This is a genomic window from Methanolobus bombayensis (genome assembly GCF_017873415.1).
In the GTDB taxonomy this organism is placed as follows: domain Archaea; phylum Halobacteriota; class Methanosarcinia; order Methanosarcinales; family Methanosarcinaceae; genus Methanolobus; species Methanolobus bombayensis.
This window is the reverse complement of the sequence record NZ_JAGGKD010000009.1, coordinates 1-57,671: the sequence shown is the minus strand read 5'-3', so window position 1 is coordinate 57,671 and position 57,671 is coordinate 1. Positions and strand designations below refer to the sequence as shown.

Sequence of the window (57,671 nt, the reverse complement as noted above, 5' to 3'; positions counted from 1 at the left end):
GAATTATTATATTTTTCAGCCATCTCATAAGCCCTACCGCCGTGTTTCCTTGCCTGCAATGCAAGCAAATAATGCTTCAAATGAAGTGGGAAATTTTTTCGGTACACACTTATCAACAGGTGGTTACGCACAGGAGCTATATTAATCTATTCAAGTTGAGTTGTTCAAATAACATGATTTATAGACGTGAGAGGGTGAACTACTACCCTATTCATAGGGTGGCTTCCTGCTTCATTATCGAATCCAACGACTCAATTCCACAGGCTTTAACTGTAGTTCCTACAGCACGATTGAGAATATTAATAGCGGCATTATGGTCACGGTCAAGAACTAATCCACAGTGAGGACAGTTGTGTGTCCTTACCGCTAATGATTTTTCTACCTTTTGACCACAATTGCTACACAGTTGTGACGTATTACATGGATTAACTAATTCTACAAACTTACCAGCTTCTTCCGCTTTGTATTTTGTGATTTGAATTAGATCACTCCATGATGCATCATGTATTGACTTTGATAGTCTTGAATTTTTAACCATGTTCTTTACATTCAGGTCTTCAAAAGCTATGTAATCGTAAGCATTAATGAGTTCCCTGCTTAGTTTATGGTTAAAATCGTTCCTCTGACTGCGAATTTTACGATGTAAGGTGTTTACCTTATCACATTGTTTCTTCCAATTGTTAGAGAATTTCTTTTTACGACTAAGGTTACGTTGTTGTCTTTTTAATTCGCCTTCCGTATTGCGATAATATTTCGGAGGATTTATCTGAGTACCATCACTCAAAGTAACCAGAGAATTGAGTCCTACGTCAATACCTACAAAGGTAACAGGTTCAACAGGTGTAACATTGTTCTCAATGACTACAGAGAATGTAACATACCATTGTTTCCCATCTTTGCGAATAGTACAGGTCTTGATCTTGCCTTCAATCTCTCGATGCTGAACTATCTTGATCTCTCCAATCTTCGATAGCTTCAACTTCTTTCCAGAGATACTAAAACCAGATTGGGGATAGGTAAAACTGTTATATCGTCTCTTGCCTTTGAACCGAGGATAACCTACTTTTGCTTCTCCGTTCTTACATCGTCTGAAAAAAGTCTCAAATGATTTACCTAATCTCCTGATTACATCTTGTTTTACCTGAGAATGTACGTCTGTATCAAATTCAAGGTACTGAACATGATACAGTTGTTCTATAGTGGATAATCCTTGATTGCATCTTTCGTATGCATTTCTACGATCTGCAAGAAATTCGTTATAGATATGCCTACAAACATCAAGTGTTCTGTTCAAATTCATTTCCTGTTGTTTTGTAGGATATAACCTAAACTTATATGATTTCTGCATTGAAAACCTATAGGTCAACAATGTTTAAATATCTTTTGTAACTATATGAGTATATGTCATATTCGAGTTCTGCTGTATATGAAATTAATTATCATATTGTATGGTGCACTAAATACCGGAAACAGGTTATGAATGATGAGTTAAAGGAGTTTCTTGATGATCAGATAAGAACAATAGCAGATTCTAAGGAATGGGAAATACTTGAACTTGAGGTCATGCCTGAACATATCCATCTTTTCATATCAGCACCACCATTCATAGCACCTACTGATATTGTTAAAATTATGAAAGGTGTTACTACAAAGAGAGTATTCCAGAAATTCCCAGAATTACGAAAAAAAGAATTTTGGGGTAATCATCTTTGGTCGCCAAGCTATTATGTTGGTACTCATGGTCAGGTATCAGCTGAAACGATTAAGAGATACATTGACGGTAGTTCCAATAAGAGACGTAATTTATCCACCGGATGAATTCGGTGGTCTTCTTACTCCAACGGTGATAAATACTGGTAACACAAATCTCTATCAGAAGTTCTTCAGGAACATTAAACAGACTTATTAGAGGAATATTTGTGGCAGATGAAATAGACTACAAGATTATTGGCGACGACATGCAGCTTGTGGAGATCGAGCTTGATACGGCAGAGTCGGTCAGGGCAGAAGCGGGAGCCATGATGTATATGGGTCCGGGTATCAGAATGGAAACCTCAACCGGCGGCGGCTTACTCAAAGGATTAAAACGTGCAGTCACAGGTGAAAGTTTCTTTATCACAAGTTTTGTACACGAAGCAGACGGAAAAGGATATGTTGCATTCGGAGCCCCATATCCCGGAAAGATAATATCACTTGATCTAAGTAAATTCGGTGGCAGTTTCCTTTGCCAGAAAGATTCGTTCCTTTGTGCCGCAAATGGCATAGATATTGAAATGGCTTTCACAAAAAAGATAGGAGCAGGACTTTTTGGTGGTGAAGGTTTCATACTTCAGCGACTAAAAGGTAATGGTATGGCTTTTGTACATGCAGGTGGTGCCATAGTAGAAAGGGACCTTGCAGCAGGAGAAACAATCAGGGTTGATACCGGATGTCTTACTGCATTCGAAGAAACCGTGGGATATGATATTACATGGGCAGGGGGATTCAAGAATGCGCTCTTCGGTGGTGAAGGACTCGTGCTTGCAACTCTCAAAGGTCCAGGAAAGATATATCTTCAGAGTCTGCCATTCTCACGCCTTGCTGACAGGATCGTTGCTGCATCAAGATATATGACCGGAAGCCAGAGAGAAGAATCTTCAGGGGTGGCTGGTCTGGGAAGCAGCGCACTTGGAAGTATTCTTGGTGGAGATCGCTCATTCTGAGTGATATAAAGTAGTAAAATGCTCTGGAGATATTGAAAGAATGAGGTTGTTCGCTATTGCGGATCCACATGGAAATTACTCTAAGATAGAGGAACTGCTAAGGATTGCAGGAGATGTTGATGTTGTACTAATAGCAGGTGACATTACAAATTTCGGACCTGATGAGAAAGCTCTGGAACTATTTGAAAAGTTCAGCCAGAAAATACTAGCTGTTCCCGGCAACTGCGATCATGAATCCATAATCAAAGTTGTAGAGAACTCAAATGCAATCAACCTGCATAAAGGATCAATCTTTATTGATGGTGTAAGGTTCATAGGTATGGGTGGATCGAACCCCACACCCTTTTGTACTCCTTTTGAGATACAGGAATGTGATTTTGAAGAGAATGTAAGCCACATGCTTGAAAATGTCGAAGCAAACGAAGTTCTTGTAACCCTTACGCATACACCTCCTTTTGGTGTTCTTGACATGGTGGGATATACACATGTAGGATGCAAAGCACTTAAAGTGTTCCTGGACAGAGCTGACCTGATGATCTGTGGTCATATCCATGAAGCAAGAGGTATAGAGAGATCCGGTAAAACGATAATAGTTAATCCGGGAATGGCTGCTCTGGGATTTGCTGCTATTATTGACATTGATATTGAAAATAATAAAACGAATATAGATGTCAAACTTATAGAAAGTGATAGAGAAGTTAATTAACCATCAGAAATATATTATAATGCAGGTGATCCAATGAAGGGAAAATTATTGATTATACTCCTGATATTGCTTTCTCTTACAGTGGCAGGGTGTGTCGATGACACCGATACCACAACAGAAGAGAATGCATCCATGAACGACTCAATGAATGAAACTGTTTCAGATACCACAGAAAATGTTTCAGAAGAAGAAGAAGCTACCTCTGAAGAAACAATTACTGAAGAAGAAGATGAGAAACTGGAAGTCATCGAATCAGAAGGTCCAAAAACATATACAATATACATGAGGAACTTCAATGTACAACCACATAACCTTACTATAAATGAAGGAGACACTGTTATCTGGTTCAATGATAATGACCCGGTAAGAACTTTTACACTTGTAAGCAATGAAGGTCTATGGGAAAATACAAGCATAGTGAACAGAAGGAATTTCATTTACACTTTCAATGAGAGTGGAACCTATACCTACAAGGTAAAAACATGGGATGCCATGAAGGGAACCATTATTGTTAAATAAGAATGTATCTTCAGGGAACCGGATGAAAGTAAGATCCGTTAAAGAAGGAGACACAGAGGTCCTGGTTCCCGTTCCTGAAGAAGGGGCTAATTTTGCTCCTTCTGCAGCACCTGTTTTTTTTAATCCTGTTATGGAGATGAACCGTGATATCTCCATAGCTGCAACGTCTGCTTTTCTGAAAAGAATGGAACCTGACCCTGAGAAAAAAATCACTTATGTTGATGCACTGTCAGCTTCAGGTGTGAGGGGATTAAGAGTATCCAATGAAATAGGTATTCATACCACCCTGAACGACTGGAGCGAAGACGCCTTTGAGCTTATAAAACAAAACATTGAGGAACTAGATATTGGTGACCATACATTTTCAAGCCATAAAAATGCCAATGTACTACTCCATGAAAAGCATTTTAATATTGTTGACCTTGACCCTTTTGGTACACCTGCTCCGTTCCTTGCGGCTGCAGCCCGTTCAGTGATAAATCTGCTGGAGGTTACAGCAACCGATACAGCACCTCTTTGTGGCGCACATCTTAACTCGGGAATACGCAAATATGCAGCAGTTCCTTTTAATAACGAATATCATAGCGAAATGGGAGTTCGTATCCTTCTTGGCAAAATTGCAAGAGAACTATCAATGTATGATAAGGCCATGGTTCCCCTTTTATCCCACGCTACACGGCATTATGTGCGGTCTTATCTTAATATCAGAAGAGGGGCAAAACAGGCAGACAGGATGCTTAAAAAACTTGGATTCATTTCCCACTGTGAATGCGGACATCGGGAAGCTGTATACGGACTTGCCGTTCACATTGATGACACATGCAGCCTATGTGGAAAGAAAAATACTATTGCAGGGCCTTTGTGGCTTGGAGAATTACATGATCCACAATTCTGTAACGAGACCATAGAAGAACTGGAAATGAGAAACTGCGGAACTAAAGAAATGTCTATCAAAATGCTTGAGTTCTGTCGGGACGAACTTGATATTCCAATGTTCTATGATCAACACTTGATATGTAAAAAACTTGGAGTTTCTGCCTCAGCTATCGACACACTAATAACTGAGCTCAGGAAAAATGGGTTCAATGCTTCCAGGACACATTTCAGTGGTACTTCATTTAAAACGGACGCAAAACTACCGGATGTAGAGAGACTCATCATTGATATCCGATAGAAATATATAGTATTTTTATTTTAATGATATATATTATAATATATAATTCAAGGTATTATGATGTTTTTTAAAACAAGGGTACTCAACGCTATATTAGAGGGGAAATCGTATGACTAAAGAATATGCTGAACAACTTTTTTTGCAGGAAAAACCAACCCTTGCCCTTCTGGCTATTTGGTCCTTTCAAAAAACCTATGCATCGGTGATCACTAAAGAGATAAATTCCACGTTTGCTCACACAACCAAAATACTGTCAAAAATGGAAGAATACGGACTTGTTCAATTCTCTGTTGAGGGACGTGTTAAATATGTGGAACTTACAGATCACGGTTACAGGGTTGTGGAAGCTCTTAAAAATCTGATAATGGCAATAGAAGGTGAATCACCTGAAGATTCACATGACCAGGATATTGATGGAGTCAGTGACCAGGAATCAATGGAGTCAGAAGAAGACAAAAAAGTGACCCTTGATCATATAGACAGGCTGCATCAGCAAATAATGACCACATATGCCGATCTTTCGGAAAGTAACGCAGAATTGCAGGTCATGAAAATGAAAATAGGTCCTTTCAGCAGAGATATCCAGTTACTCTTAAATTCAATAGAAGAGAATGAAGAGCTCATTGATGACGAGGGGCTGGACAAGCTTACAGAGATACAGAATATCTTTGACCTTGTGATGAAACAATAACTGAAAGGATAATAAAATGGTCACTTCAAAACTATTGATCAAGATCTACGGCAACAGGGAAAGAGCAACTCATTCTGCTGAAGTATTGATAAATAATGAAATTAAGGAGCTTGATGCTTCTGCTGAATTCTCGGTAAGTGATGATAACTGGCTTACTGTTGATATTACCGGAGAGGATAATGAGTTTGCTTCCAATTTCCTTGTACAGAAATATGGAACACCTGTTAAAGAACTTTTAAATAATGAGAGTTATCACGGATTAATACGACAGATACATGATGAGGAGATTGTTGTTGATGTCGGAGTTCTTGTGACTCTTCCCCGAAAAAATCTTACTGTTCTTGGAAACGGAACAGCAAAACAGATAGCTACCCGTTTTGGAATAATAGGCCATATGCCTGTAAAGATCAAAATCACTGATGAAAATAAAAATGAAGGGGTTTTTACCAAAGAACAGGCAGACCAGTGGTGGAGCTGGAAGAAATCCGATCAGGATAGAGTAATTGCAAATTCGGTTACAAGGTCCGAACTTAAAGCAGCAATCAAAAAAACAGGCCATTCCAGGGACATTTATGGAATTGAAAGACTTGGGCTTATGGAACACATGATAACATGCAGGGAAAATACTGATGGGCCGGGTATTGTTGCTGCAATAGGAAAACTGGTAAAAGGTGAGCTTGGAGTTATTAGGACTTCGAATTAGTATTCGTAAGTAATAGTGTTAAAACTATAATTTTATCATCTTGAAAAGGCAGGAATCGCAATTATCGTCGCATTGACCGATCATTTGCATTACACATTCCCCGCCCATTTTTGCCCTGAATACACCTTCAAAGACACCCTGGGCAAATGAGCATAATGTCTTTTCCTTAATGGGAATGGAACGGCAATCAAAAAAGTTATGAACAGCAAGCTTTATGGGATCAGTTTCAAGGATTGTAAAACTCCCAATATCATTTTCTTCCCAGAAATCCAGCATTTCCTGCAGAATTCTTTCAGGTTCATGTGAAGCAATATTTCTCGACAGACTGTTACCAACATCATTACCTATCTTACGCATGATGGGGTCACAATTGACACCATGTGCCCTGAAACCATATTGTACCGCATGAAAAAGACATTTAAGACAACCAAATGAATGCACTTCAGGAGAAGCTATAAGATCCAGCATTTCAGTATAGTGTTTCATTCCCGGTTCCTGGGAACATGCCACATACTGACACCTCAGAAAATAGACTTTTTTTCTTTTATCACTTGGATCAATTGTTTCTTCAAGGAGATTCTGGCTTTTCAGATCATTCAGATGAACAGAAATGGTAGATTTGGCCTTTCCAGTGTGGTGCACTATCTCATCAAAAGATTTACAACCGGATTTGAGAAAGTCAAGTATTTTAATCTTTACAGAACCATTAAGAGCAATAACTCCAATATCAGTGGAAAAAATAGCTGTGTTGTCTCCGTTGTTCATGCAATTATGAATAAAACGACAATGTATTTAAATGTTCGCTATGAAACGAATGAGTTATAAACAGTATTTAAAGCCTTGATTTGTGTTATGGATTATAATTCACCAGATGACAGAAAAAGTGCTTACAACCTGATAAAAATGAGAAAATGTATCCGCGTACCAATAAAAAATGCAGAAAAAGTGAGAATTGAACTGGCAGACTCAGGGAGACTTGATCAAGAGCGCAAGATAAAAGTCATTGACAAAGGCCAGCTTTTGCTTGAGATACCAGTAACAGAGAACATTGAAGGTTTTAAAACATATATTCAGGAATCTCCTGAATTTTACAAAAAATGGCAATCTCTGGAAGATACACTAAGAGATGATATTTCCGCAGATGAACTTGAGAAACTCCCGTCCGGATGGCATATTATCGGAAAAGTCATAATTGTCACAATAGACCCCTCCATAGATCATCTTAAATTAATGATTGCTGAAACTTTGCTCAGAATGTACCCTTCATGCAATACAGTTGTGCGTGACCTGGGGATCAGCGGTCAGTTCAGACTACCGAAAAGAGAGATCCTTATTGGAAATAACACGGAAACCATTAACAAAGAACATGGTTGCCTATTTAAGCTGGATGTTACGAAAGTGATGTTCTCCAAAGGTAATCTTCACGAGAAAAAGCTTATGAGCAAGATCGGTATGCATGAGACAATAGTCGACATGTTTGCAGGAATCGGTTATTTTACGATTCCCATGGCAGTTCACGCAAAACCTGAGAAGATCATTGCAATTGAGATCAATCCTGAATCCTGCGGATACCTGAAAAAGAACATAGCCCTGAACAAAGTGGAACACATTGTTGAAGCACGAAATGGAGATTGTGCGGAACTGGCACCAAAGGGAGTCGCTGACAGGGTTCTGATGGGATATGTGAACACCACACATCATTATCTTGACTCAGGAATTGCTGCACTGAAACCAGAAGGTGGAGTTATCCATTATCATGAAACCACACCTGAAAGTCAGGTATTCTCAAGACCAATCAAGAGAATAGAAAATGCAGCTCTGAAAGCCGGAAGAACTTTTGAAATACTGGATTGTCGTAAAATCAAAAAATATTCTCCGGGCGTCTGGCATGTGGTTGTTGACGCCAGGATCTCTTAAAGCTAAAGAAGTGAACTACCTCGAAGCTAAAGACTTCGTGGCTTCCTGCTTCTTCGCTTTCTCTCATGAGAACAACTCCACAGGCCCTTCCCGTTGTCCCAACGGTGTTTGAATTAGTTGAAGTTATAGTCACTTGGTTTTCGTAACTATATATACTTAAAAGAACACAATATTATTTAAATGTTGTTTCGTTATTGGACGCTTACATCCCCTTGGCTAAAGACCAAGGGGTTTTACGCTCCATTTATAAAATTAGTTTATAGTTTTTTGATCTCGTTTGTCATATCTGCATCAATGATGTAATCGAAATCTATCAAGTCAGGCCAATTGCAGCCTATGAGCATTGACTGGAAGCAGACACCTATTATCAGCTTTTGTTCAGCATCTTTCAGCAGTTCATCAACAAGCTCTTTCATCTTTGCAGGATCAACGCCTATCTTTGGCATTGCGAGCCCTCCGAGAAGAACAACAGTATCTGCAGCAGGGTCTGTTGTAGCACCAAGTTGCATACCATGCGATGATGAGACTATCTTACGTGCTTCATCTGAACGCAGATTAGGGAGGAAAACCATCTCCTTGTCTGTTCCTCTCATGACAAATGCCATAAGCTCGGCAAATGGTGTGCAAAAACCAACAGTACCGATAAAAGTGATCCTTTTTGAATCTTTTACAAGTTTCCTGAATTCTGTAAGCTGTCCACCGATACCTTTTGAAGTACTTATGATATCCATTACTATCTCCAAAAGGAAAAAAGTAATACAACCTTTAAGGTTGTATCGGTATTATTTGAGTATGTCAGAGATATAAGTCTGAGTCTTAAGTTCAGACCTCTTTTATGCCGAAGGATTCCAGGAGAATACCAGGGTTAATCCTTCCGCTTGTGAATGACTTCTTACTCTTGACATCATTCACTGTTATCTTGGCTGGTGCGAACATTCCTGCGTCAACCTTGAAGAAGTCAAACTCTGCTTCCTTGAAGGTTGTGTAGAATGGTTTACCGAAGTCCCTTGAGGTTGTGGACGGAGCCTTCTTGACAAGCTCTTCAAGCTTCTCGACATCTCCGTACTCAACGGTGTAGTAAGTCTCACCACAGTAGATGATACAGTCATTGGTTGAACCCATGCACTTTGTGTCATCACCGACTACTGGTGCGATAGGAGCAACACCGAAACCACTCTTGATTGTGTTGATATCGTAGCCAATTGACTCAAGCTTGTGGATACCGGTCTCGACTATACGTGCTGAGATCTGTACACTTCCTGCAATTGATGCTGTTGGTGCTACAGCAATGTAAACGTTCTCAGGGTCGACACTGCAGTGCTTTGCAATGTATTCGACAACCTCTTCATTTGGTAATGCACTTGATTCCATTACAAGAACAGCGAATTCTGAGTCATCCTTGTAGCCTATTTCTTCATACAATTCTTTTGGCTTAAGACCCAGTGCCCTTGCAGGACCTGAACCCATACCGAAATATTTACCGACTGCAATTCTCCAGCCTGCGTATTGGGATGCCATACATGCGACAGTTGGATGGTCTGTTGCTACCTGAATAGCTGGTACCGGAAGACCATCCAGATCGAACTTGGTGTAGCTGATGTCTGCAAGATCTGCAAGACAGAGACGGGACAGATACATACCTGCATCATAACCACCTTCTATATTCACACCACAGTCAATGACGGTAGCGCCGTTCTCAAGTTCCATGGACTCGACTTTCAGTTCTTCTTCCCAGTCAAGCATTTCATCGATTATAGCTAATCCCTTTTCGTTGACACTTATCACGTTTATCACTCTTAACCTGTTAATCGGGTGACATTAGGCACTGGAACATATATATTTACCGTCTTTTCAGGCAATAAATACGCTCAATTAGCTACCTATGGTATCACTCACTGCTGGCTAATATGAAAATATATGATATGAAAGTTGTGATTGATATTTTCCATAATAGCAAGTCAAAAATAAAAGACTATAATCATAAATGTTTTTTCAGCGTCATCCAGAATACACTACCCTGTCCTTCAGGGTTGTCATCAACATCAATGACCTCCATGTGAAGATCCATAATTCTTTTGACAATAGCAAGACCAATGCCTGTGCCCCGTATATTTTCCTTATGGAGCCTCTTGAAGCGTTCAAAAACAGAAGCCTTACTTTCATTTGGTATACCATCGCCCTGGTCAGTAAAACTTATTCGCCACTTGTCTTCGATATCCATAACATTTATTGTAATGGTACTTCCATCTGGACTGTACTTTATTGAGTTGGATAGCAGGTTTACAAAAACTCTTTCTATCATGGGATTTGCAACGGCATAACAATCCTCATCCATCTTCAAATTGATATTGATACTTTTTTCCCTTGCACTATGAGTAAACTCACTAACTACATCTTCAATCATTGAATTCAGATTGACCTTAACAAAACTGATATCATCAACAGATTCCAGTTTGGCAAGCTGGGCAGCATCTTCTATCATGGACACAAGCTTTTCAGTTGCTTCATTTACGTTGTTCAGAAGATCTTTTTTTCTGTCATCCGTTTCAATTTCGATAAGCAGATCGACAAATGATTTAATAAGACCTGCAGGATTAAGCAGATCATGCCTCATGACATCTGTAAACAGATCTTTGAGATCGTTTGAGCGCTCCAGCTGGTCAGCATACTCCTTTAGCTGTTTTTCAGCCTCTCTGATCTCAGTTATGTCTTCTCCGGAGATCAGAACACCAACATTATTGCCAAAATCATCTTTCAATGGTGAATCATACCATCTGAACAGGCGTTCCTCACCCGTACTTATGATAACAGGGAACTCACTGTATTCATAGGGCTTAACATCACCAGAAACAATACCATCATAATGAGATCTGATCTCACTTACATAATCACGCGGAATAAATTCCTCTATCCATTCCTTGCCAACTATTTTATCAGGAGTGTATCCAAGAAAATCAGAACCTTTCTTATTTATCGTTGTTACTTTAAAATCAAGGTCAAGAACAGCTACTAAAATTCCTACATAGTCCAGATAATAATATGCCTTGTTCTTCTCGGTTAACAGATTGTCATGATGCTGTTTTATCCTTAGAAGAGAATCAATCTTCTTTTCAAGTTCGAACTTTCCTACGGGTTTTTTGAGAAAATCATCTGCACCAGCTTCGATTCCACGCTGATGGTCTGCTTTGTCGGTCAGAGCAGTTACCATGATAATTGGCATGAAATCCATATTGAACTCGTTGCGTATCACACGACATACATCATACCCATCCATTTCAGGCATCATTACATCCAGAAGCATCAGATCGGGGCACTCATCTTTGACTTTTTCAAGAGCATCTTTTCCGTTATAGGAAGTCACAATATCATAATCGTCCCCAAGATAAACAGATAATAATTCCACATTCAGCGGTTCATCATCAACAATGAGAATCTTATACTTCGAAGTTGTCATCTAACTCACAATATAATTGTGCATTTATATAAAGATGACTAATTATTTCTATGTTATTCCAGCACCCTGAGAAAAATAAAAAAAATTTAGATTTTTGTAAATAATTGTTCACCACAGAAAAGGCAGAATTTAGAATCACAATTGAATACTAATAAACAAAAAAACTTTAAACAGGAAAAATTAATGGCTTTATATGGAATATCCTGAATGGTTAAACAGAGAGGAATATCCTTTTAAATCTCACTTTTTCAGAACAGATGCAGGCAACATGCATTATGTTGATGAGGGAAAGGGCAATCCTGTGGTGTTCATACATGGTAATCCATCATGGTCTTTTGAATTTAGAAACCTCATAAAAAACCTTTCTGAAACACATAGATGTATTGCAGCAGATCACATAGGATTTGGATTATCTGACAAAACAAAGGATTTTTCATATTTACCCAGGGATCACGCAAAAAATCTGGATAGCGTCCTTGAGTCTTTAGATCTGCATGAAATTACGCTTGTATTTGGAGATTGGGGCGGACCGATCGGACTTTCCTATGCAATGGATCATCCTGATCGTATCAGGAACATAGTAATTACCAATACATGGCTCTGGTCTGTAAGCTCTGACTGGTATTATCAGGCTTTCAGTAAATTCGTTGGTGGACCCATAGGCAAATGGCTCATCAAAAACTACAATTTCTTTGCAAACAATATCGTTAGATCAACTTTTGGAGACAAAAAAAGACTTACACCTGAAATTCATAAACATTATCTAATGCCCTGGAACAGTCCGGAAGAAAGAAAAGGATGCTGGGTATTTCCAAAAGAAATAACCGGTTCATCGGAATGGCTCAGGACTTTATGGGACAGACATGAAACATTAAGAGACAAAAACATTCTCATTGCGTGGGGAATGAAAGATATTGCTTTCAGGGAGAAAGAACTGAACAGATGGATACAGACATTCCCTGATGCAAAAATTATACGTTTTTCCGATGCCGGGCATTTTGTTTCGGAAGAGAAGCCTGATGAGATTGTTAAGGCTATTAAAATGCTTGCCCAAAAAAATAAACATTCAAGTTCTCAATCTTAAAACTCATCGTCCTGAGCATAACTTCTTCCAAGCTTCAGGGCAAGTTCCGCTTTTTTGAGTTCCTGTCCAAGATAAGCCGCATGCTCCATCCTTGAAACCAATTCCATATTAAGAATAGTATCCATAACTTCCCTGGCATTTTTTCCGACAATCGATACACTATCATGTTCAGCAAGGATACTTCCGTCTTTCAGTCCAAAACGGTCAGGAATTATGCTAATCCTGATGCTGCCTTTGGGGTCAACAGTCCACATCTTATTTTTCTCAGCATTGACAAAAAGATCCGGTAGTACAGAATCTGTACGTCTTCTTTTTTCCTTGATTTCTATCAGGTCGATTCCCAGATCCTTTGGCGAACTTTCACGCTCTTTTGCCAATATCATCATCTGGGATGCCCTTTTAAGTTCATTAATGGAACCCTGAGTTTTATTACTATATTCCGGAGTGAAAAGAATGCTTGCACCTACCTCTGCACCGATTCCACAAAGAGTTGCATTAACGCCTGTTGAATCCACATCTATGAGTTCTGTAACGTTACCTATTCCATAGAAAACCGGGATATCAGGGTTCTTTTCATGGAATTCCATGTACCCGACAATAGAACTGGCAATTCCATGACCTATCGGATCAAGAACAGGGTCTGCAATTAATTTTTCAACACCTGCTTTGCGGGCAAGTTCAATATTTTTCATCAGACTGTCGTAGCCTCCGCCCTGATCAGGTATCACAACAGCAGGAATCCCATGGGCTGCTATTTCAGAAGCAATCTCTGAAATATTGCTACCATCAAGACTGAGCACCATATCAATGCCACAATTGAGGGCTTCTCTGATGAGTACAGGATCAAGAGTATCGATACTTAACGGAAGATCAGTAGTCCTGCGTGCAATATTAATAGCTCGCTTCACATCATAGGGACCTGCATGCAGGGATGCACCGAGGTCGATCATATCGGCACCTTTCATTTCAAAGCTACGGATACGAAGTTCCAGTGCTTCAGGGTCAAGACCTGTGGCATCAACAACCTCTGCAAGTACCTTCATACGGGAACTGCCACCAATCTTCATTCCTCGCAATTCCAGTGGACAATCGGCAGCATTCTCAAGTTCTTCAATTTTTTCAATAGCCATAGTACGCCTTACGTCTGCCAGAAGCTCACAGGCCGGGATCTCTGTTGAGAAATCCATTGTTTCTGTGAATGGAAGTATAAAATCAAGATCATAGGCATGTTTAGGACCAAGTCGTATCTTGCAGTCTAATTCCTTTTCTGCCTTTTCAAAATTACCGGAAACAAGACCTGATATAAATATCAGATCATAATCGAAATTTGAACTATCGTCTTTGATGGCTTTAAGCAGTTTGCGAGGGGTGATGAATGCGGCTATCTGAGTGTCAGCCACAAGTATATCGGCACGGTCACCAACCGCATCCCTTACAGTCTGTTCAGCAAGTCTGCCCGTAGCTATCAGTATTTTCATGAATGGAAATAGCAGTGAAAGTAAAAAAGAATATCTGCTGATTTTAATAATCATTAAAATTAGCAGACCCGGCATATTGCCGGACTGATATTAGTTAAAACTGATCAGTGAATAATGTCAATGATTGATCCGCCGTTGCTCTTTGACTGAATTGGCTCAACAACGGAGCGACTGACCTTGTTCACAGATGTGCTTGCGCGTCTGTATGCACGTGGTGTTTCTTCCCTTGCCGGAACGGCTTCACTTTCATAAGACATGCTGCTCTGTGGCTGTCCGAGTATCTGTGCTGACTGTACACCAGTCATGATAGCCATTACACGCACCTTACCTTCGTATTCATTGCTGATGCGTGCGCCCCAGATGACATTGGCACTGGATGAAAGTTCATATGTGAGTGAAGCAGCGATCTCCTCGGCTTCCTTAAGACTGAGGTCAGGTCCGCCTGTGATATGTACAAGACTGCCTGTTGCACCTCTGTAATCCACATCAAGAAGTGGGTGGTTGAGTGCTGCACGAACCACATCATCACTCTTGTCCTGGTTCTTGCTCTCACCAACAAGCATTACTGCAACGCCACCACAGCTCATGATAGCTTTGATGTCAGCATAGTCGATGTTGATAAGTGAAGGCTGTGTGATCGTCTCAGTGATTCCCTTCACGGTCTCGGATATTATCTGGTCCATTACTGAGAATGCCTGATCGATAGGAAGATTTGGTACATATTCAAGTAGTCTGTTGTTGTCAAGTACGATAACAGTGTCTGCGGCACGGCGGAACTCTTCAAGTCCTTCCTCTGCCTTGACTGCCCTTGCCCTCTCAACCCTGAAAGGACTTGAGACCATACCAACTACAATTGCGCCCTGTTCGTTTGCGATCTCAGCTACTACAGGAGCGACACCCGTACCGGTTCCTCCTCCCATACCTGCTGTAACGAAAACAAGATCAGCGTCCTTGAAGATCTCTTCAAGGGTGCCGCGGGCAAGCTCTGCTGCTTTTGCACCGATTTCCGGGTATCCTCCTGCACCAAGACCGCGGGTAAGTGTCTTGCCCACGAGAATCTTCTTGTCTGCACGGATGAGGTCAAGATGTTGCTTATCAGTGTTGATAGCTACTGTCTCAGCACCCTCAATACCCATATTGTAAAGTCTGTTGATAGTGTTATTACCTGCACCGCCACAACCAACGATCATAATCCTTGGCTGACCAAGAATATCGAATTGATCATCGTTAACTGCGATTGACTGGCGGTACGCTTTCTCTTTCTCTGTGTGTTTTAAGGCTTCCTGAACTATTGACTGCACTTTCATCCCCTCACGGATTTAGTAACATTACGGTATAGTGTTCTGGTTTTTGGTTGTTGCTCGTATTTGTACTGTAACCATTCATCAACGTTTATCAACGTTTTGTAATTCTGTAATTGCTATATTTCCTTTATGGTTTTTATACTTATCCTTTTATGCAAGTTTGAAACATCTTACAAAATAGGACCCGGAAAGCTGGCAAACATTAAATAGTACATTTGAATATAGGACTATATAAATTTAACCTGCTTGATTTTTATATTTATTATCTTCATATAAATAATAGTAACAGTATTCACCATAAAATCATGCCCAATCTGTTATATACCATTTTTATCATTTATATGACAAAGATATATACCGCTTAGAGAGAATAAAAGAAACAAATCAAGCGTATCTTGAAAACAGCTAATTATTTACTTCAACTGAAATCACTAAATGCCGGAGAGTTTTTTTGGACGGAATATACATTGGACTGGCAATTCTTTTGCTTTACTGGATGGCAGTCATAATACTCGACAGAAAAGGAATACTTGAAAAATACAACATCAGTGCCTATGGCCCTATACTCATGATAAGGACAACCAAAGGACTGAAATTGCTGGATAAGCTGGCAATCCCGAAAAAAGCATGGCGGATCTATGCTGATATAGGTATCAGATTGATGTTTGTAGGGATGATAGCAATGTTAATTGTTGTTATCCTTTCGGATATTGCAATGATAGCATCATACGGAACGAATACAATGCCGGAACCAAGTAAGTTCAACGAGGCAAGGAACATATTCCTTATACCCGGTGTCAATGAGTTCATTCCACTGACATGGGGTGCCATTGCATTGCTTGTAACTCTTGTAGTTCACGAATTCTCTCATGCAATACTTTGCCGGGTGGAAGATATCAGGGTAAAATCCATGGGAATACTGCTGGCTGTTGTACCTATTGGTGGCTTTGCAGAACCAGATGATGAAGAGCTCTTTGGAAAACAGGAAGAAGAAGAACTTGATAATGAAAATGACCCTTACGGCGACAAACGGCTTGGAATAGTAGTAGACAGTTCAGAAAAAGAAAAACCTACCGTAAAGAATGATAAGATAGCAACCCGAACCCAGAGGGCAAGAATACTTGCAGCAGGCGTAATGGCAAACTTCGTAGTTGCTTTTCTTGCCTTTGCATTGCTCTTTGGTCCTGTACTGGGTTCATTGTCACCTCTTGGAGATACAATGATAGTTGGAGTTTCTGAAGACAGTGTTGCGTATCAATCGGGTATACGGGAAGATATGATTATAACACAAATGGATGATACAAAGATCTCCAATGTAAATGAGATGCTTGACTATCTTGAAGGTCGTGACCCGGGCACATCTGTGATAGTTCATGCAGCCACTGATCGCGTGGTTTCGAGCTATGAACTTGAGATCAGCGATACGAACATTGACCCCGAGGGCGTTCTGATTCAGAATATTGTTGAAGATCAACCTGCAGAAGCAGCAGGAATGGAAGAGAATACACGCATTCTCTACCTTGATGAAACTCCCATTTACACATATACAGACTTCAGTGAGTTTCTCAGTGAAACCGTACCAGAACAGGAAATCTTAGTAACGGTTGGAAATGAGAATGGTGATATTACCGAACACACTGTCACACTTGCAAAACATCCTGATTATGAAGGAAGAGGTTTCCTTGGAGTTATAACCTCCTCTACAGGAGGAGAAGTAGCTACATCACTTGGCTTTTCAGTCGGTGAATACCCGGCAGCCGAATATCTGGAATTACTTAAGAACATACCGGGCATGCTCGGAGGACTTGCAGGATGGTACATTATCCTTGTACTGCCTATAAGCGGATTTGCCGGAGAGGGATTCCCGGGATTTAGTGAAACACTTTCCCAATTCTATGTACCTATAGGATGGGCAGAGCCTTTTGGAATCGGAATTTTCTGGCTTGCAAACACTCTACTATGGGTTGGCTGGCTTAACTTCTATGTAGGATTGTTCAACTGCCTGCCTGCAGTACCTCTTGACGGAGGACACGTTTTCAGGGATTACATGAATGCATTCATTTACAAAATAACAGGAAATGAAGAAAAAGCAGAACATGTTTCAGCATTGGTATCAGCCACATTTGCAATGATGATACTGTTCTCTTTCATCTTCATGGTGATAGGGCCATATCTGGTTCATGGATTCTGAAACTGATGTGAAATTAGATCAGATAATACACATAGAGGAAGGAAGATGAAAAGAAGACACCTATGGCATAAAACGCTTCTCAAATCAGTCCTTGGAGCAGTTGCCATAATAGTTGTGTACATGCTTCTTTTCCTGGAAATAATGATCTATGAAGGTCAGACTGAATATGTCACTATCCATGATGCCTTTTACTGGGTGATAACTACCCTGACAACAGTAGGATACGGTGACATAATAATGACCTCGCCTATCGGAAAAATGTATTCAGTTTTTGTTCAATTGACAGGCATCCCCCTTGTATTCGGAATTCTGTTCACCCTTATCATAATTCCCTGGATGGAAAAAAAGATCCAGTCCAACATTCCTTCCAGAGCTCCAAAAAAGCTCAATGATCACATAATCATCTGTGGGTATAACAGGCTCATTGAAACACTTATTGAGGAGCTGAAGGAAAACGATATTCCATATATCCTTGTTGAAGAAGAAGCAGAACTTGTAATGGAACTGCTCAAAAAGAATATCCATGCAATACATGGACTGGTAAGTGAGGAAGACACACTTAAAAATGCCCACATAAAAGAAGCCCGTTTCCTTATAGCAAACAGAAGCGACGAAATGAATGCTAATATTGTGCTCACAGCACGAAATATCAGTGATGTTAATATCATTGCAATAGTTGAGGACAGGGCCAACAAAAAGTACCTCAAATACGCCGGAGCCACAAGTGTTGTTTCGCCAAAAGAGCTTTTTGGAAGATTCATCGGAAGAAAAGCAGCAGATCCGTTTGTTAACAGGCTGACAGGAGCAACTGAGTTCTTTGAAGGAGTGAGCATAGTTGAGTTACCTATCTATCCTAGAAGTCCTTTGATAGGTAAATCAATGAAAAATGCAGCCATCAGAGAGAAAACCGGTGCAAATGTTGTTGGCATGTGGAAAGGCGGAACCCTGACATTTATAATAGGACCTGATGAAACTATAAAAGACAATTCAGTACTTCTTGCAATCGGCTCCAATGAACAGCTTTCAAGACTCAAGAAACTTACACAATCATCGGAGTGAGTGATGTGAAAAATACAGGACATCAGGATCATCTTGTAATTCTGGGGTGTGGAGATGTTGGAAAACGGGTTGTGGAAACCCTGAATTATGCGAACATAAAATTCGTTGTTGTTGATTCCCAGATACAATCGTTTGAAAATGTGGAGCATGAGCACGTTGTTGGAAATGCGACCGAAGAAGAAGTATTGATCCAGGCAGGCGTACCTCAGGCATCCACAATAATAGTTACCCTTAACGATGATACCGATGTAATGTTTGCAACACTAATTTCGCGTGGACTGAACCCAACATCAACTATTATCGCCAGGTCAAATTCCTACAAATCCATAGACAAGATATATAAAGCAGGCGCCGATTACGTTGCAGCATTACCTATAGTTGCCGGTCAGATGCTTGCAAAAATGACATCCAGATGTATTGATGTCTCATGCAAGAAGATGGACGAGGATATCATGCTCTATGAAGGTGTGGATATTGAAAAACATACTGTTACCAAAGATGATGATCTTGCAAACAGAACAGTGGCTGATATAGGCTTAAGACACAAGGTTGCCTGCACAATCCTGGGAATAGAAAGAGAAGGAAAAGTAATCACTGACATACTGCCATCAACAAAAATACTTAAAGGAGACATTGTTGCGATCGTTGGCGGAAAGGAAGAGATATCCCGATTCAAGGAGAAGTATGTAAAGTGAAATTATGGATTTCTACATGGATCGTTTATAAATGGAAATTATAGCCTTTGCCCTAATAGTTTTCTTTGCCTCTTCACTGTTCTCAATGATAGGATTGGGAGGAGCTATATTTTATGTTCCTTTCTTTTACTGGGTAACAGACGACTTCATTTTCTCAATAACCATTGCACTGCTTCTGAATACAGTCACCTCAGCATCAGCAGCCATTACCTATATCAGAAAAAAAATGGTGGATTTCAAAATAGCAGTTCCTTTCATTATTGCTTCAATGAGCGGAGCACAGGCGGGAGCTTATCTTACAAAAATAGCACCTGTTGATCTGTTGCTTGCAATGTTTGCAATCCTGATGTTTATTGTCGGTGAGGAAATGATCTTTTCCAGAATACAGGTACTGTACCATAAAAAGCAGATAGAAGGACAGAAAAAATACTTCTTTATAGTATTGTTTGGCCTGCTGGTGGGAGCTGTTTCAGGCATGCTTGGTATTGGTGGAGGAACATTTATAGTACCGTTACTGATGGTATTCGGATTTGGAATCAAAAGGGCAGCAGCGAGTTCCGGTTTTATTGTACTTTTCACATCCCTTTCAGCTTTTGTGGCACATGCTGCTTCCTGGAGTCCGGACATGCACATGGTTGTTGCAGTGATCCTGGCATCTTTCCTTGGTGCTCAAATGGGATCACATCTTATGCATAGCAAGGTCAACGCAGACACACTGCAAAAGATGTTCGGAGTCATACTCTGGATAATGGCTCTTAGAATGCTTTACGGACTTTTATAACATAAACTTAATTTTAACGAGCGTATATTCTTCCTGTAATAGAAACCTTTAATACAGCCTGCAGCAATCAGTAGTTGCTTTGCGGGCCTGTAGGGTAGCCAGGATATCCTGATGGGCTTCGATGTGACCTTAATGGTCCGAAGATACCCATCGACTCGTGTTCGAATCGCGGCAGGCCCGTTCCTTTATTTTAACCCTTTTAGAATATGATAGTAAAACTAATTAGTCTGTTTTAGGAATGAATTTAAAAAAGAAAATTGAGTTTGAAATCAATCAAGAAGATCGATCTCAAATCCGACAACCGGCTGACCAAGGCCGAAGTTAAGTATGACCTGTGGGAACAGTTCCCCCATGACACCTATTTTTTTACCATTGACGAGAATGTCAGCCCTTCTGCCTTCCATGAAAGCGGGGTCATCTGATTCTACAACCCCATACTCCACAAGTCTTTCACGCATAAGAGCATCCACAAGTTCTCTTACTTCAGTGAAATTTGCCTGTGGGCTTATGGAAACTGCTGCAAGGTGCAGGCCGTTCTTGCCGTTGATCACAACATCTCCAGCCTCGAAGATCTTCTGAGGAAGCTCCCTGTGCTGATTCATGGAAAGGATCTCGATAAGGTTTGGGAGTATAGTTGTCCTGACCATTGTCTGGTCTTCACTTATCGGATGCATTACATAGGTTACATCATCGGTCTTTTCCCTGCACATCCAGTCAAAGTGAATCCTTTCGCTTGTAAGTGTGAACGGCATGACCTGAAGATATCCAAGGCCTGTCATGATCTCACGCATATCAGTACTGATGTCTGAAAGCATGTGAGACTTACCTACTGTCGCATTCATCGGAAATACTGCAGGAATCTTGTCAAAACCATATCCAACTGCGATATCCTCAATGATGTCTGAGTTATCAAGAATATCCGCACGGTAACGCGGGATCTGAACTTCAATAAGTCCGTCATCAAGTTCCTTTGCACCGAATCCCATTCTTCCAAGCTGGTTAATTATCTCATCAGCCGGAAGTTCCATACCAATTAGACCATCGATCTCTGACCTTTCAAGCACTTTTATTCTCGGACTCAGGTCAAGAGGAATATCCTCGGTTCCATCAGCATTGACAACTTTAACATACTCTATCTCTCCACCACGTTCTGCCAGAGCTGTTGCAACTATGTTAAGTGCAGTGTACACTTCGTTGCTGAGTCCTGTGACATCCACCAGAAGATCGGTTGTCTCCTCGGTGACCATTGTAAGTGTACCGTTGATGATCGGCGGGAATGATAGTACGTTGTCCTTTGCATCAAGGATGAGTGGATACATGTCAAAACCATCAAGGATATGTGCGAAGCGTGTTCCCTTCGGATGCTTCTCAAGTATTTCCTTCATGGTCATTGGTTCAGTGAAATCAAGAGGAACAAAGCTGAAATCCGGGCTTGCTGCAATATACCTGAAAGGAGGATGTACTTTTGAGAGATCATGCACACCTATTGATACTTTCTTACGGTCACGTCCAAGTCCCCAGTGAAGTGACTCCTGAAGGTCCATCAGGGTCTTGATGGCACTTGAACTGAATTTAACACCACGAACTATTGCACAGCCGAAAACAGGACGAACTGAATCTATATTCTCATCTTTTGTGATCTCAACTGCATAAGGTTTGACCTCATAGTCGCAAAAACCAGGATCTATATCCAGAAAACCACGCAGCGCACGTGCAACACCCTCTACACTGTAAAGGTCCGGACGGTCAGGAAAGAATTCGATATCTATTGATTCATCTTCAATACGCTCGATATCTGCGCCTATCATTGGCACGCGCTCTATAATTGTATCCTTGTCGGTTCCGGTTAATTGTTCAAGGTCATCATATGGTAAGGTTATAATAGGCATAGGGTTTTCCTCGTTCCTTCCCTGTTTTGTTTTAAGCTTAAGTTAGCAGAACATATCCAGCTTTACATTTAATATTTGTGTTTAAATGCAGCTTTTAGAGTACATGCAGTTTTAGTTTTAGCGGGAAGTTCCTTTCGAAATGCACGAACTTTTGCCCTGAGACTGAATATTGATTAAACGATCAGAAAACACTGAGAATTGTAACGTACTTCCCTGCCAATATGAATACTGACCACATGATAGGTTCAAATGCTGCAAATATGTAGGAAGATGTTTCCTTTCTTGATTTTACAACTTTGTTGATGTAAGTGACAGCATAATAGAACACTGGGATGACGGCTAGTGTGAAAACCGGCAATAAACCCAGTACAACACATCCCAGCATCAGGATAACTGATACAAGGTTAATAAACCTGAGAATGAATGGATATTTCTTGTCTCCCATAATTGCGGGAACTGTCAAAAGACCATCTTCACGGTCACCTTCCATATCTCTGACATCAAAAAGAATCTGTATATTCATCATACGTATGAAGACAAACAATGCAAGCATAACTGCACCATATGTGATTGGTACTGAATAATAGATGAATGCAAAAATCGCCATGAATGCCCAGACGATAGAAACAAAGAAATTCTTAAATGCTGGTATCTTTTTCGTGAGCTTCTTAAAATGACTGCCATAAAGAAGACCAAGTGCCAGAATTGTCATTCCAATAACAGTGATTGTAATTGAGGTGAAAAACACCATCAGGGCAAAAAGAACCAGTGATGTAACAATGACTGTACACTTACTCTTGTCCTTACATAGAAAATAGTCTGCACGACTTCCATTTGTGAGTTTATCAGAGGATGCACCCTGAATATAATCATATAGATAAATGGCATAGAATAAAAGATAGGTCACAAAGATTATATCCCAGCTCACAGGGATCATAAAAATAAAAGAGCAAGCCATTACAACAGAAACTGACCCTAAGGCGAATAAATGGCCACCAAATACTATCTCTTTCCATAGCATATGCAGAAACATTAAGATATCTTTTTTAAATCCTAAACCGGAACTAACTGCATGTGCATCTAAACTCATGAAAAATGATATATATGGACATGCATGTCAATATAATGAATATATTTGTAGTTTTATACAAATTTTTATGTACATTTATTATATACCAATGAACATACTCAACTTACATAAATATCTACAAAAAGACAGATAATGAACATAAATATTTCCAAAATTCTGCAAGTGTTGGAAGGATCTGCAAAGTATTGAAAAGTGGAAAGCTTGCATTCTTACAATACCTTTAATTACCAGTATAGTATAATTATAATAAGTATATAATAAAATCAATCATGCTTTTGCAATTTATATATTAATATAATTCGCAAGACCCAGCCCCATATAATGAAAATCATGCATCCAACGGTGAAAAAATGGCCGATGCTCAATCAAACACTTCTGAGAAAGAATCTTCCACAAACGACAAAAATAACCATCCGGAAGAAGTTTCCGATCATCAGGAAGCTGATGATGAAATACTGAACACGGACATACGGAAGGAAATATCAGAAATAGAAGAAGACAGAGAGAAATTCGAGAAAGATTTTGCTCAGCTACTTAGTGCTACTGAGAATATTGCCGATGAAGATAACGAAGATTCGGATGACAAAGAGGAAGAAGAAATTGGCATATTACTTCCGAAATCCCATACTTTTGGCCCTCCTAAACCATTGGCCACTGATATGGAAAAAGAACCTTCAGATCTTATTTCTGAGAACGACATCATAGAAAATGAAAAACCAGAAAATGAGGAAGAAGAAGCATCTGAAGATAGAGATATTGAAAAAGATATTGACACCGACATAGAAGTACCTGAGAAGATAGAACCTGAAGAAGAATTAATTCCTTCAGAGGATCATGATATAGAGAAAGAGACTTCCCAAAAACAGGAAGAAACAGAAAAAGAGCACGAAGAAAAGCTGGGATTTGTTGGAAAGATAAAGAACCTGTTCAAACAAACGGAAGTTGAAATTGAACCATATGATCCAGAGGTTCACGGCCCTATCTCAGAGTTTAAAGGCGTGGAAGGATACGAAGAAGTTGAACGCTACTGGGTAAATGAGCCTTACGCATTTATTGTAATCTTATATAATGAAGAACGCAACACCCACCTTTACTATATAGTAGAGCCTGAGCTCACTGATTTTGAATATACATTCCTGCTTGAGATAAAAGACAGGCTAAGAGATGTCCTGCTTGTAGAGGAGATCGACGAAGAAGCCGATGACAAAGAAGCTGTGCTTGAGTCCAAGATCAGGTCCATCATTAAAGATTATACCATCGAGATAACTCCTCCAATGCTGGAGAGAATCTCTTATTACATCAAAAGGGACTTTGTCAGATTCGGAAAGATCGACGCCCTTATGATGGACGACTCCATTGAAGATGTGTCCGGAAATGGACATGACGTACCTATTTTCCTTTACCACAGGGCACACCAGAATATCGCCACCAATGTAGTCTATGAAGAAGATGAGCTGAACTCTTTCATTATCCAGATGGCTCAGAGAAGTGGCAAACACATCTCAGTTGCAGAACCAATGGTTGATGCAACCATGCCGGATGGTTCAAGAATTCAGATGACACTTGGTACCAGTGTAACCGCACATGGTAGTACATTCACCATCCGTAAATTCAGTGACACACCGATCACACCAGTTGATCTTATAAAATGGGGAACTTTCTCCTCAGAATCTATGGCATACCTCTGGCTTTGTATCGAGAACAACAAGAGTTTGATCTATGCAGGAGGTACGGCATCAGGTAAAACGTCTTCACTTAACGCTGTTTCACTTTTCATTCCTGAGAAAGCCAAGGTAATCTCACTTGAAGATACCAGGGAACTGAAACTCCCTCATCCAAACTGGATCCCAAGTATCACAAGAGATTCGTTCACAGCAGATGAAAGGGGAGCTGTTGACATGTATGACCTGCTAAAGGCTGCACTGAGACAGAGACCTGAATTCCTGCTTGTTGGTGAGGTAAGAGGTAAGGAAGCACTCACACTTTTCCAGGCAATGTCAACAGGACACACAACATTCTCAACAATGCATGCAGACTCTGTGGCATCTGCTATTCACAGACTGGAAAACCCACCTATCAGTGTTCCACGTACAATGATCCAGGCACTGGACATCATGAGCATCCAGTCCCAGACGTATACCAAAGGTAAGCGTGTAAGAAGGAACATCAAACTTGTTGAGATAGTGGACATCGATCCGAATACAAGGAACATCAGAACAAATGACATCTTTGTCTGGGATTCCGAATCTGATATGTTCATACGTACAGGAGAATCAAAAGCTCTTTTCGATATAAAAATGAGGCGTGGTTGGGCACAGGGCAAGGTAGACCAGGAATTGTACTATCGACAGAAGATCCTTGAACATATGGTGGAAAACGGAATCAATGATTTCCAGGAAATATCTGACATAATCAATGCTTACCAGTCCACACCGGAAAAGGTCCTGAGGAAATTACAACTGGAATGATACAGGTGTGATATAGTGACTGAGATCAACGAAAGTTCTGAAAACCCGGCAGAGAATGCTCAGGAAGATATTATCGAAGAGGAGATAATATCGGAAGATGATCTGTCTGTTCAGGGGCCAGAGAACGATGGAATCACAGACAAAAAGAAAAAGAGGTCAAAGAAATTAAAGAAAGGCTTTGATGTTGATCCCTATGTAAAAAAGGTGGCTGTTTACGTAGAAATTCTGAAAAAGATACCATATGTGCTTATAGGAGATAAAATAAAAGCCAGAAAAGATACCTATGAGAATCTTCAAAAACAGCTAAACCAGGCACGTATTCCAATATCCCATGAGATGTATATCTCAAATGCTATCTTCTATTCAATTGTAGCAGGAATAGCTGGTGCACTGATCGGTCTTTTCCTTACGTACACTCTTATTGTCCTAGTTGGTTTACCCGATCAGATCACAAATCTCACATTCAGCCCCCGGTTTGCATGGTTACTGGCCTTTAAGGAAATATTCCTGGGTCTTTTCATAACGGGTTTGTTTATAGTAGGAATGGGAGGACTTGTATATGGCCTGTTCATGCTTTTACCCGGATTCCAGGCAAGCGAGAGGAAAGCCAAGATAGATATGCAGCTTCCTTATGCAGTTACATTCATGTATGCTTTGAGCAAAGGTGGTATGAACATTATCGATGTGTTCAAAGCAATCTCAGAATCAGAAGACACATACGGAGAAGTTTCCAAGGAAATAGATGCCATTGTAAGAGATATGGAGTATTTCGGACACGACCTGAGAACTGCTCTTTCAAATGCTTCTGAGATAACACCTTCTGACAGGTTCCAGGACCTTATCTATAACCTTCTTACAGTCATTGACAGTGGTGGAAATATTCCGAATTATTTCCGTGACAAATCTGAGCAGTATCTTATCAAGGCAGAAGTTGACCAGAAAGGATTCCTTGAAACACTTGGACTGCTGGCCGAATCATATGTTACGGCCTTTGTAGCTGGTCCCCTTTTTATAATCATCATGGGTGTCATGATGGCTGTCATGGGTTCAGGAACCACTACAATGGTCTATGCCATCATCTATGCAGTGTTGCCTATTGGTTCCATAATGTTTGTTGTGATGATCAGTATTATCACACCAACAGAGCTTGGAGAGCCAAAACTTCTTCCAACCAATGAAACACTGGACCATGGAACACCGGATGTACCCTCATATCTAAAACAAACCTATGATGAGAATGGTGAACTTGTAGATGAAACCGAAGAGAAGGTTCAGAACAGAGGATTTTTCGAAGGCTTCATTAAATCTAAAAAATCCCTTGCTTTGAAGGGAATCGCATTAAATCCACTCAAACCAATGCTTAGAGAACCACTGACAACATTAGTAATCACAATCCCCCTTGCATTGTTTGTAGTTCTATTTCCACTGTTACTTAACATCAACAGACTGCAAAATCCTGCCTTACTTGTTGATTTCATTGATGACAAGATCGTACTTGCAATGTTTATCATCATCATTCCACTTTCCATATTCCATGAGATCAAGACACGGAGGAAGAAGAAACTGGAGAATAGCTTCCCGGAGTTTATGAAGAAACTTGCCAGTACCAATGAAACCGGAATGACACTTAGAGATTCCATCAGGCTTATGGCTAAATCTGACACTGATACTCTAAGCAAGGAGATCAGGAAGATCTGGCATGATATTTTCTGGGGACTTGAGATCAACGATGCACTGATAAGATTTGCAAACCGTCTGAGGACACAAGTTGTCACAAGATCACTTTCACTGATCACCAAAGCCAATGAATCAAGCGGAGATATTGGCGAGGTTCTGCTGGTAGCTGCCAGGGATGCAGCATCCGAGCAGGGTATGAAAAGGGAACGTGGTATGAGTATGATGATCTACATTGTTATCATCTACATTTCGTTCTTCGTTTTTGTGGGCGTTATATTCGTTATTTCCACGACCTTCCTTACCGAAATGGCGGAAGCAGGACAACAGATGGCTTCTTCTGGCTCACAGACCGGAGGCTTCCTTGGTAGCTTTGATCTTGAAGCATACACACGCCTGTTCAAGCATGCATCCATTATCCAGGGACTGAGTTCAGGACTTATGGCAGGAGCAATGGGAGAAGGCAATGTAATGTCCGGCCTTAAACATGCTACCATCATGATAGGAATCGGATACGCAATATTCACGCTTTTCATCTAAAATCGAAGATTACAAATTACAAATTACAAATAAATGCCAGGACTTTGATTCATCCTGGCAAATACTTTTTTAGAATCAGACTCTTTGATACTGTTAGCAGAGAGGATTAAGTTCATGAAAATAGCCGGATTAGACGAAGCTGGAAAAGGACCGGTAATAGGACCAATGTGTGTCGGAGGAGTTATGCTCGAAGACGCAAAGGAAAGTACACTGAAAAATCTCGGTGTTGCGGATTCAAAGAAACTCAGCCCTAAAAAAAGAGTCCAGCTTGCAGACCAGATAGAGAAGTATTCTGAAAAGGTCTTTGTGTTAGAGATATCTGCAAAGCAGATCGATGAGCTCAGGACCCTCATGAGCATGAATGATATCATGGTGATAGCATTCTCAAAAGTACTTGAACAACTCCATCCCGAAATTGCCTATGCAGATGCTGCCGATGTAAATGAGGAAAGGTTTGGAATCAGACTTCTGGAAGAATACAGGAAGAACAATCCTGAAAAAACTGAAAAACTGACAATTGTTTCCAAACACCGGGCCGATACAAGTCATCCGATAGTATCCGCTGCATCCATCGTTGCCAAGGTTCGCAGGGACCAAATTATAGAGGATCTAAAAGCTGAGAATGGCGTTGATTTTGGAAGCGGCTATCCTTCAGACCCAAAAACAAAGAAGTTCCTTGCTGACTGGTATGCTGAGCATGGGGAATTACCTGATTATGTGAGACATTCCTGGAAGACAGCGGAGAATGTTAAGAAAAATGCTGAAATGGAAAAAAATCAGGAATAGAGAAAAAAGCCAAAATTAAACTTTTTGTGTTAAAATAAAAAATAAGTTGAATCAATTCTTGGAGATGAACTCCACCATTGATTCGAATATCCTGAGACCGTCCTTTGAGCCGAGTATCTCCTCGGATGCTCTTTCAGGATGTGGCATCATACCAAGTACGTTCTTTTTTGCACTTACAATGCCTGCGATGTTCTCCTGTGAGCCGTTAGGGTTTGCTTCGTCTGTGACCTTGCCATCCTTGTCCACATATCTGAATGCAACCTGATCGTTGTCTTCAAGTTTTGAAAGGGTTTCTTCATCTGCATAGAAATTACCTTCCATGTGAGCGATAGGAATGCTGACAATCTCTCCCTTTTTGAATTTTGATGTGAAAGGAGTGTCATTTGTCTCTACTCTCAGAAGTGTGGGTTCGCATCTGAATTTAGGATAGTTGTTGGTTGTGAGAGCTCCGTCCAGAAGACCTGATTCTGTAAGTACCTGGAAACCATTGCATATACCAATTATAGGTTTGCCTGTATCTGCAAGTTCCTTGATTGAAGCCATAATTGGGGTACGTGCTGCAATAGCACCAGCCCTGAGGTAGTCTCCGTATGAGAATCCGCCAGGGATAACTATGCCATCAAAACGGGAAAGGTCTTCTTCCTTGTACCATACGAGTTCAGCGTCAACTCCGATTACACCTTTAAGGACATGCAACACGTCAAGGTCACAATTGCTGCCACCAAACTGTACAATACCTATAGTCATTGAAGTTCCCTCAGAGAAATAGCATAATTATGAATTATCGGGTTTGCGATGAGCTTCTGGCACATCTGCTCAACTGTCTCTCTGGCATCGTGGATACTCTCTGCCTGGAGGTCGATTGTGTATTTCTTAGCTGTCTTTACACTGTCGGTCTCATATCCAAGGTGTTCAAGTGCCCTTTTGATGGTTGTGCCTTCAGGGTCAAGCATACCGCTTTTAAGTTCAATGGTTACATCTGCCTGATATTGCATTTGGAATCCTCATTTGATGATGTATATTGATAATAGTATAACAGTTAACTCAGGCAATTAATAATAACGCTTTATATTATAATCTTTGCATTGGGACGGATGAAAAGCAATGCTCACATGCAAAAAACATGCCTGATAAAAGTTCCATAAAATTATCATTCAAGCTCTTTTCTGGCATACAGAAGACGCTGGACCATTGTTATGTGAGTGAGGATGACAATCAGAATAATAGATTCCAAAAGATAACCGCTAAGTGATCCTGCTACAAGGATAAGCATGCGCTCCGGTCTTTCAGCAATACCGATGTTCATGGAGCTTACACCTGCACTTTCTGCTCTGGAACGCACATAACTTACAAGGTATGATCCCATGATTGCAAAAACAACCCAGAACCATAGTGGTAGTGAGAACAAACTGCTCTGAATGATATTACCGGTTACTGAACCGTAAATAATACCGGCAAAAACAATGGCATCTGCATACCTGTCACATACGGAATCCAGTACGCCACCAAATACAGTCATACGATCTTTTGCTCTGGCAACTGAACCATCTATCATATCAAAGAAACCGCTGAAAATAATCAGCAACCCTCCTGTTATAAGGTCACCTGTGGCAAAGACAACAGCCGCCAATATACTTATCAGAAGACCAATTATGGTAAGTGAGTTTGGAGATAAAGGGACCCATTTTACAAACGGTAATATCGATGACCTGATAGAATCTTTAAGTTCACTGAACATTATACGCCTCTGTCCTGCAACTTTTGTAACTATTTAGAATCTCTTTCTATTTCATCTGTTGCATTTATAGAATAAAAGACCACAGGGTAAATAGATTTTCTCATAATGATGATACTCATTAGACAGAAAAGTAGAGAAAATGTTAAATAGGAAATTGAGAAAGCTGCAATTGTAGATAGTACGAGTCACAGAACAAAAAACAAATGTGACTATATCGGGGACTTTGCCCTGTTCTGCTAAAAACAAAACGAGGAAAGTAAATGAAGACCGAACGCAAGATTCTGGTATGCGAGAACGGAAAGCTGGTACTTAGGAAAATATCACTTGCCTACAAGGACTCTAACGGAGAGACAGCATACCTGTTCGAGCCTGAGAAAAAGGTGGAAAGCAAGACAGAGAACATTTATGAGCGTGTTGAAAATAACTTCCTGCTAATTGGTCTTCTCAAAAAAGTAGATATGTCAAAGCTCAGCAATGAAGAAATTCAGAAACTGATGCTTAAAAAACATGAAAAAGAGGAAACTTTCCTGAGAGCCGGAAGAGCTAACGGATACAAGCTTGGTCTGGATATGAATCCTGATGATATATTGAAATTCTATATTTCACTCACACCGGAAGAACGTGTTGAACTTGGTTGCAAGCCTTGAAACAGCTTTCTTTTATTTTAGAATCCCTTTTTAATCTCATTTTGTTCAAATGATCCTCTCTTTTTCCGTTTTTTATTTTCACTTACTCTACTCAAAGTATTTATCAGGCTTTAACGCTTCTTGGAACTAAAAATAGGTCACCGATCAGAATATGTGCTCAATTACAGGTTTTTTCAATAATGATAATGCAGTGGAACATACATTAAGTTCCCTGGAAATTACAAAGAACAGAGGACTTAATGGCATAGGTATATGCACTTCTGGTTCAGTTTACAGATCAGAGCAGGCCACCTCTCTTGAAATAAACACAACAATTGAAGAAAGAAACGTCCTGGGACACCGTCTGCATTCCATGGTTAATTTTGTTCTCCAACCGCTTATCCGAAAAGGCAGGATCGTTGCTAATTGTGAGATATATAACTGGAAAGAGCTTGCAGAAAAATACGACATACAAGCTGAAAATGACACCGACCTGCTTATTCAACTTATTGAAAAAAAAGCCCCTGACAATAACAGCACAATTGAACTCATTGAAGAGATGCTTCAGGAAGTAATTGGTGTCTATGCGTTTGCTTACTGGCTCGATGAAAACGTCTACATTGTAAGGGATATCGTAGGCATCAAACCTCTCTGGTACAGTCATTCAGATGGTTTTGCATTTGCCTCGGAGAAAAAAGCGCTTGCAAAAAACGGATTTGCCGATATAGCAGAACTCAATCCAAGGGAGATACTGGCCTATAACATCAAAACAGGAACTCTTGAGAAATTCAACAGGAATTTCTTCTCCGTTACACCAGAACATGAAGGAAGCATATATGAAATTGAAGCAAAAATGCAACAGGTTCTGGAAGATGCCGTTTCCATACGCATGCCGGAAGAGAAATTCGGCATCCTTTTTTCAGGTGGTCTTGATTCAACAATAATCGCATACATGTGTAAGCTCATGGGTAAAAAACCTGGAATTGATTTTACATGCTATACTGCAGGTCTTGCAGGAGTACAGCTTCCACCGGATGTTGAATATGCAAAGAAAATGGCACATAAGCTTGGACTTGACCTGAAAATAAAGATAATTGACCTTGAAGAAGTGGAAGAATATCTCAAAGATGTTGTTCCTCTTGTTGAAGACAGCAACGTACCAAAGGTTGGCGTTGCACTGACAATGTATGCAGCATGTGTTGCTGCAAGAGAAGACGGTATCAGGGTAATGTTCTCAGGTTCCGGTGCAGATGAGATCTTTGCAGGCTATGACCGACATAAGCGTTCTACCGACATAAGCAGGGACTGTTATGCTGATGTACTAAAGATCTACGAGAAGAACACCTATCGCGACGATGTTGTTTCCATGAATAACAACATTGAACTGCGTGTACCTTATCTTGACAAAAAGTTTGTTGATTATTGTCTGAAGATCCCGCCTGAATTCAAAATAAACGAAGAACAGAACAAACTCATACTCCGCATGCTTGCCGATGATATTGGCATTCCTGCAGAGGTCAGCCAGCGCAGGAAACAGGCAGCACAATATGGAAGCAGGTTCGATAAGGCCATTGGCAAACTTGCAAAGAAAGCAGGCTGTAAAACCAAAACAGATTACCTTAAACAGTTCTACGGACAGCCGAACCTCAAACTTGGTGTGCTTTTTAGTTCAGGAAAGGATAGTAATTATGCAATGCATGTGATGCAGCAGCAGAACTATTCAATTGAATGCCTGATCACAATCAAGAGCCAGAATCCAGATTCATATATGTTCCATACTCCTAATATTGACCTTGCACGCCTGCAGGCAGAAGCAATGGAAATGCCACTCATTGAAGAACTTACCATGGGTGAAAAGGAGAAAGAACTCGATGACATGAAGAATGCCATCATCCGTGCAAAGAACGAGTTCGGTATTGAAGGAGTTATCACCGGTGCCCTTTACTCAAATTACCAGCGTGAAAGAATCGAAAAGGTTTGTGACGAACTCGGGCTAAAGGTATTCTCACCCCTGTGGCACATCGACCAGGAAAAAGAAATGTATCAGCTCCTTGACCTTGGATTTGAATTCATGTTCAGCAGTGTTGCTGCCTATGGTCTTAACAAAAGCTGGGTTGGTCGCATTATCCGTGAGAAGGATATTGAAAAACTTGTGAAGCTCAACGAGAAGATAGGGCTAAACGTTGCCGGGGAAGGTGGCGAGTTTGAGAGCTTTGTAATGGACGGACCCATGTATAAGAAAAAGATAGAGATCCGCAACTTCGAGGTTTTTGAACTTGATGAATACACGGCTAAGGTTGCTATAACCGATGCGGTGCTGGTGGATAAGAAATGAAATACTAATATATTCTTCAAATCTAAAAAAAAGTAATTAAAAAGAGCAGTCAAACTGCTCTTTCTTAGTTCTATTCTGACTTTTGTTTCCTGCTTACAAAGAATGCAAGTGAAACAACTACGATTCCTGCAAGAGCAGTGAATCCAGGAGTGTCAGGTGTTTCTTCTTCATCTACTGGTTCTCCCTCTTCCTCAACTATTGATGTTGATTCTGAAGCCTGTTCAGATGTTTCAGAAATCTCATCTCCAACAACATTGAATACAGAAAACCCAGGTGTTTCAGCATAGAAGTAAATATACTCACCTTCTTCTCTGACCTGATAAGTTTCAAGATCATTCCACTGGTCGCCATGATATCTTGTCATACGGATGGTGGAAATGTCGATGTTGTTCTCTTCTATCCATTCTTTGCTAACCTTAAAGTGAATCATGACATTGTCAGCACTATCAGAAGAAACAGTACCTTCGCTTCCAACGTCAATGCTTAGCATCTGGTAAGATTTGCCTGATGGATTTGAAACGCCGTCAGGGTTGCCTGAAAGTACCTGCACCTTGGCAACAACAAGACCTTTATCCTTCTTTGCATCAAAGCTGATTCCAAGAACAGGAGTACCACTGTCGGAGAAATCATAATTAACTTCAGAATCTCCAGTGATACGCTTTACAGAAGATGCAGAGCTTGCGACTATTGCAGGATCCTGACCCTGGCTTACAGATGCACGAACTCCGTCATCATCATCCGAACTGCTGGATGGAGTGGTGGAAGATCTTTCATCAGAACGACCTCCTGTGAACAAAGCCAATGTACCAAATTCAGAGAGAGTATCTGATACGGAATTTGCTGAAGTGTCAAGAGTTGTACCTGTTATTTCTTCCCATGTACTGCCGTTAAGTCTGTAGAGGGCTATTGTCGCTTCGTCAGAACTGCTTATTCCAGAATCGTTGTAGAAGAAAGTAACTGATAGATTACCTGTTCTGGTAATGGTTACATAACCGTTCACATTTGTCTGACCTGAAAGGTTTACAGTATGTGTATCATTTCCAGATATTCTTATCTGTGAATAATCCGCAACAAAAGACATAAATGATGAACCATCAAGCAGTTCCAGCATGTCTATTGTGTTATTAGAACCTGAAGAATATGACCTGTAATCAAAATCCTCATTGTTAATCACAGCATTATTAGTCAATACATTGTTGTTACCTGACCCTGACATGTCAATACCATAACGGTTTCCATTAGCGATATTGCCTGTTATTATATTACCACTGGCAGTAGACAGGTAAATACCTGTATATGAGCTACCATTAATAATATTGTCAGACACTGTATTGCTACTTGTTCTATACAGGTAAACACCATAATTATTTCCAGAGAACATATTGTCTGCCAGAGTATTACTGCTTCCACCATTCAGGTAAATTCCTTGATTATTTCCTCTAAAAGTACTGTTTGCAACCGTGTTGCCATCTCCGGAATTCAGGTTAATGCCACAATTACTATTGTTAATGAAGACATTGCCTGTCAGCACAGCATAGTCACATGAACTATAGGTTGTATAGATACCGTAAGTATTTCCACTAAAAGTATTATTTGTTGCAGTACTGTTGATTGCATTATTCGGACAAATACCAAATCTATTTCCACTGAGTGTATTGTCTGTTATGGTTATTTCGTTTGTAGAATACAGGTAAATACCATAATTACTATTGTCATAGACACTATTATTTGCCAGTGTGTAGTTGTTTGAATTATAAATGTAAACGCAACGTTGATCAGCATCACTGAAATTACTATCTGTCAGCATATTATTGTCTGAATAATAGAAGTAAGAGCCATAATAGCCTCCGGATACGGTGATATTTTCCATTGTCGAATCGTCCGTGTGCGCAAAAACAACACCTTGATAACCACTTGCGTTCACAACATTATAATCCGCAACAGACACATTGCTACAGTTGACCAGATATATTACACCTGCATCCATCGTACTTGCATTTGCAGAAATGACTTCATCTGAAAGACTTGACCAATAATAAATAGGCTTGTTGTCAACCAGATTGCTTGAATCTATATTATGCAGGAAATTACTTACAGAACCATCGTTGATCCTGAAATCATAAGTGTTCTGTGACATTATATTGCCAGTCATTGTGACGTTGGTTGAGCCGATAATAAAGATACCGCAATCGGAGTTATTACTGACAGTGTTGTTAGTCAATATGCTGTTTTCACAACTCACACTAATACCATCATCACCATTACCACTGGCAATATTGTTGGTAAGTGTGCTGCTGTCGGCATTAAACTTAATACCATAATTAGTGTTGTTACTAGCATTATTGTTGGAAAGTGTATTACTGATTCCGGAAAGCAGGTAAATACCATAATTATTTCCAGTTGCTGTGTTGTTTGTCAGAGTATTGCTGTCTGAAGAAACCAGGTAAATACCGTAATCATTATTATTGCTGGCAGTATTGTTTGTCAGAGTATTGCTGTCTGAAGAATCCAGGTAAATACCGTAATCATTATTATTGCTGGCAGTATTGTTTGTCAGAGTATTGCTGTCTGCGTTATAACGCAGGTAAATACCGTGGTCTTCATTATTGCTGGCAGTATTGTCTGTCAGGGTATTGCTGGAAGAACCATAATCAAGGCGAATACCATAATAACTGTTATTGCTGGCAATATTATTTGTCAGAATATTGCTGGATGAATAAGAATACACATTGATACCGTAACCAGTATTATTGCTGGCAGTATTGTTGGTCAGAGTATTGCTGGATGAAGAATACAGGTAAATACCGTGGTCTTCATTATTGCTGGCAGTATTGTTGGTCAGGGTATTGCCGTCTGAATCTGACAGGTAAATACCATAATAATTCCCATTGACAGTATTGTTTGTCAGAGTATTGCTGGATGAATAATCATGTAGATAAATACCGGCCTGGATTGAATCTGTTGCGCCTGTAATATTAAAACCGCTTATGTTAGTGTTATCAGCATTCACGTAAAATACATGGTCACTGCTTGAGCTTGCCTGAACTGTTGTGCTTGCAGCACCATTCTGGGAACGAATCGTAACCTCTTTGGTAACGTCTACATTCTCAATGTAAGTTCCGTCTGTCACAGTAATTATGTCACCGTTGCTCGCATTTGCAAGTGCGGCTGTGATGGTGGTGTTTCCATAACCGGAACCTACCATGATCTCTTCTGCTGAAACTATACCTGTGCATGATAGTAAAATGCACATAAATAATACTGAAATAATGTAAGTTCGCTGTACTCTCATCCTATGTACCTCTTCACAATAAATACAAGATATTATATATTTATTATTTTATGAGAGATATAATATAAAACTATATCTAACAATGCTGTTTTTTTACAGTGTTAACTATTAAAAATATAATAATTGTGATGTGAACCTTTGTTGCAAAGAAAAAACCAGAAATAAAAAGTAAAAAAGAGAGAGCTTATTGCTCTCCTTTAACCAGAACTTATTTTCTTCTCAGAAGAACCGCAAGTGAAACAAACACAATTCCTGCAAGAGCAGTGAATCCTGGAGTGCTTGATGTTTCTTCTTCCTCTACAGGTTCTGTTTTCTCTTCAACTAATGGAGTTGATGCAGGAACCTGCTCTGTGGTTTCAGTAACTTCATCTCCGACAACCTCGAAAATGGAGAATCCAGGAGTTTCAGCGTAGAAGTAGATGTAGCCATTTTCTTCTTTTTCCTGATAAGTTGGCAGATCATTCCACTGTTCACCATGATACCTGGTCAGGCGGATTGTGGAAATATCGATATTATTTTCTTCCACCCATTCACGACTGACTTTGAAGCGGATCTGAATGTTGTCAGCATTATGAGTGGAGATAGTCCCACTGGAACCAACATCGATACTCATGACAGAATAGGAGCTACCTTTTGGTGCAGGTACATCAGATGGTCTTTCCTTGAATACCTGAACTTTTGAAACTATAAGACCTTCGTTGTCCTTTGCATCAAAGCTTATAGCCATTACAGGGTCATCTCCACCGGAAAGATCGAATTTTACAGGCGTGCCTCCCATTACATATTTTACAGACGTATCGGTTGAACTTACTGTTGCAGGATCCAGGCTTGGACCTGTTGAAACACGATTGCTTGAGTCACTTTCTTCAGGAACATTAACTGTTAAAACAGACCTGTTGGTAGAAGTATTGTAATAGTAAGTTGTGTTATAGAACATAACTGCGAAATTATAAGTTCCTCCAGCAGATTGTGTGCTGTTAAAACTCACATTACCATTAGTAACAGCTTTTGGATCACCTATAGCATTACCATTTAGTGTCAAAACTGCATTGCCCACAAATGTTTCATTGTACTCGCCTTTTGCGCTGGCATTGATCCATATCAGAGTTCCCGGATCGACAGAGTATGAAGACTCAGGATCAGAAGTGATTATAATATTCCTGTTAGTAATGTTTAAGGTAAAGATATCAGAGTCACTCACTGCAGAAGAATCAGTTGATGTTCCATTCAAGAGAACTGATATTTCCTGAACAGTTGAATTTGAAAGGGTCTGATTATGCCATTCAGTGTCGCCTGAATTCACAACACCCTGATTACCGTCAGGAATCCATGAAACATTATAGTTTAGAGATACCCCATTAGCAGGATCTGCTGTTGCAAGAATGGAATGGTTTAAATTGAAGTCCCTGCCCCAGTCACAGGTTATATCGTTTACGTTTCCAATAGACAAAGTGGAAATAACATCTGTGACATTAACTGTGAGAGTATGAGTTGTTGTACCATCTACAGCCTGTCCGTCATCAGCCTCTATTTCTAATGAATAGCTGGTCTTTGTCTCATAATCCAGGGTGCTCACACCAACACCATTCAAACGAACTTCACCATCATCTGAATCTATATCAAACAGAGCCTGCCCATCTCCACCAGTGATCGAGTAAGTGATATCCTGGTCATCCGAGCCACCATCTGAGTTATTAGCCTGTGCATCATAGAATACCATTGTCTGATTAGTCTCATCCTCTGACAATGTGAATGAAGTACCTGAACTGAATGCCGGAGCATCTCCATAGACTGAAAGCGTAGTTGTTGTGGAAGATGTCTCACCGTCCGAGTCTTCGGAACTGATGGTCAATGTTCTTCCTGATGCTACTGTTCCTGATGGGCTGTCATTGGTATAATTGTGAGTAACGGATTGTGCAAGTGAAGAAACTACACTATCTGTTACAAGCATTGCACGAATGTTGTCAATACGCATAGTAGCTCCAACAGCATATCCACCGCTAGCATCATAACTACCGACTATAAATTGGAATTGTAAGTTACTACTATTTTGAGCTACAGTTACCTCTTCTGTCTGCCAGCTGCTAGTTGAACCCTGATCTGCAAACAAAACAGTAGTACCACCATTTTGGTTGTCTATAAGTAATGCGTAAGCCACATACCAATCACCATCATTAGTTGCCATCCAGTCAAACAGAATCTTGTCACCCGCATCAGCTGCAAAACTGGAACTTGTTGCTGATGGACCCCATATATAACCATACCCATGACCATTTGTATTTGCATGGGCATTACTAATTTTTAAACTATATGTACCCTGATTAGCATCTTCACTATCTATTGAGGCAACTTGGGTTAGAGTGTCACCAGTATTATTCAGGTCATATCCATCGCCGGCTATACTAGGTCCATCCAATAATGTTTCTTCCATAACCGCTCTTAGCTCAGGGGTGTCAAGTACCGATGATACACTTGTGTCTGTAGTCCATCCTGTCAAATCACCGGATTCAAAATCATTGTTTGCTGGTACACTACCACTTTCGGTAATAAAGTCAATTTTTAGTTTCTGACCATCCTGACCATCATATGTTGAATTAATGGTACCTATCTGAACAGTACTGCTGCCTGTACCAATGTATACATTACTTCCGGATACAGAGATTGCACCACTTGCTGTGGGGGAGCCTGAACTTTGTATGTCCAGGTCATCATAGGAATTTGATCCTGATATATTGAATTCGATGTAACCGCTTCCAAATCCAGTACCATCTGGATTGCTTACAGTAACATCACTATCAATGATCGTAACTGTCTGTTCCGGAATATTGGCATTGCTCAAGCCGGAATAAGCAGGACCTGCTGCCATCGCCGGTGTTAAAGTTGCTAATAATATTGAGAATATTGTTAGTGAAACTATTAATTTATTAAATATCCGATCCATTTTACCGCTCCATTCTATAAGAAGAAATCAATTTAATTACTATTATAATCAAGAAATATATAAATTTAACTTCATCCTATATTATGGGAAAGATTAGAATAAATCAGCAAAGTGGATATATTTCATTGAAATATAATATACAGAAAAGAAAACTTACAAAGAAATATGATTTTAAAAAGTAATTAAAAAGCAGTCAAACTGCCTTTTCTTATTCAAATCGCAGTTACCTGTTCACAATAAATGCAATTGAAACAATTACTATTTCTGCAAGAACAGTGAATAACAGTTATCATTAGACTTATCCCCGAATAAAATCATCACCAAGCACACTTTCAGCCAGCAGCACAGAAACATCCTTGATCTTCATTTCCTCTTCTTTTGACTTACAGGCACCTTCCATATGATGTACACAGAAAGGACAGTATGAAGCCAACATTTCAGCCTTGTCCTTATAATCCTGAACCGTCAACATGGCAATATTATCTGCAATCTCCGGGTAATTAGGTTTAAGACCGGCAGGGCCACCGCAGCATACCTGCTCCCCATCAAAGAGCTCATTGATGTTCACACCCATACTTTCAAGAACACTTCGGGGAACATCTTTTGTATCTCTAACAGGACAGGCATCCCTGACAGAAACGGTGATGTCCAGTTTCTTTGGTTTGAGTCTGCCATCAGCGATCATATCCTTAAATACGCTCATGGAAAGCTCAACATCAAATCCAGGTTCACGGTAGAGCTTCGGATATTGTTTACCAAGTACCATATAGCAACCGGGACATGAGGCTATTACCTTCTTCACTCCGAGTGACTCGATATAATCCACGAACTTCCTGGCGTGCTCTGCAAGATCTTCAAGGTGACCATTATCAAGGAGGAAAAGTCCGCAGCATTTCTCTTCCTTAAGTATCATTGGTCTGATACCAGCATGGTTGAGAAGGCGAATTGTAGCTCTGGCAATATCCGGCTGGCTGTATGAGACCCAGCAGCCTGCCATGTAAGCTATCTCTGAACTTTCGGCAATGTCAAGGTCATCAGTTATCCAGTCAAACCTCTTTTCAGGATCCTTGGCTCCGGGGCTGTTGTGCTCAAGGATGTTATTTGAGATAGCTGTGGTCTTTGCAGGTTCCCTGCCCTGCTGTGCCAACAATTGTCGTTCATACTGGATTATGTCAGTGATAGGAATATTCACCGGGCATACATCATCACATGCACCGCAGCGAGTTGAAAGATAAATATTGTCATACTCTTCCTGCGTAAGTTCCTCACCTGCAACTACCTTCGCAAGACTCTCTATCTTGCCCTGCGGAGTGTAGATGTTACCTTCAGTAACCTTATTTACAGGACAAACATCCCAGCATTTCTTACAGTCGATACAATTACTTACCTCAAGCTCGAATTTATTCATCATTTCACCCTGAACAATCTATTAAACTATTTATCCCAATATTCCTTTTCTCTGTCCTCATCTGTAATAGCCTTCAATCCTTCCGGATATGGATACAAAAAACCATCATCATAGGAATAATTACCTATAGACCTATACGCAAGCAACCTCAAAATCTCCATAACAGCATCCCAGCTTATCCTGTTGCTTTCATATCTGTCAAGCATATTCTCGAAAAAGGAGCTTTCTTCTGGAGTTATGCCTGCAAATGTGGAGAACATGCTTCTTGCGCTTTCCAGTTTCAAGTCAATTGAACCGGGTTTGTGCATTAATTTCCTTAAGAGTAAATCATACTCTCCAAGAACATGATCAATTTCCCTTCCGGAAACAGGTAGCAAGGACATCTCCCGGTAAATTGGATCACTATAGGACATGAAAAGGAAACGGTTATTGTTGTGAAACTCCTGCAGATCTTCAATGGAAACTTTTGACCTGACCTTTCTGAATGCTGCAAAAGTGTACAGGTGAGTAAGGAAATGATGCCTTATGTGCTTGTTACGCAGCCGGTCATTCTCTTCTATTGGGAAGCCTGGATACCTGTCAATAACCTGTGAAACAAAAAGACCTGCACGTTTTTTTATCACCGGAGCCATGCTTGCTTTAGCATAAACCCTGGCATCATCCAGTCCCATGCTTGGTGAACGGCCTTTGAAAATAAAACCGTCAACAACTTCGAGCTCATCAAGAAACTCCTGTGTAAAAGAGTTCATCCGGTCCGTTAGATCCTCGCCGGTATCCGGCATAACAAGCCTGTCCTCACCATTAGCCCTGACAAACCTGAGGGAACTACGGGGAACACCAAGGCCAATCCCAACTTCCGGACATACCTTTATAAAATCAACAAACGGCATCATATCCTGAACGATTCTGGAACGGACAACCTGACCGTTATAGCGTACCTTATCAAATTCAAGACATCTGCTTACCAGAACTATTGGCCTGGAAAATTCTTTCATATAAGTTATATTGCCTCTGATATATTAATAATCATTTCTTCCTTTCTTTTACACCAAACTTGCTTTTATTGTCAAAGGAAGCAAGTAACGCAACCATAAAATCCCATACTTTTCTCACAGATGGAATATGCAGCCTCTCATCAGGTGAGTGAGGGTTCTTTATAGTGGGACCAAAGGAGATCATATCCATATCATCAAATTTTGAACCGATCACAGCACATTCAAGTCCTGCGTGTATGACTTCTATTCTGGCAGGTCCTCCAAACACTTCCTGATATACTTCCTGACACTGCCTGAGCAGAAGAGAAGACATTTCCGGTTGCCACGGTGGATAAGCCGAACTGTGTGAATAACTTGCTCCGTAATCTTTGGCAATTGAAGTGATATTTCCAGTAATTGACTGAAGAGATGAATCGTAAGAACTACGCTGACTGGTCAGAACAATCAACTTATCATCTTCTATAGAAACCGTGGCCAGATTATTTGACGTTTCAACAAGTCCCGGTGTTGCAGGAGACATGGAAGCAACACCGTGCGGTAAAGATAAAAGCAGAGATATGACTTTCTTCGAGGATTCATCATCCAGAGGTTTCATATCAGATTCCCCTGCATCCTTTAATTTTATGGACAGGGAAGGTTCAAGTTCTGCATAATCTGATCTGAAACGTGCCTCACAATCGTTAATTAAAGATAGAGCCTTTTTTTCAGATTTACCTGACATTGCAATTATTGCTTCGGCATGTCTTGGAATGGCATTGTGTGCGGAACCACCTTCTATATTCAAAATCATTATATCGAGTTCATCTGCCAGTGCCTTCAATGCACTTGCGAGAACTTTGATTGCGTTTGCCTTTTTCTCATGGATATCAACGCCTGAATGACCACCTGCAAGACCACCGATTTCCAGGCTGTAGATCGACACATCACGAAGCTGTGTGGAATATTTGAGTGGTAAGCAAATTTTAGTATTAAGACCGCCGGCACAGCCAACCGTGAAAATTCCCTCATCCTCAGAATCCACATTCAGAAGAATCCTTCCGGAAACAAAATCATGTGTCAGGGCATTGGCACCTGTAAGACCTGTTTCCTCATCAACTGTAAAAAGCAACTCAAGCGGAGGATGAATGATACTTTTGTCCTCTGTAAGTGCAAGGGCAATAGCAAGAGCAATACCGTTATCTGCACCAAGAGTGGTTTTTTCCGCCCTGAGCCAGTCACCATCTATTACAGGTATTATGGGATCATTTGTGAAATCATGTGTGCATTCCCGGGTTTTTTCACCTACCATATCCATGTGGCCCTGAATTACAACAGGAGGTAAATTTTCACGGCCTTTAGAACCTGGCACTCCAATTACAATATTATTAACACTATCAAATTTTACACTGAATCCATGTGATAATGCCCCTTGTTTAAGCCACATGGCAATTTCTGCTTCGTTACCGGAACATCTTGGTATTTTGCTTATTTCCCTGAAGTGCATGAGTATTTTTTCTGTGATCTCGTCCATTGTTTCCCTCTTATAAGCTTAAACATTAACTCCTGAAAACTATTTTCAGCCTGAACCGTTTTCATTCATTAAAATATAATATACAACAAAGATAAGAGTAATTCTGACAATCAATAATTCAGATTATTCTGAAAGCTGAGAGGAAATCACATGGAAATATCGGATATAATTTCTGTGAGCATGGGTGACATTGTCGAGCAGGAAGTTGATGCAATAGTAAACGCAGCCAACAATTCACTACTTGGCGGAGGAGGAGTGGATGGGGCTATACATGATGCTGCTGGCCCTGAACTTCTCGAAGAATGCAGAAAACTTGGTGGATGCCCAACAGGAGAAGCCAGGATCACAAAGGGATACCTTCTTCCTGCTAAATGGGTGATACACACTGTTGGTCCAGTATGGAATGGTGGAAATTCCATGGAAGACCAAATTCTAATCAGTGCTTACAGTAACTGCCTGTTTTTAGCCGAAAAGCATGATATAAGAAGTATTGCATTTCCCGGAATCAGCATTGGAGCCTATGGTTTTCCGGTAGACAGAGCGTCGGTACTTGCTGTAAGGACGATACTTGAACACATGAATAGACCCAGTTCTCTGGAAGAAATAAGGCTTATCTGCTTTAATGATGAAGCATACAAATCTTACTCTTATGCACTGAAAGCATTTGTATCTGAGATATACAGCACCAAATAACTCTCATAATGCATGCATCATCATTATAAGGATTAGCATATTCTGCATAACCAATAGTATTATATATAATAAATTCAAGGATTACGCATAGAGAGTTTGGCTCAAATACAAAAATGCCAGACTAAAATATGTCTCGCAGATCTGAAGCTTATCCGTGTGGTAAGGTTGGTTGGTTGGCATAAGTGGTTGGTGGTGCCGGAATATTCCGGTAAGCAGACTCGTTAACAGGATTCCCGCAAATGAGAATAAAAAGGGATTAATTCCTTTCTAAAAACGGATTTGGGAATCCTGTCCTGAGTTTGTTGCTAATTTTTTGCTAATATTTTCTACTATTTTGTAATAACCTTGTATATAATAGTGTTTTTGCTAGCTATTGTTCATTCATAAATCATTTATCCATATGTTGCGTACTGACTAAACATGAGTCTGCTAATCGTTAAGAACATTACCAGAGAAGGACCCGGGATACTGGAAAATATACTGAAAGACAATAATATTTCCTACCATATTGCAGACCTTGACGGCGGAGATGGAATGCCCGAAGCAGACGAATACAATGGAATTATCGTACTTGGCGGACCGGACAGCGCTAATGACCAAACTGAAAAAATTCAGCGGGAACTTGCAATGATAAAAAAAGCAATAGACCTTAAAATCCCTTATCTGGGCATCTGTCTTGGAATGCAGATGCTTGCAAGATCGCAGGGGATTACTGTCTATGAAAATAATGTAAGAGAAATAGGATTCAGAAGCGAGGATGGAGAATATTATTCAGTCGATATTAAAAAAGAACATGTAAATGACCCATTGCTTAATGGTCTTGCAAATCCTGTAAAGATATTCCATCTGCACGGTGAAACTGTGGATCTGAATGATGATATCGACCTACTGGCAACCGGAAAATACTGCCAGAACCAGATAATCAAAGTAGGAAGCAATGCTTACGGAATCCAGGGTCATTTCGAACTCACACCTGAGATGTTCAAGGTCTGGCTGGATAACGACCCTGAGATTGTGGAACTTGACAGGGATATGCTTCTGGGGGATTTTGAAAAAATTGCAGTGGAATACGGGAACAATGGGAAAATACTTTTCACTAATTTCCTTAAAATAGCAGGGTTACTCTAAAGCAGAAATTACTCAAAACTTTTTTGTATATGTCAGGGAAATAGCAAAACATGAGAATTCCCCGATGTCTGGAAACTGATAGACTGATCATCCAAAGATATACAGAGGATGACCTTGAAGACTTACATCAATTCTTTAACAATAAGGAGAACACCAGTTTAACTGACATGCCTTCACATATGAGCCTTGAAGAAACAAAAGCATTCCTTCAAATGCTTTTAAAATCATATGAAACAGAGGAACCTATTGCTGCGCTTGCCATTTGCCTGAAGGAAGACGGAAAAGTCATTGGTTCATGTGGGTTTGCAGCAGTTGAATTTTCAGATGATACACAAATATATTATGTACTTGATACTGAGTTCAGAAACAACGGATATGCTACTGAAGCCATGGAAAAGCTGGTAGAGTACATGATTCTGGTTCTTGATATTGAAAGGATATGCATTTATTGCCATCCTGAAAATGTTGCATCCATGGATCTGGCAAGGCGGATCGGAATGGAACAACATGGTACTGGCAACGTAGACAACAGGGACTTTAAATATTTTCTTCTAACACGGGAAATGTATCTTAACGGAAATTAAATATACACATGCTAATCTTCATATTTTACTCAGGATAATGTAGCACTGTTGTGCAGGGATGCACAAGAAAATGGCGCTACATATCAAAAACATTTTTATGCAATAAGATTTACGTAGTAATATATGAGATATAATATAATAATTACTTGCATTCTTATTTTTATTTTGTTTTCATCCACTTCTCTTGCTGAAGAATCTGAAAACTACGACGAAATTGAAAAAATAATAATTGATGCTGCCCGGGAGATAAAACCGGATATCGGAAACGATGGAGTCTGGTATGTTGATGATGACATACATCTCGGGCTTGTCTATTTCTCTGAGTCCAATGTTTTCAGGGATGAAATGAAAAGTATCGACTACTGGGATATGGAAGAACGTATGTTTATGGGTGAGAATCCCGAATGGACAGTTTCCAGTAATGTCGAATTCACTGCTCCAACTCCCTACGGAACTGTGGCTGTGGTAACAGTAGATGGATACAATGTTCCTCTGTCTGAGATACAGCCTGTGGCAGAAAATATCTTTAGTACACTTGTTGAAAGATCCATTGAAAGCGGTGCTATAGGTGAAGGAGCAACAGATAATTCTGGACAACAGGAAGAAGACACTACCGGAGAAGACACTGATAATCTCACCGATACTCCTGCTTCATACATAGAAGATGAACCCTTAAAGGACACAACCCCGGAGAATCCCGGAACATCAGATGACAATGCGGAATATGAGGATACTGAATTCACAGAATATGATGATGAACCAACTGATACAGATGATCCTGGAGAAGAAATCACTGATATGGATGAACTGTTCCTGATATATGATATTCTGGAAGAAGAAGGACTTGTGGAATCTGAAGGTGAGATCGATGTAAATGACATCGACAAACAGGATATTGAAGATATCCAGAACATACAGATGAACTATGTCCTTTCCGACGAATTTGTTGAATCAATGCAGGAACAGGCCAAGATCATTGATATTATAAGAGGTGAAAGTTCCGGGGACATAGACAAGCTTGACGAAATTGATACAAGTGGAGAGCAGGAAGTCGGGTTCAACAAAGATATTATCAAAGATGTTTTTGGAGACGATTTTAATTTTGAGGGCGGAAGTTCTGTAAGTGTCGGTGGCGGACCTGACTATGAAGGCAAGGAAAAAGTTGCTGAGAAGCTCAGTGATACAATATACCTCGATGCAATAGACAAGACCAGAAAGGAAAGCATCGAGAAACTGAAGACCGGACATGAAGCAGCTTCTTTCTTTTCAGACACTTATGGTGACTCAAAGATAGCAAAGAACTTTGAGAAATTGGACAAGCTCAACAGTGTGAAAGAAGAGGTTGACAAGTACTATGGTGCCTACAAAGACACAAAGAAGCTCAGTGAAATGAAAGGGTCTTCTGCTACCACTGCAAAAGCTCTGTATGCAGTATCAAAAGGCGGTCAGGAAGTTGCTGACAAGATACCTGTGGTTGGCGATCTTGTAAAAACCGGACTTGAAGTGACTGAAAAAGTTGTTATGGTCGTACCTGAGCTTGACAATGCTATAAAGAATAGTGATGCAAGACAGGGAGTAATAACAAACGGTCCTATCGGGACTTCCACACCTAATGCATTCCTTGATTCTTACGGGAAAGTTACACAAACATCAGATGGACCTTCTTATTCCATGCCGTACACAGACGAAAAAGGGGAAGAACATGAGATAAATCCGTACCAGTGGGTAAAGGTCACAACAAAAGGTGAAACATATTACATACCCACTGACGAATGGGAAAATCCGATAGGTGATGTTGCCTTGAAGGATACAGGAAGCAGCTGGAAGCCATGGAAATGGGACAACTGCCAGGTTGTCAAACGTAGCAATCCTAAAGTAACTTACAACAACGGGGAGGAATACGACCTATGAAAAAAAGAACTATAGCAATAATAGGAATAGTACTGTTGTTCCTCCTGTTCTCAGGCGGAGACGATGATGTCTCATCAGGAAACGATGAATGGGATTCCATGATATCAGATAATTATGATGTTGACCGGGCTGCAAGCATGTCAATTTACGAATCCCTTGCATTCCAGGGAATCGATGATGCTGTGGTGGAAGTGACCGAAGAACGGGTATTTGTCAAATATGACCAGCCACCTGTGAAGTCAGATAACGACGCTCTACTGACATGGATGTATATCATAGGAGTTGCAGCTGAAACTGCACCTGGTTCAAATGAGATCATCATAGAGATGTACGATGGAACCGAAGAGCTGTATGAAGTGACGGTACAGACGTCCGACATTCAGGACTATCTGGATTCCACTACTACTCTTGATGAATTCAAAACAAAGGTGACTGTCAGAGCAATAATGTGATTACAGGAGATTGTCATGGGAATTATTGGTTCTATTGCAGACAGGGTCATTGATGTACTTGATGCACTGATAGATGACAAATATGCACTTATGTCTAAAATAAACAGCAGAGGAATGAAGATAAAAGGTGTATGGGAAACAAAAGAGTTATTCCTTTACGGTTTACCTGTAACTCCTCAAATACTGGACCAGCATAGCATTCCCCGCAGTGTGGACGAATTCAAATGGGGTGACGACTCGGAAGGTTCGGACATGGCGGCACTTGCCATCCTTTTGTCATTCCTTGAAAAAGATGAGGCGCTTTCAAGAAAGAATCTTTTCCTGAGAGATTTTGTGATGATGTTCCCACAGGAAGATTTCGAACTTTTGTACAATTATGTGGATTGGAGAAACAGGAATACTCCAAGGAAAGTGCATAAACTGACTTCTATTATGGATGAAGCTCCGGGAAACGATGATGATTGAAGATAGGTCTTGTCACCGATCTTTTAATACTGTTCAGACAGAAGCTTTATAGACTAAAATATAGACTCTTAAATAGGGAGGATTTATGGAAAAATGTGACATCTGCAAGAAGAAAACTGAGAAGCTGATACCTCTAAACGGCAAAAAGGTTTGTAAAGAATGCTTTGAAGATAATACAAGTGAAGACCTTGATACAGAAAGCCTTGATTTTGGTGCCTGCATATGAGCAAATAGTTTGCTGGTATCTGTATCCTCCTTTTCTTTTTTTCTATAGTACCATATATTTGGATACTGTAAAGTTCACAGACTTAAATAAAAACAAATAAATATACAAAAATATATAGTATTCTGAAAGTAATAGGTGGTACTTGGATGAATGCTATAAGATTTTCTTTAGACATAAGCAGAAAATGTTTGCTATTTTTTATATTACTGACACTGATGTATTTAATTTTTCCAACAGCAACAGCCATTTCTGAAGTAAGTATTCTTCCTTCTAATCAGGAATTATATCCAGGTGATACCTTCGATATCTATATTTATATGGAACCAAAAACTCCGATAGCCGGAGCACAACTGGACATTTCATATGATAGCGATATGATAAAAGTAAACAACGTGGACGGAAGCGCCTTCTTCGAGCAGGATGGTATATCATCCATATTCATCGGAGGAAATGTTGACAACTCACAGGGAACGATCAATGGTCTTTTTGCAGTGACACTCGGAAAAACCGATGTAGTCTCTGCTGAGAATTTCGCACATATTTCGTTTACAGCTCTGGAAAATACCGGAAATTGTACTATCAATCTTTACAACGTGATATTGAGCGATTATTCCGGAAATGCCTTGCCAATTTCCATTCAGGATGCACAGATTTCCATTATTGGGCAGTCCACCACAACCACTCCAGAAGAAGTAGCTGTCAGTTCCGGCGGCGGTGGAGGGGGTGGTGGTGGTGACACTGGAGAGAGTCCTGATAATATAGAGTTCAAGGAAGTCAATAAACTATACATCACCGGAAACACTGATGTAAGCTACACTTTCGATGACAACAATAATCCTGTAAAAGCTATCAGTTACACATCACTTAAGAATGCAGGTTTTATAAGCACTACAATTGAAGTCCTGAAAGATGTTTCAACAACAGTTTCTCAAAAACCGGCCGGACTTATTTACAGAAATATGAATATCTGGGTCGGCAAGGCAGGATATGCCACAGAAAACAATATGGAAAGTATGAAGATATCATTTGCTGTTCTTAAAAAATGGGTGCAGGTCAATGATGTTAATACCGACGCCATATACATGAATCGCTACAATGAAGGAAAGTGGCAGGTTCTTGAAACAGAAATGACCGGAGAGGATGATGATTTCTATTTTTATGAGGCAAAAACTCCCGGATTTTCTCCTTTTGCAATTACGGCAAATTCAGCAAGTGAAAATGCAGCAGAAAGCGAACAGGTCAATGCAGCTTCATCCTATGAAGACCCTGGTTCAAAAGAAGAAACTGAAGAGATAGAAGCGGAGCAGGTTACTGATGAATCATCTGAATTCATTAAGGATGAAACCCATTCTGCAAAACTATCACAGAATAGTCTGCTTTTGCTCCTGATCTCAATCTCATTTTTAGTTATTCTGATACGTACGAATAAACTTTGATTTGTAAAGTCAAAACAGATATCTATTTTTAGTATACATGAGTTGATTCATTAATATTGTTCATCGTCTATATAGTTCAGAATAAAATAAATTAGAAACTAAATGAGTAATTACATTTTTGGAGTAGTTATAAATATAGATAAATATATTTATGTAACTGTGTGATAGGACAAATTTACAAAGATCAATGTTACCATTATTTCTTTGAAATGGACATTATCGTAAATTTGACCTTAGCAATGAAAATATAAAATAACAAAATAATTAGTTATAGGGTGAATCCTCTGTGGTCAGTGGGAAGGGAAAAGTATCTGGCAGAAAAAACCTGAGAATTCCTGTATTTATAAAAAAGCCTTTCACTTTTAAACATACATGGATGAATCTTTTTCTTGCTTTCATTCTTCTGATAACTATATTCACAGGTGACGGATTAGCATCTGACCATATTCTTGTAAGAGGAGACGACAATTATCCCCCTTATGAATTCCTGGATGAGGAAGGGAATCCCACAGGATTTAATGTCGAATTGTTCCAGGCTATTGCTAAGACAATGGGCATCAACGCGACTATAGAACTTGGGCCATGGAATGATGTCAGATCGGCTATTGAAAGCGGATCAGCTGATGTCCTGACAGGAATGTATTATTCACCTGATAGAGCGGAAAATATACTTTTTTCCAATCCACACATTGTAGTCTCACATGCGATATTTGTTCGCGAGGGGTCAAGTATCGAAGGAATTGAGGATCTGGGTGATGTTGATATCATCGTGCAGGAAGGAGACATTATGCATGATTATGCACTCAATATAACTGACCCTTCCAGAATAATAACTGTCAGAGACCAGGAAGATGCTCTTATACTTCTTTCATCAGGTCAGCATGATGCAGCGCTTTTAGGGAAATTACAAGCTGTTTATAACATGAACAAACTTGGAATAGAGAATCTGCAGTCTGTAGGACCTGTGATCGAACCCCGAGATTACTGTTTTGCCATTTCACAGGGAAATGAAGAACTGCAACAGCAGCTCAATGAAGGACTTGCAATCGTAAAACAGTCAGGGGAATACAGCCGCATATATAATAAATGGTTCGGAAAAACTTATCTTGGAACCGGAGTGGAGAGTCTTGCCAGATCTTTGTTAATAGCTCTCTTTCTTGCCTCAGGTATTGCTGTAATTCTCCTTATCGGTTTCTGGTCAGTAAGGAATCAGGTGACAAGAAAAACACGAGAACTGAACGAAGAGCTTGATCAACGGAAAAAGGCTGAAGAGGAACTTGCTGAAAGTAAAAAGGAATACAAGGATCTGGTAGAGAAATCTCATAGCATAATCCTGAAATGGAGTCGCAATGGAGAGATCCTGTTCCTTAATGAATTCGGGATACGTTTGTTCGGATATGAAAAAGAAGAGATCATTGGAAAAAATGTCGTTGGGACAATCTTACCTGACTATGACAATAACGGCAGAAATCATTCTTATTTTCTAGATGATCTGTTTGAAAATCCTGACAGATATCAGAACAATGTCAGTGAAAACATATGCAAAGATGGAAGAAGACTCTGGATATCCTGGTCAAACAATCTCATGCATGATCATGAAAGAAACGTTACGGGTATGTACAGTGTAGGAACTGATATAACCGAGAGAAAGCAATTCGAAGAGGAACTGTTACAGACAAAAGAAGCTGCTGAAGCTGCCAATGTAGCAAAATCAGAATTCCTGGCTAACATGAGTCATGAGATACGCACACCGATGAACAGCATCATTGGCTTTAATGAAATACTTCTTGAAACTGAACTCAATGAACAACAAAAACATTTCGTAGAAGTCGTTCAAAAAAGTGGAAAACATCTACTTGATCTAATAGAAGATATTCTTGACCTTTCAAAGATCGAAGCTGGAAAGTTTGAACTGGAGATGCTTGATTTTAACCTTACGGATGTGCTGGAAAGTTTTGTAAGCACAATGAACCTGCGAGCTCACTCCAAAGGATTGGAATTAACCTTGAGTGTAGAAGATAATGTTCCTTCGCTATTGCGTGGTGACAAAGGACGCCTGGTGCAGATATTAACAAATCTGACAGGAAACGCTATCAAATTCACTTCTGAAGGTGAGGTGAAGATCCACGTCTCGGTAGGATTCGAGACAGATAAGAGCATCATACTGCTTTTCACAGTAAGTGACACCGGAATTGGTATTCCCGAAGACAGAATTGAACATATATTTGAAAAATTCTCTCAGGTAGATGCATCGAACACGCGCCGGTTCGGTGGTACAGGTCTTGGACTTTCAATTTCCAAACAACTGGTTGAAATGATGGGAGGAGAAATTGGTGTCAACAGCCAGGAAGGTAAAGGTTCAGACTTCTGGTTCACAATAAAAATGGAAAAACAACCTGAAAATGAGAAAATAAAAAGACATGCAAATACAGATTTACCTCTAAAACATAACAGTGAACTTAAAGTCCTGCTGGTTGAGGACAATATTGATAATCAAAAACTTGCTCAGTGCATGTTGAAGAAACTAGGTTTGGATGTGGATACCGTTGATAATGGTCATAAGGCAATAAAAGCCCTTGAAACTACATCATACGATCTGGTGTTCATGGATATACAGATGCCTGATATGGATGGTATAGAAGTTACAAAGCTGATCAGAAGTCCCGGATCAAAAGTACTCAATAAGGATATACCAATAATTGCGGTGACAGCATATGCCCTGAAAGGTGACAGAGAACGATTTATTGAAGCTGGAATGGATGATTATATCCCAAAACCAGTCTCATTGAATGCTGTCAGGGAAGTACTGGATAAGTGGGATGGGAGCATAGTATCTCCGGAACAAAATTAACTACTTATAGAAATCAGAAAGTAATCTTAACTGCATATCACTTCTGAAACTCCCAGTAACATATCGTTTCATTACTATTAGTTCACCGGCCATTGTCATTTGAAAAAGAATAAATCCTGTCCGCACAATCTCTAAAAAGGAGAGGTAAAAATGATAGGAATAATGAGCGATTCACATGACAATATGGATGCTATTAAAGCTGCTGTAGAGTTATTCAACAAGAAGAAAGTGACAACTGTCCTGCATGCCGGTGACATAATCTCACCTTTTACAGCATCCGCTTTCAGCAAGCTTGATGCACAGCTTTATTTTATCTTCGGGAACAATGACGGTGATAAATTGCTCCTGAAGCAGAAGTTTGATGAAATTGGAGCTGAATGCTGCGGTGAGTTCGGTGACCTGGAAATAGACGGGAAAAGAATTGCTCTTATTCATGGAATATATGAGCCACCAGTAATTGCCATGGCAGAATCAGGCGACTTTGACATGGTTGTCAGAGGACACACCCATCATGCCGGAGTTACGAAAATAAATGAGACTCTGTTGATAAATCCGGGTGAGACAGCCGGAGTACTCACTGGCAAGCGCACCGTAGCACTACTTGATCCTGAACTTGGAGTAGAAATAGTAGAGATATAATAAAGGAATGCTTTAAAGCATCTCCTCCACCTTAGACAGAACTTCCTGTACCTTTTCAGGGTCAAGGTCAAGTTCCTTATTCTTTTTGATATCCATATCAGTGAGCAGTATGTGTTTACCAATTGGAATACCTGCTTCTTCCATTGTCGCTTTGGCGCAGTTTACCGGGCAGCCGTCAATCACTATTATAGATTCACATGCTTCTGCAGACTTAAGCAGACCTGAGCGTTTGCCACCGATACCCACGGTACACATCATATTCCCAGTACCCTTCTTATGTAATTCAACAGCAATAGCATTGCTCAGCTGACCTACATTGGAAGCACCGGCACATGGAAAAATGCCAACAATATCGGCACCGCATGAACATGCTGCATTCTGTGTCATGAAAAAACAGCTCTTTATTGTGTTATCCATTCAATGATTTCATCAACTTTTGGCACTCTGCCAACGATCTTCACATCTCCGTCTACTACAACAGCAGGGGTGATCAGAACACCATATGCAATTATATCATCCATATCTTCAACTTTAACAATCTCTGCATCAACACCAGCCTGTGCAACTGCTTCCTCAACGAATTTCTTTGTCTTGTTACACTTGGCACAACCTGAACCCAGAATTTCTATTTTCATATCTTTATCTCCTTTGCTTAATTTCAATTTGCAAACTTTTTTAATTACTCAAGGGAATACTTTTATAGCGTCAAAATCACAGGCTTCAACACAATTCAAACAATATTTACATGACTTCATCCTTGCGGGAAAACAAATTCCATCTTTAAGCTCAAGGATATCATTCTGGCATGCATCGACACATGAACCACAGCCTGTACATTTTTTATCATAAACTGCAACAAATACCATTAGAATACTTCCTGTCCTTTAATCAGACTTGTAATGAAATGTCAGTACCCTCTCTTTAATATAGCTATCAGTTCATCAGAATGAGGCATATTCTCTTTGATCTTCCGGCATGTTCTTTCAATATCATAATCAAGTCTGATGATCTCAGCTTCACCTGAAGCAGTATCAAATACCGCACAACTGGCTTTACACTCATTGTCCCTTGGCTGACCTACAGAACCGGGATTTACTACTAACATATTCTTGAATTTTCTGACAAATGGCTGATGTGAATGTCCTATGAAAAGAATATCTGCATCAATTCCACAGATCATTGCTTCAAATTCATCATCAGGAGTTTCCGGTCTCATGTATTCATAATTTGACCTTGGACTGCCGTGTGTGAAATAAAGTTTCAAGCCATCAATTTCCTTCTGAATACTGAAAGGAAGATGACGTAAATAATTCATCTGTTTTTCAGACAGAACTTCCCATGTATAATCACGTGTTGCAATGGAAAGATGTTTGTATTTATAGCCACAGCCACATTCTATACGTGAACCTACAGCAGCATCATGATTTCCAAGAACAGTTTCGATATCATTCTCCATGATAAGATCAATACATTCTGATGGTGAAGGACCGTAATCAGCCAGATCACCAAGGCAGACAATCATGTCATGAGGAACAGACATTGCAGCATCAAGTGCTTCCTTGTTTCCGTGAATGTCTGATATTAATAATATTCTCATCTTAACACCGATCCTTTTAGCTTTTTATTTCTACTAATCCACTGATCCGGAATCGTTTACCCATATATTTACTCATATAATATACATTCCAAAAGTGTATCCCGCTACTGCTGCTACTACAACTACCAGAGCAATATAGGTCATACCTTTCTTAAAGCCCATGATCCTGTTTATTACTATCATATTCGGAAGACTCAGTGCAGGACCTGCGAGCAGCATTGACAATGCAGGACCTTTTCCCATTCCCAGAAGTGTGAGTGCACTTATGATCGGTACTTCTGTCAGCGTGGAGAAATACATTAGAGCTGCTGCAACCGAGGCAATGATGTAGGATGTAACAGTACTGCCACCTACGTATTCCACAACGTATTCTGCCGGAAGAAGTTCGACAATGATACCTGCAAAGAATACACCGATAAGCAGAAGCGGAGTTATCTGTTTTACAAGGAACCAGGTTTCTCCCATCCAGCTTTCAAGTTCATCCCTGTCAAACCATTTCAGAGATACATAAATTGTTATCAGTATCAGTGGGATTTCCACAGCGAGCATTGGATACCAGCTTGTGAGGATCTCCGGTGTCACAAGAATAGCAAGCAGCAAGAAGAAAAGCCATACTGTGTGGGCATGCTTTTCTTCACCGAATGTCTTGATACCTTTTTTGCCAACATCCTTTCTTTCGTATATGAAGGACATCACAAGACCTATGAAAATTGAAAGCAAAATTGCGATGAAGGCTCGTGCAACACCAAGATCATAACCCAGTATCTTTGCGGTATAGACAATGGCAAGTATATTGATTGCCGGGGCTGAGAACAGGAACGTGGTGGCCGGACCGATTCCGGCGCCTCTCTTGTAGATTCCTGCAAAAAGGGGCAGGACCGTGCAACTACACACGGCAAGGAGACAACCGGAAACAGCGGCAACCGAATAGGAAACATATTTTGGTGCGTCAGCCCCGAAGAATTTCAAGACCGACTCTTTCGAGAAGAGTGAAGCTATTGCTCCTGCCAGGAAAAAGGCAGGTATCAGACAAAGAAGCACATGCAATGCAAGGTACTCTTTGACTGATGCAATACCAATATAAGCAAGATCTATAATGTAGGATTCCATTATTTCAAAATATGTTGAAATACTATTTATAGATTATGGTTTCAAATGATTTTGAAATAGCTTTGACACAAAAAAGCTCTATGAGATCTATATAATACAGCAATCAGGCACATATATAAAATGTATATAACCTATTTACGAGGTTTTTTATAGAAGAATGATTCAAATGTAATATGGGGAAAGGTTTCAAGGGGTTGGAATCGATTTGAACGCCAGGACAGATGGTTCACACCATAGTTGGCGTAAAAGCATTATTAAGCTTTTTGCGCTCTGCATGATCTACTTAGTGATAGGGTCGACTATCTACCCGGCTTTTGCTTCGTCTAATGATGATGTTTTTTTTGATTCTGCTGAAGAATCATCAGCTATAAAGCCTTCGGAAATTTCTGCATTAAATGCACTTGCACAATCCGTTGCCTTTGCGAACCACCACGACTCCGGAGTAGATATTGATGCCATAATGGCCTCAATACAAAACAATATTACAGAGCAAAATAGCAAAGAGACGTTTCAGGAGATCCGTACACTTGCAACTGATGTTTCTGATATTGACATGAACCTGACAAAATATGGTCCCGACACTGACGGTGACGGAATACCTGACTCAGTTGAGCTTATCCTGGGAACCGACATCAACAAAACAGACTCTGATTTTGACCAGCTTGACGACCTCTTTGAGATCAGTAACGACCTTGACCCTCTTGAACCGGATTCCAATTATGATGGACTTGCAGATTATAGTTACTAACCAAACTTTTATTACTTATAACCTATAATAATAAATTATGGTTAAAACTGAACAAATTCCAATTGAACATCACCTTTCAAC

The 57,671-nt window shown here is 40.1% G+C and carries 53 protein-coding genes and 1 tRNA gene (1 of these 54 running past the window's edge); 31 read left to right on the top strand and 23 right to left on the bottom strand.

Annotated elements, in window-relative coordinates; all coding sequences use genetic code 11:
* Both J2746_RS10950 and J2746_RS10945 read right to left on the bottom strand, forming a co-directional pair.
* Window positions 1-107, bottom strand: the start of a protein-coding gene (locus tag J2746_RS10950; RefSeq protein WP_342451839.1) for an aminotransferase class I/II-fold pyridoxal phosphate-dependent enzyme. The gene continues 1,384 nt to the left of window position 1, outside the view; only the first 107 of its 1,491 coding nucleotides appear in the window; it begins with the start codon at window positions 105-107; the stop codon falls past the left edge of the window.
* 104 nt (window positions 108-211) lie between these two features.
* The gene (locus tag J2746_RS10945) at window positions 212-1,348 is read right to left on the bottom strand and encodes an RNA-guided endonuclease InsQ/TnpB family protein (RefSeq protein WP_209620578.1); all 1,137 of its coding nucleotides are present in this window, start codon (window positions 1,346-1,348) and stop codon (window positions 212-214) included.
* 53 nt (window positions 1,349-1,401) lie between these two features.
* Between J2746_RS10945 and tnpA the strand changes: the two genes are divergently transcribed.
* The 7 genes from tnpA (at window position 1,402) to J2746_RS10910 (ending at window position 6,495) form a co-directional block, all read left to right on the top strand.
* A complete protein-coding gene (tnpA, locus tag J2746_RS10940) occupies window positions 1,402-1,818 on the top strand; it encodes an IS200/IS605 family transposase (protein WP_209620575.1) in 417 nt (138 codons plus the stop codon).
* A 101-nt stretch (window positions 1,819-1,919) separates the two neighbouring features.
* Window positions 1,920-2,702: a TIGR00266 family protein gene (locus tag J2746_RS10935; RefSeq protein ID WP_209620574.1), complete on the top strand. Its 783-nt coding sequence runs from the start codon at window positions 1,920-1,922 to the stop codon at window positions 2,700-2,702.
* 40 nt (window positions 2,703-2,742) lie between these two features.
* On the top strand, window positions 2,743-3,408 hold the full coding sequence (locus tag J2746_RS10930; protein WP_209620571.1) for a metallophosphoesterase family protein: 666 nt from the start codon (window positions 2,743-2,745) through the stop codon (window positions 3,406-3,408).
* A gap of 33 nt (window positions 3,409-3,441) precedes the next feature.
* Window positions 3,442-3,927 (top strand): cupredoxin domain-containing protein, encoded by a 486-nt coding sequence (locus tag J2746_RS10925; protein WP_209620569.1) that lies wholly within the window; start codon window positions 3,442-3,444, stop codon window positions 3,925-3,927.
* Between the two features lie 22 nt (window positions 3,928-3,949).
* Window positions 3,950-5,101, top strand: a complete 1,152-nt coding sequence (locus J2746_RS10920) for a tRNA (guanine(10)-N(2))-dimethyltransferase (protein WP_209620567.1) — start codon at window positions 3,950-3,952, stop codon at window positions 5,099-5,101.
* Window positions 5,102-5,210: 109 nt separating this feature from the next.
* On the top strand, window positions 5,211-5,792 hold the full coding sequence (locus J2746_RS10915; RefSeq protein WP_209620565.1) for a MarR family transcriptional regulator: 582 nt from the start codon (window positions 5,211-5,213) through the stop codon (window positions 5,790-5,792).
* Between the two features lie 16 nt (window positions 5,793-5,808).
* Window positions 5,809-6,495: a DUF2110 family protein gene (locus J2746_RS10910; RefSeq protein WP_209620564.1), complete on the top strand. Its 687-nt coding sequence runs from the start codon at window positions 5,809-5,811 to the stop codon at window positions 6,493-6,495.
* Between the two features lie 24 nt (window positions 6,496-6,519).
* On the opposite strand, the gene msvR is transcribed toward J2746_RS10910, so the two are convergent.
* Entirely contained in the window at window positions 6,520-7,260 is a 741-nt protein-coding gene (gene msvR, locus J2746_RS10905) for a transcriptional factor MsvR (protein WP_209620562.1), read from the bottom strand.
* A gap of 87 nt (window positions 7,261-7,347) precedes the next feature.
* Here msvR and J2746_RS10900 point away from each other — a divergent pair, with 87 nt between their 5' ends.
* Window positions 7,348-8,412, top strand: a complete 1,065-nt coding sequence (locus J2746_RS10900; protein ID WP_245250108.1) for a class I SAM-dependent methyltransferase — start codon at window positions 7,348-7,350, stop codon at window positions 8,410-8,412.
* Window positions 8,393-8,524, top strand: coding sequence for a hypothetical protein (locus tag J2746_RS14900; protein ID WP_280921238.1), 132 nt, complete (start codon window positions 8,393-8,395; stop codon window positions 8,522-8,524). Before J2746_RS10900 ends, J2746_RS14900 begins: the two co-directional genes overlap by 20 nt.
* Window positions 8,525-8,669: 145 nt before the next feature.
* Here J2746_RS14900 and J2746_RS10895 read toward each other — a convergent pair whose 3' ends face one another.
* From J2746_RS10895 to J2746_RS10885, 3 genes are all read right to left on the bottom strand, one after another.
* The gene (locus tag J2746_RS10895; protein ID WP_209620561.1) at window positions 8,670-9,143 is read right to left on the bottom strand and encodes a DUF2124 domain-containing protein; all 474 of its coding nucleotides are present in this window, start codon (window positions 9,141-9,143) and stop codon (window positions 8,670-8,672) included.
* A 91-nt stretch (window positions 9,144-9,234) separates the two neighbouring features.
* Entirely contained in the window at window positions 9,235-10,197 is a 963-nt protein-coding gene (mch, locus tag J2746_RS10890; protein ID WP_209620559.1) for a methenyltetrahydromethanopterin cyclohydrolase, read from the bottom strand.
* Window positions 10,198-10,390: 193 nt separating this feature from the next.
* Window positions 10,391-11,866 carry a hybrid sensor histidine kinase/response regulator gene (locus tag J2746_RS10885; protein WP_209620557.1) on the bottom strand — a complete coding sequence of 492 codons (1,476 nt, stop codon included), beginning with the start codon at window positions 11,864-11,866 and terminating at the stop codon, window positions 10,391-10,393.
* A gap of 193 nt (window positions 11,867-12,059) precedes the next feature.
* Here J2746_RS10885 and J2746_RS10880 point away from each other — a divergent pair, with 193 nt between their 5' ends.
* Window positions 12,060-12,950, top strand: coding sequence for an alpha/beta fold hydrolase (locus J2746_RS10880; RefSeq protein WP_209620555.1), 891 nt, complete (start codon window positions 12,060-12,062; stop codon window positions 12,948-12,950).
* On the opposite strand, the gene J2746_RS10875 is transcribed toward J2746_RS10880, so the two are convergent.
* Both J2746_RS10875 and ftsZ read right to left on the bottom strand, forming a co-directional pair.
* Window positions 12,947-14,428 carry a dihydropteroate synthase-like protein gene (locus J2746_RS10875; RefSeq protein WP_209620552.1) on the bottom strand — a complete coding sequence of 494 codons (1,482 nt, stop codon included), beginning with the start codon at window positions 14,426-14,428 and terminating at the stop codon, window positions 12,947-12,949. The genes J2746_RS10880 and J2746_RS10875 overlap by 4 nt on opposite strands.
* Window positions 14,429-14,532: 104 nt before the next feature.
* Complete coding sequence (gene ftsZ, locus J2746_RS10870) at window positions 14,533-15,729, bottom strand: cell division protein FtsZ (RefSeq protein WP_209620549.1); 1,197 nt, start codon at window positions 15,727-15,729, stop codon at window positions 14,533-14,535.
* 454 nt (window positions 15,730-16,183) lie between these two features.
* On the opposite strand from ftsZ, the gene J2746_RS10865 reads away from it, so the two are divergent.
* The 5 genes from J2746_RS10865 (at window position 16,184) to J2746_RS10845 (ending at window position 20,638) form a co-directional block, all read left to right on the top strand.
* Window positions 16,184-17,923, top strand: a complete 1,740-nt coding sequence (locus tag J2746_RS10865; protein WP_342451838.1) for a site-2 protease family protein — start codon at window positions 16,184-16,186, stop codon at window positions 17,921-17,923.
* 45 nt (window positions 17,924-17,968) lie between these two features.
* Window positions 17,969-18,982 carry a potassium channel family protein gene (locus J2746_RS10860; RefSeq protein ID WP_209620547.1) on the top strand — a complete coding sequence of 338 codons (1,014 nt, stop codon included), beginning with the start codon at window positions 17,969-17,971 and terminating at the stop codon, window positions 18,980-18,982.
* Window positions 18,983-18,987: 5 nt separating this feature from the next.
* Window positions 18,988-19,677, top strand: a complete 690-nt coding sequence (locus J2746_RS10855) for a potassium channel family protein (protein WP_209620544.1) — start codon at window positions 18,988-18,990, stop codon at window positions 19,675-19,677.
* A 31-nt stretch (window positions 19,678-19,708) separates the two neighbouring features.
* On the top strand, window positions 19,709-20,458 hold the full coding sequence (locus J2746_RS10850; RefSeq protein WP_209620542.1) for a sulfite exporter TauE/SafE family protein: 750 nt from the start codon (window positions 19,709-19,711) through the stop codon (window positions 20,456-20,458).
* Between the two features lie 83 nt (window positions 20,459-20,541).
* Window positions 20,542-20,638 (top strand) — tRNA-Arg (locus J2746_RS10845).
* 89 nt (window positions 20,639-20,727) lie between these two features.
* Here the strand turns inward: J2746_RS10845 and pheT are convergent.
* Both pheT and J2746_RS10835 read right to left on the bottom strand, forming a co-directional pair.
* A complete protein-coding gene (gene pheT, locus J2746_RS10840; protein WP_209620539.1) occupies window positions 20,728-22,347 on the bottom strand; it encodes a phenylalanine--tRNA ligase subunit beta in 1,620 nt (539 codons plus the stop codon).
* A gap of 181 nt (window positions 22,348-22,528) precedes the next feature.
* A complete protein-coding gene (locus J2746_RS10835) occupies window positions 22,529-23,437 on the bottom strand; it encodes a UbiA family prenyltransferase (RefSeq protein WP_209620537.1) in 909 nt (302 codons plus the stop codon).
* A 350-nt stretch (window positions 23,438-23,787) separates the two neighbouring features.
* Between J2746_RS10835 and J2746_RS10830 the strand changes: the two genes are divergently transcribed.
* The 3 genes from J2746_RS10830 to rnhB all read left to right on the top strand — a co-directional run bounded on the left by J2746_RS10830 (window position 23,788) and on the right by rnhB (window position 28,905).
* A complete protein-coding gene (locus J2746_RS10830; protein ID WP_209620534.1) occupies window positions 23,788-25,905 on the top strand; it encodes a type II/IV secretion system ATPase subunit in 2,118 nt (705 codons plus the stop codon).
* A gap of 15 nt (window positions 25,906-25,920) precedes the next feature.
* Window positions 25,921-28,119 (top strand): type II secretion system F family protein, encoded by a 2,199-nt coding sequence (locus tag J2746_RS10825; RefSeq protein ID WP_342451837.1) that lies wholly within the window; start codon window positions 25,921-25,923, stop codon window positions 28,117-28,119.
* A 114-nt stretch (window positions 28,120-28,233) separates the two neighbouring features.
* Window positions 28,234-28,905, top strand: coding sequence for a ribonuclease HII (rnhB, locus tag J2746_RS10820; protein ID WP_209620531.1), 672 nt, complete (start codon window positions 28,234-28,236; stop codon window positions 28,903-28,905).
* A 51-nt stretch (window positions 28,906-28,956) separates the two neighbouring features.
* Here the strand turns inward: rnhB and purQ are convergent, their stop codons facing one another.
* The 3 genes from purQ to J2746_RS10805 all read right to left on the bottom strand — a co-directional run bounded on the left by purQ (window position 28,957) and on the right by J2746_RS10805 (window position 30,643).
* Window positions 28,957-29,652 (bottom strand): phosphoribosylformylglycinamidine synthase I, encoded by a 696-nt coding sequence (gene purQ, locus J2746_RS10815; protein ID WP_209620528.1) that lies wholly within the window; start codon window positions 29,650-29,652, stop codon window positions 28,957-28,959.
* Window positions 29,649-29,900 (bottom strand): phosphoribosylformylglycinamidine synthase subunit PurS, encoded by a 252-nt coding sequence (gene purS, locus J2746_RS10810; RefSeq protein WP_209620525.1) that lies wholly within the window; start codon window positions 29,898-29,900, stop codon window positions 29,649-29,651. The genes purQ and purS overlap by 4 nt, the downstream gene beginning before the upstream one ends.
* Before the next feature lie 155 nt (window positions 29,901-30,055).
* The gene (locus J2746_RS10805; protein WP_209620522.1) at window positions 30,056-30,643 is read right to left on the bottom strand and encodes a CDP-alcohol phosphatidyltransferase family protein; all 588 of its coding nucleotides are present in this window, start codon (window positions 30,641-30,643) and stop codon (window positions 30,056-30,058) included.
* 260 nt (window positions 30,644-30,903) lie between these two features.
* Between J2746_RS10805 and J2746_RS10800 the strand changes: the two genes are divergently transcribed.
* Entirely contained in the window at window positions 30,904-31,290 is a 387-nt protein-coding gene (locus tag J2746_RS10800) for a hypothetical protein (protein WP_209620519.1), read from the top strand.
* A gap of 151 nt (window positions 31,291-31,441) precedes the next feature.
* Window positions 31,442-33,604 (top strand): diphthine--ammonia ligase, encoded by a 2,163-nt coding sequence (locus tag J2746_RS10795; RefSeq protein WP_209620517.1) that lies wholly within the window; start codon window positions 31,442-31,444, stop codon window positions 33,602-33,604.
* 70 nt (window positions 33,605-33,674) lie between these two features.
* On the opposite strand, the gene J2746_RS10790 is transcribed toward J2746_RS10795, so the two are convergent.
* The 5 genes from J2746_RS10790 to J2746_RS10770 form a co-directional block, all read right to left on the bottom strand.
* On the bottom strand, window positions 33,675-36,896 hold the full coding sequence (locus J2746_RS10790) for a NosD domain-containing protein (protein WP_209620514.1): 3,222 nt from the start codon (window positions 36,894-36,896) through the stop codon (window positions 33,675-33,677).
* A gap of 208 nt (window positions 36,897-37,104) precedes the next feature.
* Entirely contained in the window at window positions 37,105-39,837 is a 2,733-nt protein-coding gene (locus J2746_RS10785; protein ID WP_209620511.1) for a PGF-pre-PGF domain-containing protein, read from the bottom strand.
* 298 nt (window positions 39,838-40,135) lie between these two features.
* On the bottom strand, window positions 40,136-41,245 hold the full coding sequence (locus J2746_RS10780; protein ID WP_209620506.1) for a (Fe-S)-binding protein: 1,110 nt from the start codon (window positions 41,243-41,245) through the stop codon (window positions 40,136-40,138).
* Window positions 41,246-41,271: 26 nt separating this feature from the next.
* Window positions 41,272-42,240: a YbgA family protein gene (locus J2746_RS10775; protein ID WP_209620503.1), complete on the bottom strand. Its 969-nt coding sequence runs from the start codon at window positions 42,238-42,240 to the stop codon at window positions 41,272-41,274.
* Window positions 42,241-42,271: 31 nt separating this feature from the next.
* Window positions 42,272-43,750, bottom strand: coding sequence for an aminoacyl-histidine dipeptidase (locus J2746_RS10770; protein WP_209620500.1), 1,479 nt, complete (start codon window positions 43,748-43,750; stop codon window positions 42,272-42,274).
* 150 nt (window positions 43,751-43,900) lie between these two features.
* Between J2746_RS10770 and J2746_RS10765 the strand changes: the two genes are divergently transcribed.
* The 10 genes from J2746_RS10765 (at window position 43,901) to J2746_RS10720 (ending at window position 54,135) form a co-directional block, all read left to right on the top strand.
* A complete protein-coding gene (locus tag J2746_RS10765) occupies window positions 43,901-44,443 on the top strand; it encodes an O-acetyl-ADP-ribose deacetylase (protein ID WP_209620497.1) in 543 nt (180 codons plus the stop codon).
* Between the two features lie 420 nt (window positions 44,444-44,863).
* Entirely contained in the window at window positions 44,864-45,571 is a 708-nt protein-coding gene (locus tag J2746_RS10760) for a type 1 glutamine amidotransferase (protein WP_209620494.1), read from the top strand.
* A gap of 50 nt (window positions 45,572-45,621) precedes the next feature.
* On the top strand, window positions 45,622-46,155 hold the full coding sequence (locus tag J2746_RS10755; protein ID WP_209620491.1) for a GNAT family N-acetyltransferase: 534 nt from the start codon (window positions 45,622-45,624) through the stop codon (window positions 46,153-46,155).
* A 165-nt stretch (window positions 46,156-46,320) separates the two neighbouring features.
* The gene (locus J2746_RS10750) at window positions 46,321-48,066 is read left to right on the top strand and encodes a hypothetical protein (RefSeq protein WP_209620488.1); all 1,746 of its coding nucleotides are present in this window, start codon (window positions 46,321-46,323) and stop codon (window positions 48,064-48,066) included.
* Complete coding sequence (locus tag J2746_RS10745; RefSeq protein WP_209620485.1) at window positions 48,063-48,518, top strand: hypothetical protein; 456 nt, start codon at window positions 48,063-48,065, stop codon at window positions 48,516-48,518. Before J2746_RS10750 ends, J2746_RS10745 begins: the two co-directional genes overlap by 4 nt.
* A 15-nt stretch (window positions 48,519-48,533) precedes the next feature.
* On the top strand, window positions 48,534-48,983 hold the full coding sequence (locus tag J2746_RS10740) for a DUF6166 domain-containing protein (protein ID WP_209620483.1): 450 nt from the start codon (window positions 48,534-48,536) through the stop codon (window positions 48,981-48,983).
* Window positions 48,984-49,068: 85 nt separating this feature from the next.
* Window positions 49,069-49,209 (top strand): hypothetical protein, encoded by a 141-nt coding sequence (locus tag J2746_RS10735; protein ID WP_209620480.1) that lies wholly within the window; start codon window positions 49,069-49,071, stop codon window positions 49,207-49,209.
* A gap of 215 nt (window positions 49,210-49,424) precedes the next feature.
* Entirely contained in the window at window positions 49,425-50,645 is a 1,221-nt protein-coding gene (locus J2746_RS10730; RefSeq protein ID WP_209620478.1) for a PGF-pre-PGF domain-containing protein, read from the top strand.
* A 286-nt stretch (window positions 50,646-50,931) separates the two neighbouring features.
* Window positions 50,932-53,496 (top strand): transporter substrate-binding domain-containing protein, encoded by a 2,565-nt coding sequence (locus J2746_RS10725; protein ID WP_209620475.1) that lies wholly within the window; start codon window positions 50,932-50,934, stop codon window positions 53,494-53,496.
* Between the two features lie 150 nt (window positions 53,497-53,646).
* Window positions 53,647-54,135 (top strand): metallophosphoesterase, encoded by a 489-nt coding sequence (locus J2746_RS10720; RefSeq protein ID WP_209620472.1) that lies wholly within the window; start codon window positions 53,647-53,649, stop codon window positions 54,133-54,135.
* A gap of 12 nt (window positions 54,136-54,147) precedes the next feature.
* Here J2746_RS10720 and J2746_RS10715 read toward each other — a convergent pair whose 3' ends face one another.
* The 5 genes from J2746_RS10715 to J2746_RS10695 all read right to left on the bottom strand — a co-directional run bounded on the left by J2746_RS10715 (window position 54,148) and on the right by J2746_RS10695 (window position 56,842).
* The gene (locus tag J2746_RS10715; protein WP_209620469.1) at window positions 54,148-54,522 is read right to left on the bottom strand and encodes a putative zinc-binding protein; all 375 of its coding nucleotides are present in this window, start codon (window positions 54,520-54,522) and stop codon (window positions 54,148-54,150) included.
* A gap of 14 nt (window positions 54,523-54,536) precedes the next feature.
* Window positions 54,537-54,770 (bottom strand): thioredoxin family protein, encoded by a 234-nt coding sequence (locus J2746_RS10710; protein WP_209620466.1) that lies wholly within the window; start codon window positions 54,768-54,770, stop codon window positions 54,537-54,539.
* 48 nt (window positions 54,771-54,818) lie between these two features.
* Window positions 54,819-55,001, bottom strand: a complete 183-nt coding sequence (locus tag J2746_RS10705) for a 4Fe-4S binding protein (protein WP_209620645.1) — start codon at window positions 54,999-55,001, stop codon at window positions 54,819-54,821.
* Between the two features lie 41 nt (window positions 55,002-55,042).
* Window positions 55,043-55,732 (bottom strand): metallophosphoesterase family protein, encoded by a 690-nt coding sequence (locus tag J2746_RS10700; protein ID WP_209620464.1) that lies wholly within the window; start codon window positions 55,730-55,732, stop codon window positions 55,043-55,045.
* Window positions 55,733-55,804: 72 nt separating this feature from the next.
* Window positions 55,805-56,842, bottom strand: coding sequence for a permease (locus tag J2746_RS10695; protein WP_209620461.1), 1,038 nt, complete (start codon window positions 56,840-56,842; stop codon window positions 55,805-55,807).
* A 274-nt stretch (window positions 56,843-57,116) separates the two neighbouring features.
* On the opposite strand from J2746_RS10695, the gene J2746_RS10690 reads away from it, so the two are divergent.
* Complete coding sequence (locus J2746_RS10690) at window positions 57,117-57,590, top strand: hypothetical protein (RefSeq protein ID WP_209620458.1); 474 nt, start codon at window positions 57,117-57,119, stop codon at window positions 57,588-57,590.
* Window positions 57,591-57,671 lie beyond the last annotated feature (81 nt).

What these genes read in the sequence shown, in the direction of transcription:
- J2746_RS10945 (WP_209620578.1), bottom strand. Translation starts at nt 1,348, where the DNA reads ATGCAGAAATCATATAAGTTTAGGTTATATCCTACAAAACAACAGGAA.
- tnpA (WP_209620575.1), top strand. Translation starts at nt 1,402, where the DNA reads ATGTCATATTCGAGTTCTGCTGTATATGAAATTAATTATCATATTGTA.
- J2746_RS10930 (WP_209620571.1), top strand. Translation starts at nt 2,743, where the DNA reads ATGAGGTTGTTCGCTATTGCGGATCCACATGGAAATTACTCTAAGATA.
- J2746_RS10925 (WP_209620569.1), top strand. Translation starts at nt 3,442, where the DNA reads ATGAAGGGAAAATTATTGATTATACTCCTGATATTGCTTTCTCTTACA.
- J2746_RS10920 (WP_209620567.1), top strand. Translation starts at nt 3,950, where the DNA reads ATGAAAGTAAGATCCGTTAAAGAAGGAGACACAGAGGTCCTGGTTCCC.
- J2746_RS10915 (WP_209620565.1), top strand. Translation starts at nt 5,211, where the DNA reads ATGACTAAAGAATATGCTGAACAACTTTTTTTGCAGGAAAAACCAACC.
- J2746_RS10910 (WP_209620564.1), top strand. Translation starts at nt 5,809, where the DNA reads ATGGTCACTTCAAAACTATTGATCAAGATCTACGGCAACAGGGAAAGA.
- msvR (WP_209620562.1), bottom strand. Translation starts at nt 7,260, where the DNA reads ATGAACAACGGAGACAACACAGCTATTTTTTCCACTGATATTGGAGTT.
- J2746_RS10900 (WP_245250108.1), top strand. Translation starts at nt 7,348, where the DNA reads ATGGATTATAATTCACCAGATGACAGAAAAAGTGCTTACAACCTGATA.
- J2746_RS10895 (WP_209620561.1), bottom strand. Translation starts at nt 9,143, where the DNA reads ATGGATATCATAAGTACTTCAAAAGGTATCGGTGGACAGCTTACAGAA.
- J2746_RS10885 (WP_209620557.1), bottom strand. Translation starts at nt 11,866, where the DNA reads ATGACAACTTCGAAGTATAAGATTCTCATTGTTGATGATGAACCGCTG.
- J2746_RS10880 (WP_209620555.1), top strand. Translation starts at nt 12,060, where the DNA reads ATGGAATATCCTGAATGGTTAAACAGAGAGGAATATCCTTTTAAATCT.
- J2746_RS10875 (WP_209620552.1), bottom strand. Translation starts at nt 14,428, where the DNA reads ATGAAAATACTGATAGCTACGGGCAGACTTGCTGAACAGACTGTAAGG.
- J2746_RS10860 (WP_209620547.1), top strand. Translation starts at nt 17,969, where the DNA reads ATGAAAAGAAGACACCTATGGCATAAAACGCTTCTCAAATCAGTCCTT.
- J2746_RS10850 (WP_209620542.1), top strand. Translation starts at nt 19,709, where the DNA reads ATGGAAATTATAGCCTTTGCCCTAATAGTTTTCTTTGCCTCTTCACTG.
- pheT (WP_209620539.1), bottom strand. Translation starts at nt 22,347, where the DNA reads ATGCCTATTATAACCTTACCATATGATGACCTTGAACAATTAACCGGA.
- J2746_RS10835 (WP_209620537.1), bottom strand. Translation starts at nt 23,437, where the DNA reads ATGAGTTTAGATGCACATGCAGTTAGTTCCGGTTTAGGATTTAAAAAA.
- J2746_RS10830 (WP_209620534.1), top strand. Translation starts at nt 23,788, where the DNA reads ATGGCCGATGCTCAATCAAACACTTCTGAGAAAGAATCTTCCACAAAC.
- rnhB (WP_209620531.1), top strand. Translation starts at nt 28,234, where the DNA reads ATGAAAATAGCCGGATTAGACGAAGCTGGAAAAGGACCGGTAATAGGA.
- purQ (WP_209620528.1), bottom strand. Translation starts at nt 29,652, where the DNA reads ATGACTATAGGTATTGTACAGTTTGGTGGCAGCAATTGTGACCTTGAC.
- purS (WP_209620525.1), bottom strand. Translation starts at nt 29,900, where the DNA reads ATGCAATATCAGGCAGATGTAACCATTGAACTTAAAAGCGGTATGCTT.
- J2746_RS10805 (WP_209620522.1), bottom strand. Translation starts at nt 30,643, where the DNA reads ATGTTCAGTGAACTTAAAGATTCTATCAGGTCATCGATATTACCGTTT.
- J2746_RS10800 (WP_209620519.1), top strand. Translation starts at nt 30,904, where the DNA reads ATGAAGACCGAACGCAAGATTCTGGTATGCGAGAACGGAAAGCTGGTA.
- J2746_RS10795 (WP_209620517.1), top strand. Translation starts at nt 31,442, where the DNA reads ATGTGCTCAATTACAGGTTTTTTCAATAATGATAATGCAGTGGAACAT.
- J2746_RS10790 (WP_209620514.1), bottom strand. Translation starts at nt 36,896, where the DNA reads ATGAGAGTACAGCGAACTTACATTATTTCAGTATTATTTATGTGCATT.
- J2746_RS10785 (WP_209620511.1), bottom strand. Translation starts at nt 39,837, where the DNA reads ATGGATCGGATATTTAATAAATTAATAGTTTCACTAACAATATTCTCA.
- J2746_RS10780 (WP_209620506.1), bottom strand. Translation starts at nt 41,245, where the DNA reads ATGAATAAATTCGAGCTTGAGGTAAGTAATTGTATCGACTGTAAGAAA.
- J2746_RS10775 (WP_209620503.1), bottom strand. Translation starts at nt 42,240, where the DNA reads ATGAAAGAATTTTCCAGGCCAATAGTTCTGGTAAGCAGATGTCTTGAA.
- J2746_RS10770 (WP_209620500.1), bottom strand. Translation starts at nt 43,750, where the DNA reads ATGGACGAGATCACAGAAAAAATACTCATGCACTTCAGGGAAATAAGC.
- J2746_RS10765 (WP_209620497.1), top strand. Translation starts at nt 43,901, where the DNA reads ATGGAAATATCGGATATAATTTCTGTGAGCATGGGTGACATTGTCGAG.
- J2746_RS10760 (WP_209620494.1), top strand. Translation starts at nt 44,864, where the DNA reads ATGAGTCTGCTAATCGTTAAGAACATTACCAGAGAAGGACCCGGGATA.
- J2746_RS10755 (WP_209620491.1), top strand. Translation starts at nt 45,622, where the DNA reads ATGAGAATTCCCCGATGTCTGGAAACTGATAGACTGATCATCCAAAGA.
- J2746_RS10745 (WP_209620485.1), top strand. Translation starts at nt 48,063, where the DNA reads ATGAAAAAAAGAACTATAGCAATAATAGGAATAGTACTGTTGTTCCTC.
- J2746_RS10740 (WP_209620483.1), top strand. Translation starts at nt 48,534, where the DNA reads ATGGGAATTATTGGTTCTATTGCAGACAGGGTCATTGATGTACTTGAT.
- J2746_RS10735 (WP_209620480.1), top strand. Translation starts at nt 49,069, where the DNA reads ATGGAAAAATGTGACATCTGCAAGAAGAAAACTGAGAAGCTGATACCT.
- J2746_RS10730 (WP_209620478.1), top strand. Translation starts at nt 49,425, where the DNA reads ATGTATTTAATTTTTCCAACAGCAACAGCCATTTCTGAAGTAAGTATT.
- J2746_RS10720 (WP_209620472.1), top strand. Translation starts at nt 53,647, where the DNA reads ATGATAGGAATAATGAGCGATTCACATGACAATATGGATGCTATTAAA.
- J2746_RS10715 (WP_209620469.1), bottom strand. Translation starts at nt 54,522, where the DNA reads ATGACACAGAATGCAGCATGTTCATGCGGTGCCGATATTGTTGGCATT.
- J2746_RS10710 (WP_209620466.1), bottom strand. Translation starts at nt 54,770, where the DNA reads ATGAAAATAGAAATTCTGGGTTCAGGTTGTGCCAAGTGTAACAAGACA.
- J2746_RS10705 (WP_209620645.1), bottom strand. Translation starts at nt 55,001, where the DNA reads ATGGTATTTGTTGCAGTTTATGATAAAAAATGTACAGGCTGTGGTTCA.
- J2746_RS10700 (WP_209620464.1), bottom strand. Translation starts at nt 55,732, where the DNA reads ATGAGAATATTATTAATATCAGACATTCACGGAAACAAGGAAGCACTT.
- J2746_RS10695 (WP_209620461.1), bottom strand. Translation starts at nt 56,842, where the DNA reads ATGGAATCCTACATTATAGATCTTGCTTATATTGGTATTGCATCAGTC.
- J2746_RS10690 (WP_209620458.1), top strand. Translation starts at nt 57,117, where the DNA reads ATGATCTACTTAGTGATAGGGTCGACTATCTACCCGGCTTTTGCTTCG.